This window comes from Streptomyces sp. NPDC102467 (assembly GCF_044765445.1).
In the GTDB taxonomy this organism is placed as follows: domain Bacteria; phylum Actinomycetota; class Actinomycetes; order Streptomycetales; family Streptomycetaceae; genus Streptomyces.
This window is the reverse complement of sequence record NZ_JBIWKA010000004.1, coordinates 22,003-78,315: the sequence shown is the minus strand read 5'-3', so window position 1 is coordinate 78,315 and position 56,313 is coordinate 22,003. Positions and strand designations below refer to the sequence as shown.

At 71.6% G+C, this 56,313-nt stretch carries 53 protein-coding genes and 1 riboswitch (1 of these 54 only partly in view); of the genes, 34 read left to right on the top strand and 19 right to left on the bottom strand.

The window, feature by feature from the left end:
• From coaBC to ACIREE_RS08910, 3 genes are all read left to right on the top strand, one after another.
• On the top strand, positions 1-412 hold the 3' portion of the coding sequence (gene coaBC / locus ACIREE_RS08920; RefSeq protein WP_404148401.1) for a bifunctional phosphopantothenoylcysteine decarboxylase/phosphopantothenate--cysteine ligase CoaBC. 863 nt of this gene lie to the left of the window's left edge; 412 of the gene's 1,275 nt are visible here — the last part of the coding sequence; the start codon falls outside the window, past its left edge; the stop codon is at positions 410-412.
• Positions 413-700: 288 nt separating this feature from the next.
• Positions 701-1,909, top strand: a complete 1,209-nt coding sequence (gene metK / locus ACIREE_RS08915) for a methionine adenosyltransferase (protein ID WP_404148398.1) — start codon at positions 701-703, stop codon at positions 1,907-1,909.
• A 108-nt stretch (positions 1,910-2,017) separates the two neighbouring features.
• On the top strand, positions 2,018-4,165 hold the full coding sequence (locus ACIREE_RS08910; RefSeq protein ID WP_404148395.1) for a primosomal protein N': 2,148 nt from the start codon (positions 2,018-2,020) through the stop codon (positions 4,163-4,165).
• 87 nt (positions 4,166-4,252) lie between these two features.
• Here ACIREE_RS08910 and ACIREE_RS08905 read toward each other — a convergent pair whose 3' ends face one another.
• Positions 4,253-4,795 (bottom strand): hypothetical protein, encoded by a 543-nt coding sequence (locus ACIREE_RS08905; RefSeq protein ID WP_404148392.1) that lies wholly within the window; start codon positions 4,793-4,795, stop codon positions 4,253-4,255.
• A 269-nt stretch (positions 4,796-5,064) separates the two neighbouring features.
• Here ACIREE_RS08905 and fmt point away from each other — a divergent pair, with 269 nt between their 5' ends.
• From fmt to ACIREE_RS08870, 7 genes are all read left to right on the top strand, one after another.
• The gene (gene fmt / locus ACIREE_RS08900; RefSeq protein ID WP_404148389.1) at positions 5,065-5,994 is read left to right on the top strand and encodes a methionyl-tRNA formyltransferase; all 930 of its coding nucleotides are present in this window, start codon (positions 5,065-5,067) and stop codon (positions 5,992-5,994) included.
• Between the two features lie 185 nt (positions 5,995-6,179).
• Positions 6,180-7,640 carry an RsmB/NOP family class I SAM-dependent RNA methyltransferase gene (locus ACIREE_RS08895; RefSeq protein WP_404149373.1) on the top strand — a complete coding sequence of 487 codons (1,461 nt, stop codon included), beginning with the start codon at positions 6,180-6,182 and terminating at the stop codon, positions 7,638-7,640.
• Between the two features lie 108 nt (positions 7,641-7,748).
• The gene (rpe, locus tag ACIREE_RS08890) at positions 7,749-8,432 is read left to right on the top strand and encodes a ribulose-phosphate 3-epimerase (RefSeq protein WP_404148386.1); all 684 of its coding nucleotides are present in this window, start codon (positions 7,749-7,751) and stop codon (positions 8,430-8,432) included.
• Positions 8,433-8,589: 157 nt separating this feature from the next.
• Positions 8,590-9,570, top strand: a complete 981-nt coding sequence (locus ACIREE_RS08885) for a sugar-binding transcriptional regulator (RefSeq protein WP_404149370.1) — start codon at positions 8,590-8,592, stop codon at positions 9,568-9,570.
• A 55-nt stretch (positions 9,571-9,625) separates the two neighbouring features.
• Positions 9,626-9,988: a ribonuclease domain-containing protein gene (locus ACIREE_RS08880; RefSeq protein ID WP_404148383.1), complete on the top strand. Its 363-nt coding sequence runs from the start codon at positions 9,626-9,628 to the stop codon at positions 9,986-9,988.
• On the top strand, positions 9,985-10,296 hold the full coding sequence (locus tag ACIREE_RS08875; RefSeq protein WP_404148380.1) for a barstar family protein: 312 nt from the start codon (positions 9,985-9,987) through the stop codon (positions 10,294-10,296). The genes ACIREE_RS08880 and ACIREE_RS08875 overlap by 4 nt, the downstream gene beginning before the upstream one ends.
• A 138-nt stretch (positions 10,297-10,434) precedes the next feature.
• Positions 10,435-11,877 (top strand): GuaB1 family IMP dehydrogenase-related protein, encoded by a 1,443-nt coding sequence (locus tag ACIREE_RS08870; protein WP_404148378.1) that lies wholly within the window; start codon positions 10,435-10,437, stop codon positions 11,875-11,877.
• A 28-nt stretch (positions 11,878-11,905) separates the two neighbouring features.
• On the opposite strand, the gene ACIREE_RS08865 is transcribed toward ACIREE_RS08870, so the two are convergent.
• The 7 genes from ACIREE_RS08865 to ACIREE_RS08835 are packed head-to-tail and all read right to left on the bottom strand — an operon-like array spanning position 11,906 to position 16,639.
• Positions 11,906-12,259, bottom strand: a complete 354-nt coding sequence (locus ACIREE_RS08865; protein WP_404148375.1) for an ATP-binding protein — start codon at positions 12,257-12,259, stop codon at positions 11,906-11,908.
• Positions 12,260-12,280: 21 nt separating this feature from the next.
• On the bottom strand, positions 12,281-12,673 hold the full coding sequence (locus tag ACIREE_RS08860; protein ID WP_404148372.1) for an STAS domain-containing protein: 393 nt from the start codon (positions 12,671-12,673) through the stop codon (positions 12,281-12,283).
• Positions 12,670-13,908, bottom strand: a complete 1,239-nt coding sequence (locus ACIREE_RS08855; protein ID WP_404148369.1) for a PP2C family protein-serine/threonine phosphatase — start codon at positions 13,906-13,908, stop codon at positions 12,670-12,672. Before ACIREE_RS08855 ends, ACIREE_RS08860 begins: the two co-directional genes overlap by 4 nt.
• Positions 13,905-14,918 (bottom strand): ATP-binding protein, encoded by a 1,014-nt coding sequence (locus ACIREE_RS08850; RefSeq protein WP_404148366.1) that lies wholly within the window; start codon positions 14,916-14,918, stop codon positions 13,905-13,907. The genes ACIREE_RS08855 and ACIREE_RS08850 overlap by 4 nt, the downstream gene beginning before the upstream one ends.
• A complete protein-coding gene (locus ACIREE_RS08845) occupies positions 14,915-15,340 on the bottom strand; it encodes an ATP-binding protein (RefSeq protein ID WP_404149367.1) in 426 nt (141 codons plus the stop codon). Before ACIREE_RS08845 ends, ACIREE_RS08850 begins: the two co-directional genes overlap by 4 nt.
• Positions 15,341-15,356: 16 nt before the next feature.
• Positions 15,357-15,758: an STAS domain-containing protein gene (locus tag ACIREE_RS08840; RefSeq protein WP_404148364.1), complete on the bottom strand. Its 402-nt coding sequence runs from the start codon at positions 15,756-15,758 to the stop codon at positions 15,357-15,359.
• A complete protein-coding gene (locus ACIREE_RS08835) occupies positions 15,755-16,639 on the bottom strand; it encodes an STAS domain-containing protein (protein WP_404148361.1) in 885 nt (294 codons plus the stop codon). Before ACIREE_RS08835 ends, ACIREE_RS08840 begins: the two co-directional genes overlap by 4 nt.
• 454 nt (positions 16,640-17,093) lie before the next feature.
• Here ACIREE_RS08835 and ACIREE_RS08830 point away from each other — a divergent pair, with 454 nt between their 5' ends.
• The 3 genes from ACIREE_RS08830 (at position 17,094) to ACIREE_RS08820 (ending at position 20,989) form a co-directional block, all read left to right on the top strand.
• Positions 17,094-18,599 carry an amino acid permease gene (locus tag ACIREE_RS08830; RefSeq protein ID WP_404148359.1) on the top strand — a complete coding sequence of 502 codons (1,506 nt, stop codon included), beginning with the start codon at positions 17,094-17,096 and terminating at the stop codon, positions 18,597-18,599.
• Positions 18,600-18,609: 10 nt separating this feature from the next.
• Positions 18,610-19,062, top strand: coding sequence for an Lrp/AsnC family transcriptional regulator (locus ACIREE_RS08825; protein ID WP_404148356.1), 453 nt, complete (start codon positions 18,610-18,612; stop codon positions 19,060-19,062).
• A 223-nt stretch (positions 19,063-19,285) separates the two neighbouring features.
• Positions 19,286-20,989: a flavin monoamine oxidase family protein gene (locus ACIREE_RS08820; protein WP_404148353.1), complete on the top strand. Its 1,704-nt coding sequence runs from the start codon at positions 19,286-19,288 to the stop codon at positions 20,987-20,989.
• Between the two features lie 56 nt (positions 20,990-21,045).
• Here ACIREE_RS08820 and ACIREE_RS08815 read toward each other — a convergent pair whose 3' ends face one another.
• Entirely contained in the window at positions 21,046-21,975 is a 930-nt protein-coding gene (locus ACIREE_RS08815) for an LLM class F420-dependent oxidoreductase (RefSeq protein WP_404148351.1), read from the bottom strand.
• A gap of 94 nt (positions 21,976-22,069) precedes the next feature.
• The gene (locus tag ACIREE_RS08810) at positions 22,070-22,786 is read right to left on the bottom strand and encodes a DUF5995 family protein (protein WP_404148349.1); all 717 of its coding nucleotides are present in this window, start codon (positions 22,784-22,786) and stop codon (positions 22,070-22,072) included.
• Positions 22,787-22,961: 175 nt separating this feature from the next.
• On the opposite strand from ACIREE_RS08810, the gene ACIREE_RS08805 reads away from it, so the two are divergent.
• The gene (locus ACIREE_RS08805; protein ID WP_404149365.1) at positions 22,962-24,092 is read left to right on the top strand and encodes a glycoside hydrolase family 6 protein; all 1,131 of its coding nucleotides are present in this window, start codon (positions 22,962-22,964) and stop codon (positions 24,090-24,092) included.
• On the opposite strand, the gene ACIREE_RS08800 is transcribed toward ACIREE_RS08805, so the two are convergent.
• Positions 24,074-25,495, bottom strand: a complete 1,422-nt coding sequence (locus ACIREE_RS08800; protein ID WP_404148347.1) for a uracil-xanthine permease family protein — start codon at positions 25,493-25,495, stop codon at positions 24,074-24,076. The two genes, ACIREE_RS08805 and ACIREE_RS08800, sit on opposite strands and share 19 nt — an antisense overlap.
• 217 nt (positions 25,496-25,712) lie before the next feature.
• On the opposite strand from ACIREE_RS08800, the gene ACIREE_RS08795 reads away from it, so the two are divergent.
• Positions 25,713-26,984 (top strand): alginate lyase family protein, encoded by a 1,272-nt coding sequence (locus tag ACIREE_RS08795; RefSeq protein WP_404148344.1) that lies wholly within the window; start codon positions 25,713-25,715, stop codon positions 26,982-26,984.
• A gap of 119 nt (positions 26,985-27,103) precedes the next feature.
• On the opposite strand, the gene ACIREE_RS08790 is transcribed toward ACIREE_RS08795, so the two are convergent.
• Entirely contained in the window at positions 27,104-28,306 is a 1,203-nt protein-coding gene (locus tag ACIREE_RS08790) for an MFS transporter (protein WP_404148342.1), read from the bottom strand.
• A 118-nt stretch (positions 28,307-28,424) separates the two neighbouring features.
• Here ACIREE_RS08790 and ACIREE_RS08785 point away from each other — a divergent pair, with 118 nt between their 5' ends.
• Complete coding sequence (locus ACIREE_RS08785; protein ID WP_404148339.1) at positions 28,425-29,609, top strand: ROK family transcriptional regulator; 1,185 nt, start codon at positions 28,425-28,427, stop codon at positions 29,607-29,609.
• Between the two features lie 34 nt (positions 29,610-29,643).
• On the opposite strand, the gene ACIREE_RS08780 is transcribed toward ACIREE_RS08785, so the two are convergent.
• The gene (locus tag ACIREE_RS08780) at positions 29,644-30,390 is read right to left on the bottom strand and encodes an SDR family oxidoreductase (RefSeq protein ID WP_404148337.1); all 747 of its coding nucleotides are present in this window, start codon (positions 30,388-30,390) and stop codon (positions 29,644-29,646) included.
• A gap of 138 nt (positions 30,391-30,528) precedes the next feature.
• Positions 30,529-31,431 carry an RNA polymerase sigma-70 factor gene (locus tag ACIREE_RS08775; RefSeq protein WP_404148334.1) on the bottom strand — a complete coding sequence of 301 codons (903 nt, stop codon included), beginning with the start codon at positions 31,429-31,431 and terminating at the stop codon, positions 30,529-30,531.
• A gap of 164 nt (positions 31,432-31,595) precedes the next feature.
• A riboswitch (FMN riboswitch) is annotated at positions 31,596-31,726 on the top strand.
• 174 nt (positions 31,727-31,900) lie between these two features.
• On the opposite strand from ACIREE_RS08775, the gene ACIREE_RS08770 reads away from it, so the two are divergent.
• The 9 genes from ACIREE_RS08770 (at position 31,901) to ACIREE_RS08730 (ending at position 39,344) form a co-directional block, all read left to right on the top strand.
• Positions 31,901-32,536: a riboflavin synthase gene (locus ACIREE_RS08770; protein WP_404148331.1), complete on the top strand. Its 636-nt coding sequence runs from the start codon at positions 31,901-31,903 to the stop codon at positions 32,534-32,536.
• Positions 32,533-33,183: a nicotinamide riboside transporter PnuC gene (locus ACIREE_RS08765; RefSeq protein WP_404148329.1), complete on the top strand. Its 651-nt coding sequence runs from the start codon at positions 32,533-32,535 to the stop codon at positions 33,181-33,183. The genes ACIREE_RS08770 and ACIREE_RS08765 overlap by 4 nt, the downstream gene beginning before the upstream one ends.
• A complete protein-coding gene (locus ACIREE_RS08760) occupies positions 33,180-34,487 on the top strand; it encodes a bifunctional 3,4-dihydroxy-2-butanone-4-phosphate synthase/GTP cyclohydrolase II (RefSeq protein WP_404148327.1) in 1,308 nt (435 codons plus the stop codon). Before ACIREE_RS08765 ends, ACIREE_RS08760 begins: the two co-directional genes overlap by 4 nt.
• A gap of 47 nt (positions 34,488-34,534) precedes the next feature.
• The gene (ribH, locus tag ACIREE_RS08755; RefSeq protein ID WP_404148324.1) at positions 34,535-35,020 is read left to right on the top strand and encodes a 6,7-dimethyl-8-ribityllumazine synthase; all 486 of its coding nucleotides are present in this window, start codon (positions 34,535-34,537) and stop codon (positions 35,018-35,020) included.
• A gap of 34 nt (positions 35,021-35,054) precedes the next feature.
• On the top strand, positions 35,055-35,327 hold the full coding sequence (locus tag ACIREE_RS08750; protein ID WP_404148321.1) for a phosphoribosyl-ATP diphosphatase: 273 nt from the start codon (positions 35,055-35,057) through the stop codon (positions 35,325-35,327).
• 70 nt (positions 35,328-35,397) lie between these two features.
• Entirely contained in the window at positions 35,398-36,255 is an 858-nt protein-coding gene (gene hisG / locus ACIREE_RS08745; protein ID WP_404148319.1) for an ATP phosphoribosyltransferase, read from the top strand.
• Between the two features lie 12 nt (positions 36,256-36,267).
• Positions 36,268-36,708, top strand: a complete 441-nt coding sequence (locus tag ACIREE_RS08740; RefSeq protein ID WP_404148316.1) for a PH domain-containing protein — start codon at positions 36,268-36,270, stop codon at positions 36,706-36,708.
• A 225-nt stretch (positions 36,709-36,933) separates the two neighbouring features.
• Positions 36,934-38,271: a hemolysin family protein gene (locus ACIREE_RS08735; RefSeq protein WP_404148313.1), complete on the top strand. Its 1,338-nt coding sequence runs from the start codon at positions 36,934-36,936 to the stop codon at positions 38,269-38,271.
• Entirely contained in the window at positions 38,268-39,344 is a 1,077-nt protein-coding gene (locus ACIREE_RS08730) for a hemolysin family protein (protein WP_404148311.1), read from the top strand. Before ACIREE_RS08735 ends, ACIREE_RS08730 begins: the two co-directional genes overlap by 4 nt.
• Positions 39,345-39,389: 45 nt before the next feature.
• Here the strand turns inward: ACIREE_RS08730 and ACIREE_RS08725 are convergent, their stop codons facing one another.
• Positions 39,390-41,264 (bottom strand): AAA family ATPase, encoded by a 1,875-nt coding sequence (locus ACIREE_RS08725; protein WP_404148308.1) that lies wholly within the window; start codon positions 41,262-41,264, stop codon positions 39,390-39,392.
• A gap of 417 nt (positions 41,265-41,681) precedes the next feature.
• Positions 41,682-42,323 carry a uridine kinase gene (locus ACIREE_RS08720; protein WP_404148305.1) on the bottom strand — a complete coding sequence of 214 codons (642 nt, stop codon included), beginning with the start codon at positions 42,321-42,323 and terminating at the stop codon, positions 41,682-41,684.
• A gap of 211 nt (positions 42,324-42,534) precedes the next feature.
• Between ACIREE_RS08720 and ACIREE_RS08715 the strand changes: the two genes are divergently transcribed.
• On the top strand, positions 42,535-43,908 hold the full coding sequence (locus ACIREE_RS08715) for a peptidase C39 family protein (protein WP_404148302.1): 1,374 nt from the start codon (positions 42,535-42,537) through the stop codon (positions 43,906-43,908).
• Between the two features lie 72 nt (positions 43,909-43,980).
• On the opposite strand, the gene ACIREE_RS08710 is transcribed toward ACIREE_RS08715, so the two are convergent.
• Positions 43,981-45,462: a M1 family metallopeptidase gene (locus ACIREE_RS08710; RefSeq protein WP_404148300.1), complete on the bottom strand. Its 1,482-nt coding sequence runs from the start codon at positions 45,460-45,462 to the stop codon at positions 43,981-43,983.
• A gap of 184 nt (positions 45,463-45,646) precedes the next feature.
• Here ACIREE_RS08710 and ACIREE_RS08705 point away from each other — a divergent pair, with 184 nt between their 5' ends.
• Positions 45,647-45,799: an SCO1431 family membrane protein gene (locus ACIREE_RS08705; protein ID WP_404148297.1), complete on the top strand. Its 153-nt coding sequence runs from the start codon at positions 45,647-45,649 to the stop codon at positions 45,797-45,799.
• 81 nt (positions 45,800-45,880) lie between these two features.
• On the opposite strand, the gene ACIREE_RS08700 is transcribed toward ACIREE_RS08705, so the two are convergent.
• Positions 45,881-47,122 (bottom strand): glycoside hydrolase family 18 protein, encoded by a 1,242-nt coding sequence (locus ACIREE_RS08700; RefSeq protein WP_404148294.1) that lies wholly within the window; start codon positions 47,120-47,122, stop codon positions 45,881-45,883.
• A gap of 371 nt (positions 47,123-47,493) precedes the next feature.
• On the opposite strand from ACIREE_RS08700, the gene ACIREE_RS08695 reads away from it, so the two are divergent.
• The 3 genes from ACIREE_RS08695 to ACIREE_RS08685 all read left to right on the top strand — a co-directional run bounded on the left by ACIREE_RS08695 (position 47,494) and on the right by ACIREE_RS08685 (position 51,438).
• Positions 47,494-48,657: an acyl-CoA dehydrogenase family protein gene (locus tag ACIREE_RS08695; protein ID WP_404148291.1), complete on the top strand. Its 1,164-nt coding sequence runs from the start codon at positions 47,494-47,496 to the stop codon at positions 48,655-48,657.
• Between the two features lie 546 nt (positions 48,658-49,203).
• Complete coding sequence (locus ACIREE_RS08690; RefSeq protein ID WP_404149362.1) at positions 49,204-50,277, top strand: hypothetical protein; 1,074 nt, start codon at positions 49,204-49,206, stop codon at positions 50,275-50,277.
• Positions 50,278-50,325: 48 nt separating this feature from the next.
• Positions 50,326-51,438, top strand: coding sequence for a phosphotransferase family protein (locus ACIREE_RS08685; RefSeq protein WP_404148288.1), 1,113 nt, complete (start codon positions 50,326-50,328; stop codon positions 51,436-51,438).
• A gap of 1 nt (position 51,439) precedes the next feature.
• On the opposite strand, the gene ACIREE_RS08680 is transcribed toward ACIREE_RS08685, so the two are convergent.
• The gene (locus tag ACIREE_RS08680; protein WP_404148285.1) at positions 51,440-51,901 is read right to left on the bottom strand and encodes a hypothetical protein; all 462 of its coding nucleotides are present in this window, start codon (positions 51,899-51,901) and stop codon (positions 51,440-51,442) included.
• Between the two features lie 234 nt (positions 51,902-52,135).
• Here ACIREE_RS08680 and ACIREE_RS08675 point away from each other — a divergent pair, with 234 nt between their 5' ends.
• From ACIREE_RS08675 to fxsA, 4 genes are all read left to right on the top strand, one after another.
• A complete protein-coding gene (locus ACIREE_RS08675; RefSeq protein ID WP_363196973.1) occupies positions 52,136-52,576 on the top strand; it encodes an Lrp/AsnC family transcriptional regulator in 441 nt (146 codons plus the stop codon).
• Between the two features lie 97 nt (positions 52,577-52,673).
• Positions 52,674-54,287, top strand: coding sequence for an amidohydrolase (locus ACIREE_RS08670; RefSeq protein ID WP_404148282.1), 1,614 nt, complete (start codon positions 52,674-52,676; stop codon positions 54,285-54,287).
• A gap of 418 nt (positions 54,288-54,705) precedes the next feature.
• Entirely contained in the window at positions 54,706-55,479 is a 774-nt protein-coding gene (locus tag ACIREE_RS08665) for a polyprenol monophosphomannose synthase (RefSeq protein ID WP_404148280.1), read from the top strand.
• A gap of 101 nt (positions 55,480-55,580) precedes the next feature.
• On the top strand, positions 55,581-56,171 hold the full coding sequence (gene fxsA / locus ACIREE_RS08660; RefSeq protein ID WP_404148273.1) for an FxsA family membrane protein: 591 nt from the start codon (positions 55,581-55,583) through the stop codon (positions 56,169-56,171).
• Positions 56,172-56,313 lie beyond the last annotated feature (142 nt).

Sequence of the window (56,313 nt, the reverse complement as noted above, 5' to 3'; positions counted from 1 at the left end):
CGTCATGGCGGCGGCCGTGGCCGATTTCCGCCCCGAGGTCTACGCGACGGGCAAGATCAAGAAGAAGGACGGCGAGGAGCCCGCTCCGATCGCGCTCGTACGTAATCCGGACATCCTCGCCGAGGCCTCCGCCGCTCGGCCGCGCCCCGGCCAAGTGGTCGTCGGATTCGCCGCGGAGACCGACGACGTACTGGCCAACGGCCGGGCCAAGCTCGCCCGCAAGGGCTGTGACCTGCTGGTCGTCAACGAGGTCGGCGAGCGCAAGACCTTCGGCTCCGAGGAGAACGAGGCCGTGATCCTGGGCGCCGACGGCAGCGAGACACCGATCCCGTACGGTCCGAAGGAAGCGCTCGCGGACCGGATCTGGGACGAGGTCGTCCGGCGCGTCGCACCGCCGGCCAATAGCGTGTGAAACCTCGTCGAACAGGTGCCCCGCCCATGAGGGAGTGAAAATCCACGTTCGCCCCTTCGGGCGCACCCATCCCCTGAAAACACGGGAATTTCGGGCGCCCGGTACTCTTCCGAAGAACGATCGTCGTATCGCAGAATGCCGTGTCGCAGGTCACAGCGCTCCCAAGTGGCGAGACACGTGGTCCAGCGGCCGAGCGTGACCGATAAACTGGTCTCGGACGCCGCCGGGCGCAGCTCCCGGCAGTCCATCAATGATCAGCCAGCAGCCGCTGCAACCACAGGGAGCGTTGTGTCCCGTCGCCTGTTCACCTCGGAGTCCGTGACCGAGGGCCACCCCGACAAGATCGCTGACCAGATCAGCGACACCATTCTCGACGCGCTGCTCCGCGAGGACCCGACGTCCCGTGTCGCCGTCGAGACGCTGATCACCACTGGCCTGGTCCACGTGGCCGGCGAGGTCACCACCAAGGCGTACGCCCCGATCGCGCAGCTCGTGCGCGACAAGATCCTCGAGATCGGCTACGACTCCTCGAAGAAGGGCTTCGACGGCGCTTCTTGTGGCGTCTCGGTCTCCATCGGGTCGCAGTCCCCGGACATCGCGCAGGGCGTCGACACGGCGTACGAGAAGCGCGTCGAGGGCGATGAGGACGAGCTGGACAAGCAGGGCGCCGGCGACCAGGGCCTGATGTTCGGTTACGCGTGCGACGAGACGCCGGAGCTCATGCCGCTCCCGATCCACCTCGCGCACCGCCTGTCGCGACGCCTCTCCGAGGTCCGCAAGAACGGCACGATCCCTTACCTGCGCCCCGACGGCAAGACCCAGGTCACCATCGAGTACGACGGTGACAAGGCGGTCCGCCTGGACACGGTCGTGGTCTCGTCCCAGCACGCCTCGGACATCGACCTGGACTCGCTGCTCGCCCCGGACATCCGCGAGTTCGTCGTCGAGCCGGAGCTGAAGGCGCTCCTCGACGACGGCATCAAGCTGGAGACCGAGGGCTACCGTCTGCTGGTCAACCCGACCGGACGCTTCGAGATCGGCGGCCCGATGGGTGACGCCGGTCTGACCGGCCGCAAGATCATCATCGACACGTACGGCGGCTACGCCCGGCACGGCGGCGGCGCCTTCTCCGGCAAGGACCCGTCCAAGGTGGACCGTTCGGCCGCGTACGCGATGCGCTGGGTCGCGAAGAACGTGGTGGCCGCCGGCCTCGCCGCGCGCTGCGAGGTCCAGGTCGCCTACGCGATCGGCAAGGCCGAGCCGGTCGGTCTCTTCGTCGAGACCTTCGGTACGGCGACGGTCGACACGGACAAGATCGAGGCCGCGATCAGCGAGGTCTTCGACCTGCGCCCGGCCGCGATCATCCGCGACCTCGACCTGCTCCGCCCGATCTACTCCCAGACGGCCGCCTATGGCCACTTCGGGCGTCCGCTGCCCGACTTCACGTGGGAGAAGACGGACCGCGTGGACGCGCTGCGCAAGGCCGCGGGCGTGTAAGTCCCCGGTCGCGATGCCTGTGGGGCCCGGCTCTCCTTCGGGAGGGCCGGGCCCCCGGCGTTTTCCCGGAGCCTCGCCCTGTCGGTGCCCTCTGGTAGGAATGCAGCTGTGAGCAGCGAGAACGACACCCCCGAGCAGCCCGCCGGCGGCGAGCCGGAGCAGCTTGCGTTCATTCGGGAGAGCGTGCGCAAGGCGAAGGGGCCGAAGGCGAAGCCGCGGACGTGGCGGGGCGCGGCGCTCGCCAAGGAGTTGCCGGTGGCCCGGGTCCTCGTCGACAAGGGCGTGCTCCATCTCGACCGGTACTTCGAGTACGCGGTGCCGGAGGAGCTGGACGCCGTCGCACAGCCGGGGGTCCGGGTCCGGGTCAGGTTCGGGGCCGGGTCGAGGAACGTGCGGGACGGGCGCCGCGAGGGGGGCGGCCTGATCGACGGGTTCCTGGTGGAGCGGGTCGCCGAGGCCGAGTACCAGGGCCCGCTGGCCGCGCTCGCGCAGGTGCTGTCGCCCGAACCCGTGCTGGGCGCCGAGCTGTTGGGGCTGGCCCGGGCCGTCGCCGACCGGTATGCGGGCAGCCTCGCCGATGTGCTGCAGCTCGCGGTCCCGCCCCGGCACGCCAAGGCCGAGGCGCGGGAGTTCCCGGCGCCGCCGGCGGACCCGCCCGCGCCCGAGCCCGGGTCGTGGCAGCGGTACGAGCGCGGAGCCGATCTGCTGGCGTCCCTGGCCGCCGGGGGTGCGCCGCGCGCCGTGTGGACCGCGCTGCCAGGACCCGAGTGGGCCGCGGAGATCGCGCGGGCCGTGCAGGCGACCCTCGCGTCGGGGCGCGGCGCGCTCGTGGTGGTGCCGACCGTGCGGCTCGCGGCCCGGGTCGACGCCGCGCTGCGGGAGGCGCTGGGGGAGGGCCGGCACGCGCTGCTGACCTCCGATGCCGGGCAGCAGCGGCGCTATCAGGAGTGGCTCGCCGTGCGCCGGGGAGCCGTACGGGCGGTGGTCGGGACGCGGGCCGCCATGTTCGCTCCCGTACAGGACCTGGGACTTGTCGTGGTGTGGGACGACGGGGACGGCCATCACAGCGACGAGCGCGCGCCCTTCCCTCATGTGCGGGAAGTTCTGGAGCTGCGGGCCACCCGGGACAAGTGCGCCTTCCTGCTGGGGAGTTGGAGCTGCACCGTCGAGGCGGCCCAGCTGGTGCGCAGTGGCTGGGCGGCCGCGGTCGCCGCTCCCCGCGAGATCGTGCGGCGGGTCGCTCCGCTGGTACGGACCGTCGGGGACCTGGACGTCGCCCGGGACGAGGCGGCGCGGGCCGCCCGGCTGCCCAGCATCGCCTGGGACGTGGCGCGGGCCGCGCTGCGTGACGGGCCGGTGCTCGTGCAGGTGCCGCGGCGCGGATATGTGCCGCGCCTCGCCTGCCAGCGGTGCCGGGAGCCCGCCCGCTGCCGGCACTGCGCGGGCCCGCTGGAGGCGCGGGAGGCCACCGGCGTGCTGGCCTGCGGCTGGTGCGGCCGGGAGGAGGCGAACTGGCACTGTGCGGAGTGCGGCGGCGCCCGGCTGCGGGCCCAGGTCGTCGGGGCGCGGCGCACCGCCGAGGAGTTGGGGCGGGCGTTCTCCACGGTGCCGGTGCGCACGTCGGGGCGTGAGCAGGTGCTCGACACGGTGTCGGGGGCGCCCGCGCTGGTCGTGAGCACGCCCGGCGCCGAGCCCGTCGCCGAGGGCGGCTACGCGGCCGCGCTGCTGCTCGACGGGTGGGCCATGCTCGGGCGGCCCGATCTGCGGGCGGGGGAGGACGCGCTGCGCCGCTGGATCGCCGCCGCGGCGCTCGTGCGGCCCCAGGAGGCGGGCGGCACCGTCGTGATCATGGCCGAGCCGACGCTGCGCCCTGTGCAGGCCCTGGTGCGCTGGGACCCGGCCGGGCACGCGGTGCGCGAGCTCGCGGACCGGGCCGAGCTGGGCTTCCCGCCGGTCTCCCGGATGGCATCGGTGAGCGGGGCGCCGGACGCGCTCGGCGACTTCCTCGGCGCGGTCGAGTTGCCCCCGGACGCCGAGGTGTTGGGCCCTGTGCCGGTGCGCGACCCCGGGCCGGGGGCGGCCCGCCGGGCGGGGCCGCCGACCGCGGAGGAGCAGGGGGAGCGGGTGCTGGTGCGGGTGCCGCCGGGCAGCGGCGCCGCCTTGGCCCGCGCCCTCAAGCAGGCGCAGGCCGCGCGGATGGCGCGCGGCGGGATCGAGCCGGTGCGCGTACGGGTGGATCCGCTCGACATCGGGTGACGGGGTGTCAGGCTCCGGTGACCCGGGAGCGTCAACACACGACTGCCTCCCCGCACCTGTGTGCGGGGAGGCAGTCGGCGACGCGTCTCATCCGTTGCGTGGGCCGGGGAAGGCGCCCGGGCGCGCCTCCTCGCGCAGGACCGGGCTGCCCGCGGTCGGCTGCGTCGGCATGGAGCGGGCCGCGGGCACCGCCGACAGCGGTCCGGCGCCCATTGGCAGGGCGGGGCGCGGCGGAGCGGGGGCGTCGGTGGCGCGCTCGGCGTCGGCCGCCGCCTGCGTGACGGCCCTGCGGGCACCGTAGCGACGGTGCACCGCCTGCTTGGTGACTCCGAGAGCGGAGCCCACCGCGTCCCACGAGAAACCCAGCGAACGGTCGAAGTCCACGGCGGCGGTCACCAGGGTCTCGACGCTGTCCCGCAGCTCCTGGGCGAGACGGACGGTGGGGGCGGGCGCCCTCCCGTAGACGACGAACCCCGCGGAGGGGCCGGAGCGGCGCGGGCGGTAGACGTTGCCGAGCTGTGCGGTGAGGGTGCGCAGAGCGTCCACCTGCCGGCGGACCCGCTCGATGTCGCGCACCAACAAATGCAGGCTGGCCCGTGCCTGGGCGTCGTGGGTTGCGTGGTCGGCCATTTACAAGCCTCTCGGACCGGCGATGAAAAAGGATCGGGCCGCGCGCGCAGCAAGCGACAACTTCCGCTGACGAACGAGTGTTCACGGCCCAGGGACTGGTCAACTCTTTCTTGACCAACGCGCCATTCCGTGAGGGGTCACGCTGTTCCGGCGCATCCGCATATGCGCGGGGCGCACGTTCAGGCGTGCGCCCCATGTGTGGCCGCCGCGCGGCAGCCATAGACTGGTGCGCTGCCCGTGACCCCGCCCCGAGAGGCCGTTAGCCACTGATGAAGCTTGTCTTCGCCGGCACCCCCGAGGTCGCCGTTCCCGCCCTGGACGCCCTGATCGCCTCCGACCGGCACGAGGTCGTCGCGGTCGTCACCCGGCCCGACGCCCCCGCGGGGCGCGGCCGCCGCCTCGTCGCGAGCCCGGTCGCCGAGCGGGCCGAGGAGGCCGGCATCGAGGTGCTCAAGCCCGCCAGGCCGCGCGACGAGGCGTTCCTCGCCCGGCTGCGCGAGATCGGCCCGGACTGCTGCCCGGTCGTCGCGTACGGGGCGTTGCTGCCGAAGATCGCACTGGACGTGCCGGCCCGCGGCTGGGTCAATCTGCACTTCTCGCTGCTGCCCGCCTGGCGCGGTGCCGCGCCCGTGCAGCACGCGCTGATGGCGGGCGACGAGATCACCGGCGCCTCCACCTTCCTCATCGAGGAGGGGCTCGACTCCGGGCCCGTGTACGGCACCGTGACCGAGGCGGTCCGGCCCACCGACACCAGCGGCGACCTGCTGACCCGGCTCGCCTTCGCCGGCTCCGGGCTGCTCGTCGCGACGATGGACGGCATCGAGGACGGCTCGCTCGACGCGCTGCCGCAGCCCGCCGACGGCGTCTCGCTCGCCCCGAAGATCACCGTCGAGGACGCCCGGATCGACTGGGCGGCGCCCGCGCTGCGCGTCGACCGGGTGGTGCGCGGCTGCACACCGGCGCCCGGCGCGTGGACCGAGTTCCGCGGCGAGCGCCTGAAGGTGCGCACCGCGGTACTCGCGCCGGACCGCACGGACCTGGCGCCCGGCGAGCTGAGCGTCGGCAAGAAGAATCTGCACGTCGGCACCGGATCGCACGCCGTCGAGCTGTTGTGGGTGCAGGCCCAGGGCAAGAAGCCGATGGCCGCCGCGGACTGGGCGCGCGGGGTGCGGATCGCGGCGGGCGAGCAGCTGGGCTGAGCTGCGGGCCGGATCTTGGCCAGGGGCCCGGGGGCCGGGCGGGTGGTCGCGACGTAGGCTGGGAGGGTTCACTTCGGCGTACGACTTCTGCGTACCGCCCGTACGACCCCACCAGCGGAGCACCTTTGAGCGACCAGCCGACTTCGTCGAATCGCCGTCCCGGTAAGTCCGGCAAGTCCGGCAACCTGGGCAAGTCCGGAAACCCGAGTCAGTCGGGCAAGCCCGGTCAGTCGGGTAAGCCCGGCAAGCCGCACCGCCGTCCCAAGAAGGACCCCGTGCGCTTCCTCGCGTTCGAGGCGCTGCGCGCCGTCGACGAGCGGGACGCCTACGCCAACCTCGTGCTGCCGCCGCTGCTGCGCAAGGCCCGCGCGAAGGAGGGGCCCGAGCAGTTCGACGGCCGGGACGCCGCGCTCGCCACCGAGCTCGTGTACGGGACGCTGCGCCGCCAGGGCACGTACGACGCGATCGTGGCGGCCTGTATCGACCGGCCGCTGCGCGAGGTCGACCCGCCGGTGCTCGACGTGCTGAACATGGGCGTGCACCAGCTGCTCGGAACCCGCATCCCCACGCACGCCGCCGTGTCCGCGTCCGTGGAGCTGGCCCGGGTCGTGCTCGGCGACGGCCGGGCCAAGTTCGTCAACGCCGTGCTGCGCAAGGTCTCGCAGCACGATCTCGACACCTGGCTGGAGCGGGTCGCACCGCCCTACGACGACGATCCCGAGGAACACCTCTCCGTGGTGCATTCGCATCCGCGGTGGGTCGTGTCGGCGCTCTGGGACTCCCTGGGCGGTGGGCGCGCCGGGATCGAGGACCTGCTGGAGGCGGACAACGAGCGGCCCGAGGTGACGCTCGTGGCGCGTCCCGGGCGGACCACGGCCGAGGAGGTTCTCGCCGAGGTCGGCGAGGAATCCGGGCTCCCTGGCCGCTGGTCGCCGTATGCGGTGCGCCTCACCGAGGGCGGCGAGCCGGGCTCGTTCGACGCCGTGCGGTCCGGCCGCGCCGGGGTGCAGGACGAGGGCAGTCAGCTCGTGGCCCTCGCCCTCGCGAACGTTCCGCTGAAGGGCCGGGACGAGAAGTGGCTCGACGGCTGTGCGGGCCCCGGCGGCAAGGCGGCGATGCTGGCCGGGCTCGCGGCCGGGCGCGGGGCGACGCTGCTCGCCGCCGAGAAGCTGCCGCACCGTGCGGGGCTCGTCGCGAAGGCGCTCGACGGCAATCCGGGTCCTTACCAGGTGATCGCCGCCGACGGCACACGCCCGCCGTGGCTGCCCGGCACGTTCGACCGGGTCCTGATGGACGTGCCCTGCACGGGACTCGGCGCCCTGCGCCGTCGCCCCGAGGCGCGCTGGCGGCGCCGCCCGGCGGACCTGGAGGGGTTCGGTCCGCTGCAGCGGTCTCTGCTGCGGATGGCACTCGAGTCCGTGCGGGTCGGCGGCGTCGTCGGGTACGCGACGTGTTCCCCGCACCTGGCCGAGACGCGGGCCGTCGTCGACGACGTGCTGAAGTCGTCCGACGGGGCCGAACTCATCGACGCGCGGCCGATGATGGAGGGCGTGCCCGCGATCGGGGACGGCCCGGACGTGCAGCTGTGGCCGCATCTGCACGGCACCGACGCGATGTACCTGGCGCTGATCCGGCGCACCGCCTGATTCCTGGCCCCTTGGGGAACGGGACGGGAGGGCACGGCTCGGCATCGGTATCGCGGACAGGTCCAGACCGAGGCGGGCAACGGGCGCCGGGCATGACAGGCTGGGGGCATGGCTCAGATCAACCCCAGCATCCTGTCCGCGGACTTCGCCCGCCTCGCCGACGAGGCCAAGGCCGTCGAGGGTGCCGACTGGCTCCATGTCGACGTCATGGACAATCACTTCGTCCCGAACCTCACGCTGGGGGTGCCGGTCGTAGAGTCCCTGGCGCGTGCGACGGACACCCCGCTGGACTGCCATCTGATGATCGAGAACCCCGATCAGTGGGCCCCCCAGTACGTCGAAGCGGGGGCCGGCTCCGTCACTTTCCACGCCGAGGCGGCCGCCGCCCCGGTCCGGCTCGCCCGCGAGATCCGGGCCAAGGGCGCCCGCGCCTCCATGGCCCTCAAGCCGGCGACGCCCATCGAGCCGTACGAGGATCTGCTCCCCGAGCTCGACATGCTCCTGATCATGACGGTGGAGCCGGGCTTCGGCGGGCAGGCGTTTTTGGACATCATGCTCCCGAAGATCCGCCGCACCCGGCAGCTGATCGCCCGGCACGGCCTGGAGCTGTGGCTGCAGGTCGACGGCGGCGTCTCCGCGGCGACGATCGAGCGGTGTGCCGAGGCCGGGGCAGACGTCTTCGTCGCCGGATCGGCGGTCTACGGGGCAAAGGACCCGGCCGCGGCGGTACGTGCACTGCGCACCCAAGCGGCGGGCGCGATGGCTGGTGCGACGTGGGCGTGCGACCACTGAGCCACGCAGACGTGAACGCCGAACTTCAGGGCTGATCAAGCCCCCCGGATCTGCAAGGATGAACGGCGTATCCAGGTTGTGAACGCAGTGAGTCGTGCAGAAGAGCAGTGAGGAGATCGCCGTGTCCGCATCGTCGGCGGGTCGGGCAGCCCTGCGGATGGGACCCGCGGAACTGGTGCAGGCGGCGGCCATGGCCCGCCGCTTCTACCTAGAGGGCAAGTCCAAGATCCAGATCGCCGAGGAGTTCGGCGTCAGCCGCTTCAAGGTGGCCAGGGTCCTGGAAACGGCCCTGGAGCGGGATCTCGTACGCATCGAGATCCGGGTCCCGGCCGAGCTGGACGCCGAGCGCTCCGACGCGCTGCGCGCCCGGTACGGACTGCGGCACGCGGTCGTGGTCGAGTCGCCGGCCGAGGCGGAGGAGTCGCCCGACCCGGAGAACCTCGGTGAGGTCGCCGCGGATCTGCTCGGCGAGCTGGTCAACGAGGGCGATGTGCTCGGCCTGGCCTGGGGCCGCTCCACCATCCACATGGCCGCGGCCCTCGACCGGCTCCCGCCGTGCACCGTCGTGCAGTTGACGGGTGTCTACGACGCCGGGACCGCGGAGCGCGGATCGGTGGAGGCCGTGCGGCGTGCCGCGCAGGTGTCGGGCGGCGACGCCCACCCGATCTACGCCCCGATGCTGCTGCCGGACGCCGCCACCGCGGCCGCCCTGCGCAACCAGACCGGGATCGCGCGCGCCTTCGAGTACTTCGACAAGGTCACCGTGGCGTGTGTGTCGATCGGCTCGTGGGAGCCCGGCATCTCGACCGTGCACGACATGCTCAGCGACGAGGAGCGCGCGCACTACGCGTCCCTCGGGGTCGCCGCCGAGATGTCCGCGCACCTCTTCGACGCCCAGGGGCGCCGGGTCGGGCGGGACCTCGGAGAGCGGTGCATCACCGTCGAGACGGACCGCCTGCGGCGCATACCGGAGGTCGTGGCGATCGCGGGCGGCCAGCGCAAGGCCGCCGCCATCGACGCCGTACTGCGATCGGGTCTGGTGACCAGCCTGGTCACCGATACGGCCGCCGCCGATTCCCTGCTGACCGCCGGGCCGCCGCCCAAGCCCGCGTTGCAGCGCATCGACCCCGACGACTGACACGACTGAGCGGGGCTCGATGGCCGGAGGGGCTCGGGGATGGCAGCATCGGGTCATGCTGCGGCCTCGCTCCCTTCGGCTCCTCTGCGCGGTTCTGCTCCTCTGCCTCGGGCTGCTGGCCGGTGGCTGCTCCTCCTCGGGCATGGCCACCGTGCGGGAGGGCCGGCTGCCCGCCGAGGCGCGGCGCACGCTGGAGCTCATCGACAGGGGCGGCCCCTTCCCGTACGAGAAGGACGGCAGCGTCTTCGGGAACTTCGAGCGGGAGCTGCCGCGCGAGCAGCGCGGCTACTACCGGGAGTACACCGTGCCCACCCCGGGCGAGCACGACCGCGGGGCCCGGCGCATCGTCACCGGGAGCGGCGGGGAGACGTACTACACCGATGACCACTACGAGTCGTTCGAAGAGGTGCTGCGATGAGCGGGCTGCCCGCGTCCCCGGCCGAGTGGACCGTACGCGTCGTCGACCTGGACGGGGTCACGGACAAGGCCGAATTCATGGCACGCTGGGCCGCCGCGCTCGACCTGCCCGACTGGTTCGGACGGAACTGGGACGCTCTCGCCGACACCCTCGGCGATCCGGAGCAGCTGCCCGACGCGGCGGGCTGGCTCGTGCTCGTCGTCACCGGGTGGGAGCGGTTCCGCCGTCTCAAGCCCGAGCAGTGGGAGACCGCGCTCGACGTGTTCGGACGTGCCTCCGCGGCGAGCGTGCTGCTCTCGCTGGGATGATCATCCAAGGGCCGGAACGGTCCTTGGGAGGTTCGGCCCGGAGACGGATCAGGCGCTCACGTGGGAAAATGAGGTACGTGCTTTGCGCCCGGGAGGTTCCTCCTGGGGAACCCCTTCTACCGACTGGGATGTCCGCACGTGCGTTTCCTCAATGACATCAAGCCCGCGTACGACCTGACGTACGACGACGTCTTCATGGTGCCGAGCCGGAGCGCCGTCGGCTCCCGCCAGGCCGTCGACCTGTCGTCGCCGGACGGCTCGGGCACCACGATCCCGCTGGTCGTCGCCAACATGACCGCGATCGCCGGGCGCCGCATGGCCGAGACGCTGGCCCGTCGCGGCGGACTCGTCGTCATTCCGCAGGACATCCCGATCGAGGTCGTCACCGAGGTCATCTCCTGGGTGAAGACCCGCCACCTCGTGCTCGACACCCCGATCGTCCTCGCGCCGACCCAGACGGTCGCCGACGCCCTGGCGCTGCTGCCCAAGCGCGCGCACAACGCCGGCGTGGTCGTCGACGACGAGCTGCGCCCCGTCGGTGTCGTCACCGACCGGGACCTGACCGGCGTCGACCGCTTCACGCAGCTGTCCGAGGTCATGTCCAGGGACCTGCTGCTGCTCGACGCGGACATCGACCCGCGCGACGCCTTCAACAAGCTGGACGGCGCCAACCGCCGCTACGCCCCCGCGGTCGGCAAGGACGGCAGGCTCGCCGGCATCCTGACCCGTACGGGCGCCCTGCGCGCCACGCTCTACACCCCGGCCACCGACGCGGACGGCAAGCTGCGGATCGCCGCCGCCGTCGGCATCAACGGCGACGTGGCGGGCAAGGCCAAGCAGCTGCTCGACGCGGGCGTCGACACCCTCGTCATCGACACGGCCCACGGCCACCAGGAGTCGATGATCAGCGCCATCAGGACCGTGCGCGGGCTCGACCCGCACGTCCCGATCGTGGCCGGGAACATCGTCGCCGCCGAGGGCGTGAAGGACCTGATCGAGGCCGGCGCGGACATCATCAAGGTCGGTGTCGGACCCGGCGCCATGTGCACCACGCGGATGATGACCGGCGTCGGCCGGCCGCAGTTCTCCGCCGTCATGGAGTGCGCCGCAGAGGCGAAGAAGTACGGCAAGCACGTCTGGGCCGACGGTGGCGTCCGCCACCCGCGCGACGTCGCCATGGCGCTCGCCGCCGGCGCGTCGAACGTGATGATCGGCTCCTGGTTCGCGGGCACCTACGAGTCCCCGGGCGACCTGCAGCACGATGCCAAGGGACGCGCGTACAAGGAGTCCTTCGGTATGGCCTCCGCGCGTGCCGTGAAGAACCGGACCTCGGACGAGTCCGCCTACGACCGCGCCCGCAAGGCGCTCTTCGAGGAGGGCATCTCCACCTCCCGGATGTTCCTCGACCCGGAGCGTCCGGGCGTCGAGGACCTGATCGACTCGATCATCGCGGGCGTCCGCTCGTCCTGCACGTACGCCGGTGCCAACTCGCTCGCCGAGTTCGAGGAGAAGGCCGTCGTCGGCATCCAGTCGGCCGCCGGATACGCCGAGGGCAAGCCGCTGCACGCCAGCTGGAGCTAGTCACTCGGGGCGGCGCGGGGCGGCGTAGTCAGAGGGACGGCGCCGCCCAGCCGGCCTCGATGCGTTTGCCGCCCGGCGCCGGCAGCACCGCGAGGCGCTCGGCCAGCCGCTCCACCATGTGCCAGCCGAAGCCGCCGCCACTGCCCAGGTCCGGCGCGCGCGGCACCGGCGGCCGCGGGTCGCCGTCCTCCACCGTCACCGAGAGGCCGCGCGCGTCCACGTGCAGTCGCAGACGCGCGAGGGCGCCCGCGTGCCGGGCCGCGTTGGTCACCAGCTCCGAGACGACGAGCAGCACCGCGTCGGCGTCGGCCCACGCGCAGTGCTCGGCGAGGAAGCGGGCAGCGGCGCTTCTGGCCTGTGTCCCCGTTACGGGACCGTCCACCACGATCTCCATGCGGGACAGCTACCCAGCAGCCGGATCTTCATCGCTCCGGGACGCGGTCGGTGCGCCCGGATCCAGCACCGTGTCGAGGCCCGTGATGCGGAAGATCCGCTCGACGACGGGGGAGAGGCGGCGCACGGCCAGCTCGGCGTCCCGGTCGTGCAGCGCGGTACGGGCCCGCAGCAGCACGTTGATGCCACCCGAGTCGAAGAACCGGACGCCCCACAGGTCGAGGGTGACCGTGGTGCCGGCCGGAGCTTCGAGCGCCGTCACCGAGGCGAGCAGCTCCGGCGCCGTCTCGTAGTCGAGGTCGCCGGTGAGCGTGATGACCGGGCCGGCGGGACCGTCGGTGACGGCGCGGGTCAGCGGGGCGTGCGGCCCGTCGGGTATGGACTCAGGTGCCGCGGGCGTCATCGGCTTCTCCGTACGGTCAGGGCGAGTGTGTCGTCCGGGTGCAGGATCACGGTGTGCATCTCCTCGGCCAGGGCGCCGGGAATCTCGGCGGTCGGGAGGTGCCGGTGCCGGACGGCCGCCGAGACGAGCCGGCGCTCTCCCTCGTACGGGTCGCGGCGGCTCTCGGTGAGGCCGTCCGTGTACAGCACGAGCAGGTCGCCCGGGTCGAGCTGCTCGTGCCACAGCCGGTCGCTGCCCGCCATCGGGTAGCCGATGCCCCGGCCGCGCACTTCGAGGAACCGGGTGGTGCCGTCCTCGGCCACGAGGAGGGGCGGCGGGTGGCTGCCGTTGGCGATGACGACGCGGCCCGAGACCGGGTCGATACGGACCAGCAGGACCGTCGCCATCAGCTCGCGGTCGTAGGGCAGCAGGATCTCGTCGGTGCGCGCGACGATCGTCTCCAGGGGGTGGCCCTCCAGGGCGAGCGTGCGGACGGCGTGCGTCACGTTCAGGGCGCTGCTGGTACTCGTGAGGCCGTGGCCGAGCGCGTCCACGATCGTGATGTGCACGGTGCCGTCGGGGAGCTGGAACCAGTCGTAGAGGTCGCCGCCCGTCGGTGCGTCCGTGCCCGCGGGCGCGTAGTGGATGGCCAGTTCGAGCCCGTCGACCTTCATCGGCCCGGGACGCAGCGCGTCCTCCAGTTCGCGGAGCATCTGGCCGTGGGCGCGGCGCAGTTGCTCGTCGCGCTCCTCCAACTGGACGTACAGGGCGAGGACTCCGCTGTTCGTCTCGTCCAGTTCGTGGGTGAGCCGGCGGCGGTCGGCCTCCAGGGCGTCGGCGCGGGCCACCGCGACGCGCAGTTCCTCCTCCAGGAGTTCGGTGGGGGAGGGCCCGGTGGACTCCAGCGCCGTCGGCAGCCGTTGCCCGGGCAGCGGTACGTGCCACACCGTGGTGTCCGCCTCGCGCCGCGCGGGCAGCGGCAGCGCCTCGACCGGCGCCGCCCAGGGCGTCTGCGGAGCCTGGAGGCGTACCGTCAACGCCCGCCCGTGCGCGGCCTGTTCGTGCGCGGACTCCAGCGTGACAGGCCGCCCCGCCCGCAGTTCGGACTCCGCGACGCGGGCCACGGACAGGGTCAGCCGGGTGCGCAGCTCGGCCGACAGGCGGAACGTGACCGCCAACTCCCGCACTGCCGCGCGTAGTTCGGCCGGGGAGCGATGGGTCGTGCGCTGCGCAGGCGCGGCGGCCCGATCGGTCATGAATTCCTCCTTGCCGCCCCGGTGACCAGGGCAGTCGCGTCGTCCCGAGCCGAACGGTGGCCGTGGCCGAGCGCCGCGGCCAGCAACCGGGGCGGCAGCCCCAGCAGGAACGGGGTGGCGGTGTCCGCCCAGCGCGCCGCGATGCCGTCGCTGTGCAGCACCGCCGCGCTCGTCTCGGGCATGGGCAGGGAACGCGGCAGCGGGCGCGGCATGTTCCAGCCGACCACGCCCGGCTGCCCAACGGCTCGGGACCCGACGCCGTCATGGCCGACGAGCAGCAGTCGTACGTTGCCGATCCCGCAGTGCTCCGCCGATCCGGGCCGCAGCCGCAGCAGGCCGACGGCGGCGCCGCGCCCCCCGCGCAGCGCCCGGTCCATCGCCGTGAGCAGCTCCGGCAGGGGCCGCTCCGGGCCCTCGTGGAACACCCGCACGGCGGCGGCGCTCGCCTCCGCGGCCTCGGCGCCGTGCCCGAGACCGTCCACGACGAGGGCCGTCCGGCCGCCCGGCGCGTCGGCCACGGCCGCGCTGTCCCCACACTCCTCCTCACCCCGCAGGGGCAGACAGAGCAGGCCGACATCGGCCCGCGCCGGGACTGCTCCCGGCGCGTGGAAGCGGGCGCAGATCAGCGTGCCGACACCCGGCAGGGTGCGCAGGGTCAGCTCGTCCGCGAGCCGCCGGGCCGCGCCCATGCCGGCGCCGAGGGACCCGGCCGTGCTGTATCCGTCGACCATGGACCGGTCGGGGCTCGCCATGCCGGGGCCCCGGTCGATGGCGATCACGTCGATCCCGCCGCCCTGCGGGTGGCGCTGCACGTAGACGGCGCCGCCGACCGCGTGCCGCAGCAGGTTCCCGGCGAGTTCGCTGGTGAGCACCGCGGCCCGCTCGGCGACGGTGTCGCCGAGGCCGCCCGCGCGTGCCGCGTCCCTGGCCAGCGTCGCCGCGTGGTGCACGGCGCTGGAGTGGTCGACGGCGACGTGGGCGGTCACGGCGATGTCGGTGAAGGCAGTCACCGCACCGTCCAGCGCGCCACGGTGACCGTCGTGCCGACACCGGGCCGGGTGTCGACGTCGAACTCGTCCATCAGTCGCCGGGCGCCGCCCAGGCCGTGGCCGAGACCGCTGCCCGAGGTCCAGCCGTCCGTCATCGCCGCGCCCATGTCCGGGATGCCGGGCCCCTCGTCCTTGATGACGAGGCGGATCCCGTCGGCGCCCCGCCGCTTGAGCAGCTCGACGGTCAGGGTGCCGCCCCCTCCGTGGATGTAGGCGTTGCGGGCCAGCTCGCTCGCGGCGGTCACCACCCGGGTCTGGTCGACCAGACCGAACCCGCACTCGACGGTCGCCGCGCGCACGGCGTGACGGACCGTCAGCAGGTCGTCCTCCGAGCGCACTTCGTAGTCGCGGCGGACGGCCACCTGCGACGGGCCGGGGCGCATCGTGTGCGCGGCAAGCTCATCCGACATGGTCACGGCCTGGGCCCTCCGGGGTCCGCTGCCAGCCGAGTGCGGTGAGGCCCTGCTCGGCGTTGAGCGCCGTCTCCACGCCGGTCAGCCGGATGCCCAGTTCGACCAGGGTGATCGCGACGGCGGGGCGCATGCCCGCGACGATGACCCGGGCGCCCAACAGGCGGGCCATCGTGGTCAGTTCCATCAGCGTGCGGGCCACGAACGAGTCGATGAGCTCGAGCCGGGAGATGTCGATGAGCACACCGCGGGCGCGATCGGACACGATCCGCTCGGTCAGCTCGTCGGTGAACGCGACCGCGGACCGGTCGTCCAGCTCGTTGAGCAGTCCTGTCACCAGGACATCCGCGAGCCGCAGAATGGGGACGCCCGTCGGGCGAGGGGTGTTCACCGCGGTGCCGATTCCGTCACGGTGAAGCCGACGGCCGGCTGGTCGGTCAGCCGCACCGCGTCGGCCAGCGCGTCGGCCAGCGTCGCGCGGGTCAGGATGGTGGACAGGTCGATCCCCAACTGGGCGATGGTCTGGGCGATGGGCGGCCGGATGCCGCTGATGACACAGTCCGCGCCCATCAGACGGACCGCGTTGACGGTGTGCATGAGGTGCTGGGCGACCGCCGTGTCGACGGTCAGCACACCGGTGATGTCGATGATGGCGATCTTGGCCTCGTCGTCCTGGATCGCCTGCAGCAGCGACTCCATGACGATCTGGGTGCGGGCCGTGTCCAGGGTGCCGATCAGTGGGACGGCCAGCACGTGCCGCCAGAGCCGCACGACGGGCGTGGACAGTTCCATCAGCTGGCGGCTCTGCCGCTGGATGATCTCCTCGCGCCCCTCGACGTAGGTCTCGAAGGAGAGGGCGCCGGCGGCGTCCAGCATCCGGTTGACCAGTACGGCCGCCGAGAACAGCTCGCTCGTGTCGCGGGTGGTGTGCTGTACCGCCGCGAGGAGCGCCTCCTTGAGGGAGAGGACGGCGAGCGAGGTGTCGGTGGGCGTGGCCCCGGCCCTGACCCGGCGCAGCGACAGGTTGGTCACCGTCGTACGCAGGTTGTGGTGCGACGTCACCAGTCGCCCCACCGGGGTGTCGCTGGCCAACGCCTCGGTGAGGGCGTCGATGAGCAGATGCGCCTCCTCGCGCAGCTCACTCTCGGACATGTCGGTGCCGAGGGCCGCCTGCTCCAGCTGGAGCAGGGTCCACCGGTCGGCGATCTGTGCCTCCTGGTCGCGCAGCGCCTCGAGCAGCAGATTGCGGATGTCGGTCTCGCTGGTACTCACAAGCCCCTCTCACACCATTCTTCTCGTACTTCTTCGACGGCCATGTGCATCCTGCACATGATGCACACATCGAACGTTTGTCGCCTCAACCCGAGGTTGACGCACAGCCGTCCCGTGCGGCCTGACGTACGGCCGGGGCACGGGACGGCCCCACCGTGTACCCCTGAACCTCGGAGTCAGTCCGTGTCATGGGGTGTGACCCTGAACACACGGAGCGCAACAGACGAAACGGACGCCGCAACGAACGCCCGCACAGCGGGGATCCGCGCAACGATCACCCGAGGGTGCGCAAGGTTGCTGCATTACAGCTGGGAAGCCGAGTCCTCTAGAGTCGTCCGCTGTACGTGGCACGGCGGGGGACAGCCTGCTCGGCGGTCCCCGATCGGGATGTGACCGCCGTGTGCTTTCTCACCGCGGCCGCCCCCCAACCAGGCAGCGATGAAGGAGCCAGTCCGTGCTCGATCACGGCGCACCCCAGCGCACCCCGCACGCCGAGTCCGCGCCCGCGGGCCTCGGCGCCCGTCTGATGCGCCGCAAGCCGGTGGAACGCCTGGTCGCCGAGGGTGGCCAGGGAGAGGGCGGCACGCTGCGCCGCTCGCTCGGACTCTGGCAGCTGACCATGATCAGCATCGGCGCCACGTTGGGCACCGGCATCTTCGTGGTCCTCGGCGAAGCCGTCCCGAAGGCCGGCCCCGCCGTCACCCTGTCGTTCGTCATCGCGGGCCTGACGGCCCTCTTCTCGGCCCTCTCGTACGCCGAACTGGCCGGGACCATCCCGGTCGCCGGGTCCTCCTACTCGTACGCATACGCAACGATGGGTGAGCTGATCGCCTGGATCTGCGGCTGGTGTCTGATCCTGGAGTACGGGGTGTCCGTCGCGGCCGTCGCCGTCGGCTGGGGCGAATACCTCAACGAACTGCTCGACGGCACCATCGGCGTCACGATCCCGGACGTGCTCTCCGCGCCGCCCGGCGACGGCGGCATCTTCAACCTGCCCGCGCTCATCGTGGTGCTGCTCGCCATGGTCTTCCTGCTGGGCGGCGCCAAGGAGTCGGCCCGCGCCAACACGATCATGGTCGTCGTGAAGATCGTGTCGCTGCTGCTGTTCTGCGCCATCGGCCTCAAGGGCTTCCAGTCCGGCAACTACGAGCACTTCATGCCGCTCGGCATGGCGGGCGTCAGCGCCGCCGGTGCCACGCTGTTCTTCTCCTACATCGGCTTCGACGCCGCCTCCACCGCCGGTGAGGAGGCCAAGAACCCGCAGCGCGACCTGCCGCGGGCGATCATGCTCTCGCTCGTCATCGTCACCGCGCTGTACGTCATCGTCGCCGCGGTCGCGGTAGGAGCCCGGCCCTGGAAGCAGTTCAACGACTCGGAGGCGACGCTCGCCGGGATCATGAAGGACGTGACGGGACAGTCCTTCTGGGCGACGCTGCTCGCCGCCGGCGCGGTCATCGCCATCGCGTCCGTCGTGCTGACCGTCCTCTACGGGCAGACCCGCGTCCTGTTCGCCATGGGCCGGGACGGGCTCGTGCCCAAGGTCTTCTCCAAGGTCCATCCGAAGACCGGGGCGCCGCGCGCCAACACCGTCATCGTGTCCCTGTTCTGCGGGGTGCTCGCCGCCGCCGTCCCGCTGGGCCAGCTCGCCGACGCCACGAGCATCGGCACGCTCTTCGCCTTCGCCCTGGTCAACATCGCCGTGATCGTGCTGCGCCGGACCCGGCCCGACATGAAGCGCACCTTCCGGGTGCCGCTGTCGCCGCTCTTCCCGGTCATCGGCTTCGCGCTCTGCCTCTGGATGATGGGCAGTCTGTCCGTCATCACGTGGATTGTCTTCGGTGTCTGGATGGCCGTCGGGCTCGTGTTCTACTTCTGCTACGGGGTGCGTCGCTCCCGTCTCGCCTCCCCGGCGGCCGGGGAGGCCGGAGCAGCACAGAAGTCCGGAGAAGCACAGAAGTGAACCGCCTGCCTTGCTGAACGATCTCGACGAACGCATCGTGCACGCCCTCGCCGAGGACGCCCGCCGCTCCTACTCCGACATCGGCCAGCTGGTCGGCCTGTCCGCCCCCGCCGTGAAGCGGCGCGTGGACCGGCTGCGGGCCACCGGAGCGATCACCGGTTTCACCGTGCGGGTCGACCCGGCCGCGCTCGGCTGGGAGACCGAGGGGTTCATCGAGATCTACTGCCGCCGCAACACCTCGCCGGACGCGATCCGGCGGGGCCTGGAGCGGTATCCCGAGGTGTCGGCCGCCTCCACCGTCACGGGTGACGCGGACGCCCTCGTCCAGGTCTTCGCCTCCGACATGCGGCACTTCGAGCGGGTCCTTGAGCGGATCGCGGGGGAGCCGTTCGTCGAGCGGACGAAGTCCGTGCTCGTGCTCTCCCCACTGATGCGCCGCTTCACCTCCGGCTCGCCCGTCTGACCCCGCGCAACGGATCGCCGTTTCGGCCGCGACCGGCGCAACAGATCGCACGCTGAGACGCAACAGACGTGTCTTGTCGCGCCCACCAGCGCAAACGTACCGTCGTATCGGTCGTGGGCAGCCCCTTGCGACCTCCCTGATGTACGTCGCTGAGCACAGCCATGCCGTCGTCGCCGCGAACCCGAATCCGCGTATCCGCGCATCCGCAAGGAGTCCGTACCCCATGACGTCCACGGTGCCCAACGCCGTCCAGCACACCGAAGCGCAGCCGCCGATCACCATGTTCGGTCCGGACTTCCCGTACGCGTACGACGACTTCCTCGCCCACCCGGCGGGCCTCGGGCAGATACCGGCCCCCGAGCACGGCACCGAGGTCGCCGTCATCGGCGGTGGCCTGTCCGGCATCGTCGCCGCCTACGAGCTGATGAAGATGGGCCTCAAGCCCGTCGTCTACGAGGCGGACAAGATCGGCGGCCGGCTGCGCACGGTCGGCTTCGACGGCACGCCGCCGGACGCGGCCGGGCTGAGCGCCGAGATGGGCGCGATGCGCTTCCCGCCGTCGTCGACGGCGCTGCAGCACTACATCGACCTGGTGGGCCTGCACACCCAGCCGTTCCCCAACCCCCTCTCGCCTGCGACCCCTTCGACCGTCGTCGACCTCAAGGGCGAGAGCCACTACGCCGAGACGATCGACGACCTGCCGCAGGTCTACCGCGACGTCGCGGCCGCGTGGAGCGCCTGTCTGGAGGAGGGCGCCGACTTCACCGACATGAACCAGGCGATGCGCGAGCGGGACGTGCCGCGCATCCGGGAGATCTGGTCGCAGCTCGTCGACAAGCTCGACAACCAGACCTTCTACGGGTTCCTCTGCCAGTCCGAAGCCTTCAAGTCCTTCCGGCACCGGGAGATCTTCGGCCAGGTCGGCTTCGGCACGGGCGGCTGGGACACCGACTTCCCGAACTCGATCCTGGAGATCCTGCGCGTCGTCTACACCGAGGCCGACGACCACCACCGGGGCATCGTCGGCGGCTCGCAGCAGCTGCCGCTGCGGCTGTGGGAGCGCGAGCCCGGGAAGATCGTGCACTGGGCGCCCGGCACCTCCCTCGCCTCACTGCACGCGGACCGGACGCCGCGGCCCGCGGTGACCCGGCTCGCCAGGACCGCCGGGAACCACATCACGGTCACGGACGCCGACGGGGACATCCGCACGTACCGGACCGCGATCTTCACCGCGCAGTCCTGGATGCTGCTCTCCAAGGTGGCGTGCGACGACCAGCTCTTCCCGATCGACCACTGGACGGCGATCGAGCGGACCCACTACATGGAGTCCAGCAAGCTGTTCGTGCCCGTCGACCGGCCGTTCTGGCTGGACAAGGACGAGACCACCGGCCGCGACACCATGTCGATGACGCTCACCGACCGGATGACGCGCGGCACGTACCTGCTGGACGACGGTCCGGACAAGCCCGCCGTCATCTGCCTCTCCTACACGTGGTGCGACGACAGCCTGAAGTGGCTGCCGCTCTCCGCCAACGAGCGGCTCGAAGTCATGCTCAAGTCGCTCGGCGAGATCTATCCCAAGGTCGACATCCGGGGGCACATCATCGGCAACCCGGTGACCGTGTCCTGGGAGAACGAGCCCTACTTCATGGGCGCGTTCAAGGCGAACCTGCCGGGGCACTACCGCTACCAGCGGCGCCTGTTCACCCACTTCATGCAGGACCGGCTGCCCGCGGACCGGCGCGGCATCTTCCTCGCCGGTGACGACATCTCGTGGACGGCCGGCTGGGCCGAGGGCGCCGTGCAGACCGCGCTCAACGCCGTGTGGGGCGTGATGCACCACCTGGGCGGCGCCACGGACGCGACCAACCCGGGACCGGGCGACCTGTACGACGAGATCGCACCGGTGGAGCTGCCGGAGGACTAGATCTCTGGATCTCTGGACCTCGGATCTCTGGACCTCGGATCTCTGGATCCGGATCTCTAGATCCCGGCTGCCCGCGCCTTCTCGTAGACCTCCGTCGCCACGTCCTTGAGTTCCTGGGCGTCGCGGAGACCGCCCTGGAGCTCGATGAGGATCTCCTCCAGACCCACCTCGTCGTGCGCGACCAGGTCCTCGACGATCTGGTCCGTGCTGCCCTGGAACGGCCGGCGGTCGTCGGCCGTGTAGGCCTCGGGCGTATAGAGCGCGTTGGCCCGCAGCACGCTCTGCAACGGGGCCGTGCGGCCCCGCTCCTGCGCGAGGGCCCGCAGCTCGTCCCACTGCTTCTTGAGCGGCCCTGCGCCCATGGCCGCGGGCATCCAGCCGTCCGCGCGGTCGACCAGTCGGCGCGCGGCCTTCGCACTGTTCGCCGGGAGCAGGATCGGGACGGGGCGGGCCGGCTTGGGCCCGACGGCGGACGGGGCGATGCGCGTCAACTCACCCTCGTACGCCACCGGGTCGGGGCCCCACACCGCGCGGCACACGTCGATCAGCTCGTCCAGGACCTGGCCGCGCCGCTCGAACGGGGCCACGGAGGCCGCCGCGTACTCGTCGTGGGACCAGCCGGTACCGAGACCGGCGACGACCCGGCCGCCGCTCGCCGCGTCCAACGTGGCGAGGGTACGGGCCAGTTGGAAGGGGACGTGCAGCGGCGCCACCAGGACGCTGGTGCCGAGCCGGGCGCGGGAGGTGGCCGCCGCGGCGAGCGTGAGCGAGACGAGCGGGTCGGCGACCGAGCGGTACCGCTCCGGCCAGGGGAGACCCGGGATCCCGTAGAGCCCCTGCCGGGCGGGCTCGGGGAACAGGATGCGCTCGAAGACCCAGAGGCTCTCGTACCCCGTCGCCTCCGCCGCGCGCGCCACGTCGGGGATGTCCCGGCCGATGTCGTACTGCTTCATCTGCGGGAGGCCGAGACCGAGTCGGGTCGCCATACCGTGCTCCTTCGTCGCATGCGCAGCGGGTGTCCGCACGGTTCAACGTGCGGGGATCACCCGAGAGTTCCGTGCCCGTCGGGGCGGGCGGCTCTCAGTCGGGCAGCGGGGTGAGCAGCATGCGCCCCACCAGGCCCACCGAGGTGTCCAGACGCTGCCTGAACTCGGCCTCCAGGCACGGGAGGTCACGCAGCGCCCACAGCGCGCGGGCCGCCCCCCACGCGGCGTCGCGGGCCCGCTCCAGACTCCACGAGCCGAGCAGATGCGTGAGCGGATCGGCGACCTGGAGGAGATCGGGGCCCGGCATCAGCTCTTCGCGGATGTGCTCCTCCAGCGTGACGAGGATGTCGCCCACGCGCTCGAACTCGTCCTCCAGTACGCCCGGTTCGCAGCCGAGCGTACGACAGGCGTCCACCACGGCCAGCGCCAGATCGTGGCCGATGTGCGCGTTGATGCCCGCGAGCGCGAACTGCAGGGGACGTACGCCGGGATGGCGGCGGAACTGGAACAGCGGGCGCCAGCACGCGGGTCCGCGGACCCCGAGCGATGCCGCGTCGACCGCCGTGAGGTACCGCTCCGCGAAGCGGACGTCCAGCGTGATCGCGGCGGTCCGGTCCAGGAAGCCGCCCGCCGCACCGCCGTCGATGGCCCGGTCGACCGCCTCCGTGACGGAGAGGTAGACGCGGTTGAAGACCGCCACACCGTCCCGGGGCGGCAGGTCGAGGGCGAGGGCGCGCATCCGCGCGAGCACCGCGTCGACCCCGGGTGAGGCGGGCGTGTGAGTCACTGCGATCCGTTCCGACTGCGCCATGGACGAAGGGTCGCAGCCGTAGGCTGACGCGGGTGTCGGCTGGCCCGGGGCTTCCCCAGAACGAGCGAACGGCCGGCCCGGGGAGCGCGACAAGAGGGGACGGCCGGTGTCAGGTTCACGTGCGCGCCAGCTCGCCGAGCGGCGAAGCGCCGCGGCCCGCCGGGGGCGCGGCGCGATGGTCGCCGCGGCCTCCGCCGTGGTCGCCGTCGGGACGGTCGCGGGCCTGGTGTCCGCGTTCGGCGACGGCCCCGACGGCGGTGACGAGGCGCGGCCCAGGGTCAGTGAGTCGCCGGTCATGCGGCCGTTGCCCGCCGTGTCGAGCGCGGGCCCGAGCCCGAGCACGAACGCACCCTCACCGGCGCGGAGTTCACCGCGACCGGAACCCGTGAAGTCGGCGCCCACCCGGTCGGGTCCGTCGAGCGGGGCCCCGGTGGCACCCGCCTCGACCCGGCTGTACAGCCATGGCGAGTCGCAGGTCCTGGAGTGGGTGCGGGCCCACCGCTCCGACCCGCGCCGCGCCCTCATCGAGTCCCGGATAGCGGACCGTCCGGCGGCCGTCTGGTTCGCCGACTTCCACCCGGACACCATCACGGGCCGGGTGCGGGCCGTGACCTCCGGGGCGAGGAGCGCGGGACAGGTCCCGGTGGTCGTGCCCTACGCGATCCCCCAGCGCGACTGCGGGGGCGCCTCCGACGGCGGGGCCCCGGACCGGGGCGCGTACGACGACTGGATCGACCGGTTCGCGGCGGGGCTCGGCTCCCGCGAGGTCATCGTGATCCTGGAGCCGGACGCCGTGTCGGAGACGGAGTGTCTGAGCGAGGCGCAACGGGCGGACCGGTACGCGGCATTGGCGCGCGCGGGGCGGGTCATGAAGGCGGTGAATCCGCGGGCGCGCGTCTACTACGACGCCGGGCACTCCGACTGGAACCCGATCGGCACCCAGGCCGCGCGGCTGCGGCAGGCGGGCGCGGCGTCGGCCGCCTCGTCCGACGGGATCTTCACCAACGTCTCGAACTTCAACTGGACCTCGGACGAGAGCGCGTACGCGCGCGGTGTCCTCGCGGCCATGGGCGGGCCGAGCGGTCTCGGCGCCGTCATCGACACCAGCCGCAACGGCAACGGCGCGCCGGCGAACGGTGCCTGGTGCGATCCGGAGGGCCGGAAACTGGGGCAGGCGCCGACTCTGCGGACCGGTCGGTCCGCGATCGACGCCTACCTGTGGGTGAAGCTTCCGGGCGAGTCCGACGGCTGCAAGGGCGAGGCCGGCACGTTCACGCCCGACTACGCCTACGAACTGGCCGACTGACCCGCGCGCTTGTCGCCGGCTTCGGTGTCGCCGTTCTCGTCGTAGGTCGACGTGCCCGAATCCAGCAGGGGCTCCTGCGACTTGAGGTGCGCGGGTGCCATGGCGCGCAGCGCGTGATAGCCGGTGATCACGACGATCGTGCCGAGGGCGATACCGCTGAGGGAGAAGGTGTCGGTGAACTTCAGGGAGACGTTGCCGACGCCGATGATGATGCCCGCGGCGGCCGGCACCAGGTTCAGCGGGTTGCGCAGATCCACCTTGGCGTTGATCCAGATCTGCGCGCCGAGCAGGCCGATCATGCCGTAGAGAATGACGGTGATGCCGCCGAGCACACCGCCAGGGATGGCCGCGACGATCGCGCCGAACTTGGGGCACAGGCCGAAGAGGAGAGCGAATCCGGCCGCGGCCCAGTAGGCCGCCGTCGAGTAGACGCGGGTCGCGGCCATGACGCCGATGTTCTCGGAGTACGTGGTGTTGGGCGGGCCGCCGACGGCGGTGGAGAGCATCGAGGCGGCGCCGTCCGCCGAGATCGCGGTGCCGAGCTTGTCGTCGAGGTTGTCACCGGTCATCTCGCCCACGGCCTTGACGTGCCCGGCGTTCTCCGCGATCAGGGCGATGACCACGGGCAGCGCGACGAGGATCGCGGACCACTGGAAGGACGGCGCGTGGAAGGAGGGCAGGCCGACCCAGTCCGCCTTGCCGACGGCGGAGAGGTCGAGGCGCCAGTGGTCGACGGCCGCTGTGCCGCCGTTCACCGAGTGGATCCTGCCGAAGATCCGGTCGAAGACCCAGGAGATGCCGTAGCCGAAGAGCAGGCCGAGGAAGATCGCGACGCGCGACCAGAATCCGCGCAGGCACACCACGGCCAATCCGGTGAACAGCATCACGAGGAGCGCCGTCCACTGGTCGGTGGGCCAGTACGTGGAGGCCGTGACCGGCGCCAGGTTGAAGCCGATCAGCATGACGACCGCGCCGGTGACGATCGGCGGCATCGCGGCGTGAATGATCCGCGCCCCGATTTTCTGCACCGCGACACCCACGAGGAACAGCACGGCACCGACGACGAGGACGGCGCCGGTCACCGTGGCGCTGGAGCCGCCCTGGGCCCGGATCACGGCCGCGACGCCCACGAAGGAGAGCGAACAGCCGAGGTAGCTGGGCACCCGGCCGCGCGTCGAGAGCAGGAAGATCACCGTCGCGACGCCGGACATCATGATCGCGAGGTTCGGGTCGAGCCCCATCAGGACCGGCGCGACGAACGAGGCGCCGAACATGGCGACCACGTGCTGGGCGCCGAGTCCGATCGTGCGCGGCCACGACAGCCGCTCGTCGGGGCGGACGACGGCTCCGGGAGCCGGGGTGCGCCCGTCGCCGTGCAGTTTCCAGCGCACGCCGAGGTCCATGTGAGTTCTGCTTTCTGTGGCTCGAAACGATCGCTTCATGTTAGAGGCACGTAAGTGCGAGGACCGGCCGCCCTCCTTCTCCGGCCCTTTTCTCGTGTGCCGCACTTCTTGTTGAGGAGAGGTCGGAGGTCTACTCTCAGGCGCACTTATCCGTGAACATCGTTCAGATACATGACCTAGCACATGACCTAGTACATGGTCTGAATGGAGCCCTGTGATGCGTGCAAGACCTCGGATGCGCTTCGGCGCCCTCGTCGTGGCCGCGGCCGCTCTGACCGCCGTCCTGATACCGACCGCGGACGCCGCCCCCCGCGACGCGGCCCCCAGAACCGCCGTCCTGGACGGCAAGCGCCTTCAGCAGACCAAGCTCCGCCTGGCCCACGGAGACCGCCAACTGAGGCGCTCCCTCAAGGACTTGACAGCACGCGCCGACGGCTGGCTGGACCAGGGGCCGTGGACCGTCGTCGACAAGCCGAAGCCCGCACCGGGCGGCGACGTCCACGACTACCTGAGCCAGGCCCCGTACTGGTGGCCTTCCACCAGCCCCACCGCGGACAACCCGTGGGGCTGCCCCTACGTGCAGCGCGACGGGGAACGCAACCCCGAGGTCGACACCGGCACCGACCGGCAGGACGTCGAGAAGGTCTTCGACTCCACCTACGACCTCGCTCTCGCCTGGTACTACACGGGCCAGAAGCGGTACGCCGAAAAGGCCGGGCAGGTCCTGCGCACCTGGTTCCTCGACGCGGGCACGAAGATGAACCCGAACCTGGACCACGCCCAGTTCATCCCCTGCAAGTACGACGGCCGCGCCATCGGCATCATCGACTTCTCGCAGTCGTACACGAGCGTCGTCGACGCCGTCGCCCTCCTCGCCACCGGCGCCCCCGGCTGGTCGAGGACCGACCGCGCGGGCATGGGGAAGTGGAACAAGGACTTCCTCGGCTGGCTCGTGCACAGCGACTTCGGCAAGCAGGAAGGCGCCGCCGACAACAACCACGGCACCTTCTACGACATGCAGGTCGCCGCCCTCGCCTACGCGACCGGCGACACGGACCTCGCGCGCCGTACCGTCCTCGATGCCCGTGGCAAGCGCGTCGACTCGCAGATCGCGGGTGACGGCACCCAGCCGCAGGAGCTGGCCCGCACCCGCAGCTGGCACTACTCGACCTTCGACCTGGTCGCCTACACCCGGCTCGCCGCCATCGGGCGCCACGTCGGCGTCGATCTGTGGGGGTACCGAGGCCCCGACGGGCAGAGCCTGTTCAAGGCCGTGGACGTGCTGCTGCCCGCGGCGACGGGAGCGAGCGCCTGGCCCTACCCGGAGCTGGAGTTCCACCGCTTCGCGGCGAGCGACGTCGTCCGGGCCGCGGCCGACGCGGGGGACGCGGCCGCGCGCAGGGCCGTTCCGAAGCTGGAAGCGCCGCCCGGCGGCGATCTGTGGACGCTGCGGCCCGCGGCCGAGCAATTGGACTCGATCGCGGGGTGAGCAGTCTCCGCGGCGTCACGACGGGCTGGGGCACGTACGAGGTGCGGGTCCCGCCCGGCTGCAGCGCACCACCGGTTCCGCATGGGGGAGCCGGTGGTGCGCTGACGCCCGGCAGGGTTTCAGTTCGTGCGGGCCACGGCCGCGTCCGGTTCCGCCGCCCGCGTGCGGTCGGCGCCGCGCAGCACTCCCGCGAACAGCATCAGCCCGCAGGTCAACGCCGTCACCAGGCCGAACGACACCACCAGGCTCGTCGCGTCGGCGACCGTGCCGATGGCCGACGGCGCGATCAGGCCCGAGGTGTAGGTGATCGTGGCGACGCCCGCGATGGCCTGGCTCGGATTCGGGCCGCTGCGCCCCGCCGCCGCGAAGGCGAGCGGCACGACGACCGCGATGCCGAGGCCCAGCAGACCGAACCCGGCCATCGCGACCGGCGGATTCGGGGCCAGGACCACGAGCAGCGCGCCGAGCGTGGCCACGATCCCGCTCAGCCGTACGGTGCGCACCGCGCCGAACCGGTCCACCACGGCGTCCCCGGCGATCCGTGCCACGGCCATGGTGAGCGTGAACGCCGTGGTGCAGGCGGCCGCGAGCCCTGCCGAGGTGTCCAGCACGTCCCGCAGATACACCGCCGACCAGTCCAGGCTCGCGCCCTCCGCGAAGACGGCGCAGAACCCGACCGCGCCGATGAGCAGGGCCGACTTCGGCGGCAGCGTGAACCGCGGCGGCGGCTCCTCGTCCTCCCCCGGACGCAGGTCGAGCACCCATCGGCAGGCGACGAGCCCGGCCGCGGTCAGTACCGCCGCGGCCAGCAGGTGATGCAGCCGGGCATCGGCCCCTATGTGCGCGGCGAGCGTGCCGCCCGCCGAGCCGATGAGCGCGCCCGCGCTCCACATACCGTGCAGCCCCGACATGATCGATTTGTCGAGGCGGGTCTCGACCTCCACCCCGAGCGCGTTCATCGCCACGTCCGACATGCCGGCCGTGGCGCCGTAGACGCAGAGCACCGCGCAGAGCGTGAGCAGATTCGGGGCGAGCGAGGGCAGGACGAGGGCGAGCGTCCACAGGGCGAGCAGTCCGCGCAGCGCCGTCCGCGCGCCGAACCGGTGGCTCAGCCGGCCGGCCAGCGGCATCGCCACGGAGGCGCCGATCGCGGGGAAGGCGAGCGCCAGGCCGAGCTGGCCCGCGCTCACGCCCGCGTGCTCCTGGATCCATGGGACGCGGGTCGCGAACGAGCCGGTCACCGCCCCGTGGACGCAGAACACGGTCGCGACGGCGTAGCGCGCCCGTTTCAACTCCCTTGGCGCATACGTCACTTCACTCATCCCGCGAGCCCCTCCCAGTACGGTCCCCATGCGCGTCCCACCGGTATCCCCAGGGCGCCGCCGTAAACTATCAGGAACCCTGCCTGATAGTTACCCCGTTTCGGCGTAGGATCCGGCCATGCCCGCATCACCGAGGACCGCCCGAGCCATCAACGACCGGCTCGCGCTGCGCTTCCTGCAGGACGAAGGCCCGCTGACCGCAGGGCAGTTGAAGGACCTCACCGGCCTGTCCCGGCCCTCCGTCGCCGACCTCGTCGAGCGCCTCACCGCCTCCGGGTTCGTCGAGGTCGTCGGGGAGGCCGGTGCCCAGCGGCGCGGCCCGAACGCCCGGCTCTACGGGATCGTCGCCGACCGCGCGCACCTCGCCTCGCTCGACGTGCGCACCGAAGGTGTCCGCCTGGTCGTCGCCGACCTGCTCGGCACGGTGCTCGCGCAGGCGGAGCTGCCTGTCGAGGAGGGCGAGGAGACGGGCGCCGCCGTCGAGCGCGCGGTCGCCTTCCTGGAACGGACGGCGAAGGAGGCCGGCGCCGGGCACCTGCACACCGTGGGCGTGGGCGCCCCCGGCCTGATCGACCCGGTGTCCGGGGAACTGCGCAACTCCACCGGCCTGCCGGAGTGGCACAGGCGGCTTGTCCCGGCGCTCCAGGAGCGGCTCACGGCACGGGTGCTGGTGGAGAACGAGACGAACCTCGCGGCCCTCGCCGAGCAGCGCGACGGCGCCACCCGGGACCGGGACACCTTTGTACTGCTCTGGCTCGGGCTCGGCGTCGGGGCGGCCGTCGTGCTGGACGGAAAGCTGCGGCGCGGCGCCTCCGGCGGAACCGGGGAGGTCGGGTTCCTGCCGGTGCCGGGCACGGCCGGGCTGCCCTCCGCCACCGGGTGCGACGGGGGTTTCCACTCCCTCACCGGGTCGCGGGCCATCCTCGAACTGGCCGTCGAGCACGGGCTCGTGGGGCGCGGGCAGCCGGTGGAGCGGGCGGCCGACGTGGTGCGCGACGCCGTGGCATCCGGTGCGGACCCCTTCCTGGACGCCCTGGCCGACCGGGTGGTCCTTGGCGCCGCTGCCGTGGTGGCGGTGCTCGACCCCGGCTGCGTGGTGCTGGCCGGGGAGGTCGGGCGGGCCGGGGGCGATGTGCTGGCCCGCCGGGTCGCGGAGCGGCTGGCCGCGATGTCACCGCTCGCGACGGAGGTGCGGGCCGGTGCGCTCGGCGGCGGTGCGGTGCTGCGCGGGGCGCTGCTGATGGCGCGCGAAGCGGCGCAGGAGGACGTGTTCGGGGCGGGGGGACGGGCACCCGCCGCATAGCGGGCGCCCGGTCCCGGCCGAACGGCACCCCGGATCAGCGTGCGACGCGCTCTTCCTTCACGTACTCCTCGAACGTGCGCCTGCCCACCGCTTGTTGAGGCGCGAGGTGCCCGCCCGAGCGGAACGCGCGATACGTCTTCCCCGCCAGCGGGACGCTGAGCACCGGTCGGCGTCTGCCCTCCGCGCGCAGATACGCGCGGGCCAGCTCCGGGAACGTAAGGACCTCGGGACCGCCCATGTCGGCCACCCGCCCGGCTGGGGCCTCGAGCGCCAACTCGGCGAGCCGGTCCGCCACTTCGGCCACCTCGATCGGCTGGTCGTCGACGCCCGCGGGGAGCAGCATCACGGGAAGCCTCGCGAAGCCGCGCAGCATCGTGCGGACGAGGTCGTGGAACTGCGTAGTGCGCAGCACCGTCCAGCCGAGCCCGGACTCCTCGATCAGCCGCTCCACCGCGTGCTTCGTCTTGTAGTAGCCGAACGGCACCCGGTCCACGCCGACGATCGAGATGTAGACGAGGTGCGGGACCTGCGCCCGGCGCGCGGCCTCGATCAGATTCCGCGCCGCCCGCTCGTCACCGCCCTTCGGTGTCGACGCGCAGTGCACGATCACGTCCACCCCGTCGACCGCCCGGCCCAGGGTGGGCCCGCCTTCCCGCAGGTCCACGGCGTACGGCTCGGCGTGCCTGCTCAAGCCCCGCACCTCGTGCCCGTCTCCGCGCAGCCGCTCGGTGACGAGCCGGCCGAGCGTTCCGGTACCGCCGGTCACCAGGATCGTGGTCACCGCGCATCAGCTCCTTCGGACGCGGGGCGCTCCCCGATGGAGCGCCCGTCGTCAACGGAGAACCGACGGGGCCCCACGAATGTGACAGCCGCGGAGAACTGTTCTCAGAATCCAGACTCCAGGGCGCAGACCCCGGATTCAGGCGGATGCCAGCTGTCGGCCCACGAACCCCAGTTTGTCCGGATTCAGGACGGCCCGCGCGGTCACGATGGCGCCCTCGCGCACATCGAACGAGACGATCGCGAAGACCCCCTCTTCGCCCCGGGCGACCAGCGCGGCCGCCCCGTTGACCTCGGCCGTCGTGAATTCCAGGCCCGCCGCGAACCGCTCCCGGGTGCCGACCAGGAACCGCAGGACCTTCTCGCGTCCCTCGACGGGCCGGCGCGCGGCCGAGACCTTGCCGCCCCCGTCGCCCCACCAGCTCACATCGGCGGCCAGAGTCTTCTCCAGGGCCGTCAGATCACCGGCCCTCGCGGCCTCGACGAACGCCTCCACCAGCTCGCGGTGCACCCGCCCGGACGGTTCGAAGCGGCCGTCCGGCGACGCGATACGGGCGGCGGCCCGCCGGTACAGCTGACGACAGTTGGCCTCGCCGAGGTCGAGCACCCCGGCGATCTCCCGGTAGCGGTACGCGAACGCCTCCCGCAGCACATAGACCGCCCGTTCCGTCGGCGTCAGCCGCTCCAGGAGCAGCAGCAGGGCGCACGACACGGAGTCGCGGCGCTCGGCGGACTCCAGCGGGCCGAGCGTGCCGTCCGAGGTGAGGACGGGTTCGGGCAGCCAGGGGCCCGCGTACTGCTCGCGCCGGACGCGGGCCGAGGTGAGACGGTTGAGGCAGAGGTTCGTGACGACCTTGGCGAGCCAGGCACCCAGGTGCCCGATCGATCCCGGCTCGGTGGCGCTCAGCCGCAGATACGCGTCCTGCACCGTGTCCTGCGCCTCCTCGGCGGAACCGAGCATCCGATAGGCGAGCCCGAACATCCGCGGACGGTGGCTCTCGAACTCCTCGGCCGTCGGACCGGGACCTGGCGAAGTCGTCACGTGCTCAGCTTGGCAGAGCGGGTCGTCGGCCCTGCGCCCACCGGTCGGGCCGGCGCTTATTCCCTACTACCGGGGAAAACCATCGGCGGGGCCTGTGAGTCAGCCCACAACATTCCCCCGCATGCGTGTCGGGCGGACGTGGCAGACTGGACGTGTACCAGAAGCAGCGCACTCCGGGGTCGGTGAAAGTCCGAACCGGCGGTTACAGTCCGCGACCCGGTCACTTCCAGTGGCCGGTTGACCAGGTGAAATTCCTGGACCGACGGTTAAAGTCCGGATGGGAGGCAGTGCGCGGCGGGCGGGCACCTCACGGTGCGCGTCGCCGTCTGTTTCGGGTGTCGTCCGCCACAGGCGTACGGCCCCGTCGTTCGGTGTCGCTCCCGGTGACCGGTGTCGCAGCTCGTACGTTCCTGTCGTCGTCGTACGACAGTGCCCCGGAGTCCGTGCCCTAAGAGGGAGGACCCGGGAAGTGTTCACCGGAATCGTCGAAGAGCTGGGCGAGATCACGGCGGTCGAGAACCTCGGCAGCCCGGTTGAGGCAGCCCGCTTCCGCGTCCGCGGCCCCGTCGTCACCGAAGGCGCCAAGCACGGTGACTCCATCGCGGTCAACGGGGTCTGTCTCACCGTCGTGGAGCACGACGCCGACTCGTTCACGGCGGACGTCATGGCCGAGACCCTCAAGCGCTCCAGCCTCGGCGCGCTGACCTCGGGCTCCCGCGTCAATCTCGAACGCCCGATGGTCGCCGACGGCCGCTTCGGCGGGCACATCGTGCAGGGCCACGTCGACGGCACCGGCACGATCATCGAGCGCCTGCCCTCGGAGCACTGGGAGATCGTCAAGATCTCGCTCCCCGTGGAGCTGGCCCGGTACGTCGTCGAGAAGGGCTCTATCACCGTCGACGGCGTGAGCCTGACGGTCGTCGAGGCCGGCGCCGACTACTTCACCCTCAGCCTCATCCCCACCACCCTCGACCTGACCACGCTCGGCATCAAGCAGCCCGGCGAGCCGGTCAACCTCGAGGTCGACGTCATCGCGAAGTACGTCGAGCGCATGCTCGGCGACCAGGGAAGCGACCGGGGCAGCGCTCAGGGGGGCACCAAGTGAACTGGCTCAACACCGAGGCGTTCACGATCTTCGACCAGCACATCCTCTGGTCGGACATGATCGGCAACACCATCGGCCTGATCGCCCTCGCGCTCGGCTGGCGCCGCTCCATCTGGACCTGGCCAGCCCAGCTGGTCTCCGGTGCGATCCTGCTGACCGCCTTCGCGACGGCCCACCTCTCGGGCAGCGCGGGCAAGCAGCTCGTGGTGATCGTCGTCGCCCTGTTCGGCTGGTGGCAGTGGAACCGCGGCAAGGGCACGGCGCAGGACGGCTCCATCGCCGTCCGGTTCGCCACCTGGCGCGAGCGCGGCGCCCTGCTCGGCGCGGCGGCCCTCGGCACGCTCGCCGTCGGCGGCCTGTTCACCGCGTTCCCGACGCTGTCGTGGGACCCCTGGCCGGACGCGTACATCTTCGTCGGCACCGTCGTCGCCATGTACGCCCAGGCGCGCGGCATGGTCGAGTTCTGGTTCGCCTGGCTCCTCGTCGACCTCGTCGGCGTCCCGCTGAACTTCGCCAACGGCTTCGCCTTCTCCGGCTTCGTCTACGTCATCTACGGCGCGCTCGTCCTGTGGGGCATGCGCGACTGGTGGCTGCGGTCCCGAGCCGCCGCGGCCACCGCCCCCGCGCTCGAAGGAGCCCACGCATGAGCACCGCAGCCCGCCTGTACGACGTGTCCGACGCCGACCTGAGCCTCGACCCGGTCGAGCAGGCCCTCCGCGACATCGCCGCGGGCCGCCCCGTCGTGGTCGTCGACGACGAGGACCGGGAGAACGAGGGCGACCTCGTCGTCGCCGCCGAGAAGATCACGCCCGAGATCGTCGCCTTCATGATGAGCGAGTGCCGCGGCCTGATCTGCGCCCCCATGGAGGGCGACGAACTGGACCGGCTCGACCTCCCGCAGATGGTCGGCAACAACACCGAGTCGATGAAGACCGCGTTCACCGTCTCCGTCGACGCGTCGGGCGCGCACGGCGTCACCACCGGCATCTCCGCCGCCGACCGCGCCGCCACGCTCCGCCTCCTCGCCGGCGCCACGGCACAGGCGGACGACTTCGTCCGCCCCGGCCACATCTTCCCGCTGCGCGCCAAGGCGGGCGGCGTCCTTGTCCGCAACGGTCACACCGAGGCCGCCGTCGACCTCGCCCGCCTCGCCGGACTGCGCCCGGCCGGCGCGATCGTCGAGATCGCCGGTGAGGACGGTGTCATGCTGCGTCTGCCCGAGCTGATCCCGTTCGCCCGCAAGCACGGCCTGACGATCATCTCCATCGAGGACCTGATCGCCTACCGGCGCTCCGCCGAACCCACGGTCAAGCGCGAAGCCACGGTCCAACTCCCCACCGCCTTCGGTGACTTCACGGCCTACGGCTACCGCTCCACGGTCGACGGCGTCGAGCACGTCGCCCTTGTCCACGGCGATCTCGGCGATGCCGCCGACGGCGCGGACGATACGGAGCCCGTCCTCGTCCGCATCCACTCCGAGTGCCTCACCGGCGACGTCTTCCACTCGCAGCGCTGCGACTGCGGACCCCAGCTGGAGGAGTCCATGCGCCGCATCGTCGAGGAGGGCCGCGGCGTCGTGGTCTACCTGCGCGGACACGAGGGCCGCGGCATCGGCCTGCTCTCCAAGCTGCGCGCGTACGAGCTCCAGGAGCGGGGCCGCGACACCCTCGACGCCAATCTGGAGCTGGGCCTGCCCGCCGACGCCCGCGACTACGCGGCCGGCGCCCAGATCCTCGCCGACCTCGGCGTGCGCAGCCTGCGCCTGATGACCAACAACCCCGACAAGACCGACGCCCTCACCCGGCACGGCCTGACGGTCACCGCCCGCGAACCGATGCCGATCACGGCCGGCGAGCACAACCTCCGCTACCTGCGCACCAAGCGGGACCGGATGGGCCACGACCTGCCCTGGCTGGACGCCCCCAAGACGTCCGCCTGCACCAACCAGTAACTCCACCCATTCCCTTAACCCATTCATCTACGTACGAGGAGAAGCGCGTGAGCGGCAAGGGTGCCCCCGAACTGAGTGTGAAGAACTGCGGCGACCTGCGCGTGGCCGTCATCGCCGCCCAGTGGCACGAGAAGGTCATGGACGGACTCGTCGACGGCGCCCTGCGCGCCCTCAACGAGCTGGGCATCAGCGAGCCCACCGTGCTGCGCGTCCCCGGCAGCTTCGAGCTCCCGGTCGTCGCCAAGGTCCTCGCGGGCCGCGGCTACGACGCGATCGTCGCCCTTGGCGTCGTCATCCGCGGCGGCACCCCGCACTTCGAGTACGTCTGCCAGGGCGTCACCCAGGGCCTCACCCAGGTCTCCATCGACACCGGCGTCCCCATCGGCTTCGGCGTGCTGACCTGCGACACCGAGGAGCAGGCCCTGGACCGCGCGGGCATCGAGGGCTCCCGCGAGGACAAGGGGCACGAAGCGGTCACCGCCGCCGTGGCCACCGCCACCACGCTGCGTACCGTCTCCGAGCCCTGGCGTTAACGGCCCGGGAGGGCCGCGTAAAGTAGGGACCACCATGCCCAATAAGACGTTCGAGGAGCTCTTCACCGAGCTCCAGCAGAAGGCCGCCACCGGCGACCCCGCCACTTCCCGCACCGCAGAGCTGGTCGGCAAGGGCGTCCATGCCATCGGCAAGAAGGTCGTCGAGGAGGCCGCCGAAGTCTGGATGGCCGCCGAGTACGAGGGCAAAGAAGCCGCCGCCGAGGAGATCTCGCAGCTGCTGTACCACGTCCAGGTGATGATGGTCGCCCGCGGCATCTCCCTCGACGACGTGTACGCCCACCTCTGAGCCGTCACCCGCGCTCGCCCGACTCACCCGTCACGCACATCACGCACATCACGCAAAGGAATCCGACCTCATGCTGCGCATCGCCGTCCCCAACAAGGGTTCACTGTCCGGACCTGCGTCGGCGATGCTCCATGAGGCCGGATACCGGCAGCGCAAGGAGTCCAAGGAACTCGTCACGGTCGACCCGGACAACGAGGTCGAGTTCTTCTACCTGCGCCCCAAGGACATCGCGATCTACGTGTCCTCGGGCAAGCTCGACATCGGCCTCACCGGCCAGGACCTGCTGATCGACTCCGGGGCCGAAGCCGAGACGATCCTGCCGCTCGGCTTCGCCCGCTCCACCTTCCGCTTCGCCTCCCGGCCCGGCGCCGTCAAGGACCTCGCCGACCTCGCCGGGAAGACGATCGCCACGTCGTACGAGGGCATCGTCGGCAAGTACCTCGCCGAGCGCGGTGTGGAGGCCTCCGTCGTACACCTCGACGGCGCCGTCGAGACCGCCATCGAACTCGGCGTCGCGGATGCCATCGCGGACGTCGTGGAGACCGGCACCTCGCTGCGCAACGCGGGCCTCGAGGTCTTCGGCGAGCCGATCATGAAGTCCGAGGCGTGCGTCATCCGCCGCAAGGGCGACGGATCCGACGAGACCACGGAGCTCAAGGTGCAGCAGTTCCTGCGCCGGCTCCAGGGCGTCCTCGTCGCCCGCACGTACGTGATGATGGACTACGACTGCCGCGCCGAGCACCTGGAGAAGGCCGTCGCCCTCACCCCGGGCCTCGAATCGCCGACCGTCTCGCCGCTGCACAACGAAGGCTGGGTCGCCGTGCGCGCCATGGTCCCCTCCAAGGACGCGCAGCGCATCATGGACGACCTGTACGCCCTGGGCGCGCGGGCCATCCTGACCACGGCCATCCACGCCTGCCGTCTCTGAGGATCGCGAGCCATGTCCGACCTTGTGGATCTTCCCGTCACCTTCCGGCCGGGACGCACCCGCGTCATCCTGCACGCGCTCGGCGCCGTCTCCTTTGTCGTGATCACCGTCATCGCGCTGGTCCTGGACACGATGAACCCGGGGGAGCGGATCAGCTTCGTCTTCACCGCCGCTCTGTTCTGGGGCGTCCTCGGCCTCCTCGCCCGGCCCAAGGTCGTCGCCGACGTCGACGGCGTCACCGTCGTCAACGTCGCCCGCAGCCGCCGCCTGGCCTGGGCGGAGATCGTCCAGGTCAACCTGCGGCCCGGTGACCCGTGGGTCTTCCTCAACCTCACCGACGGCACCAGCCTGGCCGCCATGGGCATTCAGCCCGGCATCGCCAAGCAGAGTGCCATCCGCGACGCCAAGGCGCTGCGCGCCCTGACCGAGGCCCGAACCACACTTCCGGGCTGACTCAGGGCCCCAGGCCCTGACGCCCTCGCCCCAGTCGTGATTAATCTGGTGGCGGGGCACGCGTCGTGAGCCGCCCCGCCCCTGACGCGCCCGGACGGGTGGCCGGGGGATCCTGCTAACCAAGGAGTGACTCCCTCCAGCGATGGACGGATCGTCCGGCAGTACCTGCGCCGCCCCCTCCCGACATAGCGCGCCCCGCGCGCGGATGTCCCCCAAGGCGGCGGCATGACCACCCCGTTGCTGCTCCTCGCGGCAGCCTTCCTCCTGATCCTCGCCAACGGATTCTTCGTGGCGGCCGAGTTCGGGCTCGTCACCGTCGAGCGTCAGGACGCCCAACAGGCGGCGGACGCCGGCGACAAGCGCGCCCGCACCGTCGTCGCCGCCCTGAAGGAACTCTCCTTCCAGCTCTCCGGCACCCAGCTCGGCATCACCATCACCTCGCTGGTCGTCGGCATGCTCGCCGAACCGGCCCTCGCCGAGCTGCTGCGCGGTCCCTTCACCGCCGTCGGCCTCCCCGAGGGCGCCGCCGGCGGAGTGTCGGTCGTCGTGGGCATGCTGCTCGCGGCCGCCGTGCAAATGGTGATCGGCGAACTGGTCCCGAAGAACTGGGCGGTCTCCAAGCCGCTCCAGGTGGCCCGCTTCGTGGCGGGCCCCCAGCACGCCTTCGCCCGCCTCTTCCGCCCCGTCATCGCCCTGCTCAACACGGTCGCCAACCGCCTCGTGCGGGCGCTCGGCGTCGAGCCGGCCGATGAACTCGCCTCCGCCCGCACCCCGGGCGAACTCGTCTCACTGGCCCGCCACTCCGCGCAGGCGGGAGCGCTGGAACAGGACACGGCCGACCTGTTCGTCCGCACCCTCTCGCTCGGCGAGCTGACCGCACAGCACGTCATGACGCCACGCGTGAAGGTCAGCGCGCTGCAGGCCTCCGCGACGGCCCAGGACGTGGTCAACCTGACCCGGGCCACCGGCCTGTCCCGCTTCCCCGTGTACCGGGAGCGGATCGACGAGGTCATCGGCATGGTCCACCTCAAGGACGCCCTGACGATGTCCGCGGCCGAGCGGCTGCGCACCCCCGTGATCCGGATCGCGCAGGCCCCGCTCCTGGTCCCGGAGAGCCTCCCCGTCCAGCCGCTGCTCGCCCGCCTGCGCAGCGAGCAGCCCATCGCCGTCGTCGTCGACGAGTACGGCGGCACGGCCGGGGTCGTCACCCTGGAGGACATCGTGGAAGAGCTCGTCGGCGAGGTCCGTGACGAGCACGACCGCCTCGACCTGCCCGAACTGGCGGCGGCCCCGCCCGAGGACGGGCGGCCCGCATGGGACGCCGACGGCAGCTGCCGTGTCGACATCCTGCGCCGCATCGGGCTCGACGTCCCCGAGGGACCGTACGAGACGGTGGCCGGCCTGGTCGCCGACCTCCTCGGCCGCATCCCCGCCCCCGGCGACAGAGCGGAACTGCCCGGCTGGCGCCTGGCCGTGCGCCAGGTCGGCCACTACCGTGCCGAACGCGTCCGGATCGTCAAGCTCGCGGACGCCCCGCAGGCACTGCTGGAGGCGGCCCGATGAGTGCCCTGCAACTCTTCTTCGCGATCCTGCTGGTGCTGGCCAACGGCTTCTTCGTGGGTGCGGAGTTCGCCCTGGTCTCGGTACGCCGAAGCCAGATCGAACCCCTTCCGGGCAAGCGGGCCCGCCAGGTCCTGTACGGCCTGGAGCACCTGCCGCAGATGATGGCGGCGGCCCAGTTCGGCATCACCGTCTGCTCGCTGACGCTGGGCGCGGTGGCGGAGCCCACGGTGGCGCGCCTCCTGGAGCCCGTCTTCGAGGCGGTCCACATCCCGCACGGCGTGATCCACCCGCTGGGCTATGTGATCGCCCTCGCGGCGGTGGTCTCCCTCCACCTCGTCATCGGCGAGATGGTGCCGAAGAACCTGGCGATGGCGGCTCCTGAGAAGACCGCCCTCTGGTTCAGTCCTGGCCTGGTCGCCTTCGCCCGGCTCTGCAGGCCGGTCACGATCGCCCTGGGCGCGTGCGCCCGCCTGGTCCTGAAGCTGTTCAGGGTCGAGCCGAAGGACGAGGTCGAGGCGGTCTTCACCAGCGAGCAGCTCAACCGCCTGGTGGAGGACTCAGGACAGGCGGGCCTGCTCGGCCCCGAGGAGCAGGAGCGCCTGGAGGACGCCCTGGAGCTGGGCTCCCGCCCGGTGACGGACGTCCTCCTGGACCGCTCGGACCTGGTCACGGTCGGCCCCTCGGTCACCCCGGCCGAGATCATCGCGCTGACGGCCCGCACCGGCTACTCCCGTTTCCCCCTCTGCGCGGACGGCGGCGCCTTCATGGGTTACCTGCACGTCAAGGACGTCCTCGATCTGATCGACGGCCCCGACACGGACCGTGCCGTCCCGCAGCAGATCTGGCGCCCCATGACGACGCTGCGCGCCGAACTCCCCCTGGACGACGCCCTCACGGTGATGCGCCGTGCGGCCACGCACCTGGCCCAGGTGGCGGACGCGTCCGGCCGTGTCCTCGGCCTGGTCGCCCTGGAGGACGTCCTGGAGCTGCTGGTCGGCGAGGTCCGTGACCCGGCCCACCGTGCGGAGCCGCAGGTCCCGGAGGCCCGTAAGAAGCAGGAGGCGCTCACGTAGGGCCCGTCGGACGGATCTCCGTGACGGCGGGCAGGCCGCAGGCCCCTACATCCCCGTGGGGTCCTGCGGCCCTCTGCCGGACAAGACCTCCCCGTACGCCTGCATGAGGTCGGGCAGCCGCAGCGTGGCCAGATCGTCCCGCGACGGCTCCTTCAAGTACCCCATGAGCCTCAGGTCCCGGTACGCGCAGGACTTTTCGTACAGCGTCCGCAGGAACCGCCCGTTGCCCAGCTCGTCGATCCACCCCTGCTCCACCACGTGCCCGGCGATGGAGCGCAGCTCGTCGAGCGCCTCCTCGTCCCACGCGTCCCCGTTCTCGGCCGCCAGCACCTCGCCGATCGAGGTGAGTTCGAGCGGACGGTACGAGGGGAAGTCGACCCGGGACGTGAAGCGCGACGACAGACCCGGGTTCGCCGCGAGGAGCCGGTCCATGCCCTCCGGATATCCGGCCAGGATCACCACCAGATGGTCCCGGTTGTCCTCGGCCCGCTTCAGCAGCACCTGCAGCGCCTCGTCGCCGTACGCGTCGCCCTTGCCGTAACCGGAGTTGGACAGCGCGTACGCCTCGTCGACGAAGAGCACCCCGCCGAGCGCCGAGTCGATCAGCTCGTTCGCCTTCACCGCGGTCTGGCCCAGGTACTCGCCCACCAGATCCGCGCGCTGCGCCTCCACGAGGTGGTCACCGCCGAGCAGTCCGAGAGCGTAGAAGACGCGCCCGAGGATCCTGGCGACCGTCGTCTTGCCGGTGCCCGAAGGACCCGAGAAGACGAAGTGCCGTTTCGGCGGCTGGACCGGCAGGCCCTGCCCGGCGCGAAGGCGTGCCATGTTCAACTGCGCCGAGAGCGCCATGACCTGCCGCTTCACGGGTTCCAGGCCCACCATCAACTCCAGCTCCGAGAGAGCCTCCTCCAGGAGTACAGGATCGGCCGGGCCGGCCGGCAGCGGCGCCGAGACCGGCACCACGGCCTTCTCCCGCACCATGTCGGGGTCCTCCGGGCCGGCCCCGCCGGGCGGCGGCAGATCGGGCTGGGTGACCTTCAGGTCCCGTCCGTCGCCGGCGTACAGCGGCTCGACGGACTCCATGCCGTCCAGGCCGTCCTGATAACCCGTCAGCGCCAACGGGGCCAGATCCGGGCCGTCCGCGAAGTCCGCGTACCCGTCGCCCTCGCCGATCGCCGCCAGCCGCGCCGAGGTGTCCATGAACGCCGGGTCGACCCGGTGCACGGCCCGGTACAGCGGCATCGCGGCCGCCGAACGGCCCGTGCCCTCGTGCGCCCTGGCCAGCCAGTACCGCAGTTCCTTGCGCTGCGGCTGCTCGCTGCGGCAGCGCATCAGGGCCGAGGAGAGCAGCGGCTCCGCCTGCCCGAACATCTCCAGGCGCACCCGGGCCATGCCACCGAAGAGCCCGGCCTCGATGCCGAGCATCGCGTCGTCGATCAACGAGTCCGTCTGCCGGACCAGTTGGTCCCAGTCCTTGACCAGGTACGCCCGGCACGCGTGCAGAAAGCGCACCTGCGGATCCGCGTCGACCGGCGGCAGCGTCGCGAGCGCCCGGTCCAGCTCCGGCACATGGCGCCCGTCGAGCCAGTGGGAGGCGTGCGCGAGGAGCAGGTCGCGCGGGTGCTCAAGGACCGGCTGCACCCACCAGCCCAGCCAGTACCAGGAGTTGAGAGTGCGCCGGTGCCGCGTGCGCTGCTCCCCGAACCGGTCGCGGTGCCGGAACATCCGCAGCAGCGCGGTCGTCGTGTCGATGCGCAGCGCGTGCAGCCCGAGCCAGCCGTCGGCCATCCCCGGGTCCATCCGCACGGCCGTGCGGAACTCGTCCTCCGCCTGCGGATACGCGCCCATCGTGTAGGCGTCGACGCCGCGCAGCCAGGCGAGGTCGGCCGGGCCCGTCGGCGCACCAGTGCCGAAGTCCATCACGTCCCCCACAAACCGTGCCCCCGATGAACCGCTCTGTCATGGACGGGAGTTGGAACGGTGCGGACAGCGAGCCGTCCGTAGGCCGCACCGAGAGGCATCGTACCTGTGAGGGCCTGATCAGCCGTAGGGCGCGACGGCGTCGGATCGGTGCGAGGCGGGCCGAAAACCGGGGATTTCGCGCAGGTGAGCGCGGTGGCGGATGGTCACCCAGGGTGAACGGAAAGCGCCTCGGTGCGCCCCGGAAGGGGCATTGCGGGCAGTACGAAGCCCCCGATCACGGGGGAACAACCGGGGGCTTCGCGTCCGTAGGCGGTCCCGAAAGGCCGCACATTGAGAACGTAAGTCCTGTACGGCCCCTGGGTCAAGCAGAGTTGAGGCACTCGGAGAAACTGGCGGAAGGCCGTTTCGGGGGGTTCAGCGCACCGCTGGCGGTCCCTCACCGTGAGTGACGGAGCGGCGGGTCCGCGCGGTCACACCGGGCCCCTCGCGCATCTCGTATCCCTGCGGGCACTCTCTTACCAATTCCTCAGCGAAGGGCCGGGACGGGTCCCGCTCGAAATGTTTGCGTTCCGCTGGAATCCAGCCGTCCCAGAATGCGGTCTGCGCAGCGCCGTCCCGGGCGCGCCCGCGCGCCCATGACGTCCCGGTCGGCACATCCATCCACAACAGTCTCGCGAGACACGGCCGTACCGCGCGCCGCCCCGCCCCCACCCCCTCGACCAGGACCACGTCCGCGGGCGGGAGCAGACGCGCGGCGCCGAAGCGCCGGGCGTGCCAGTCGTACGTCTCGTAGCGCGCCGCGTCGCCGCGGGAGAGCGGGGTGAGCACCTGCTCGCGCAGCCGGTCCGTCCAGGCGAAGAGCGCGTCGTGGCTGGCGATGTCGTCGAGGCGCAGCACGGGCGCCCCGCCGAGCGCCTCGGCCAGCCGCGTCGCGAAGGTCGACTTCCCGGAGCCCGCGTGCCCGTCGATGCCGACGAGGCGTACGGGGCCGCAGGAGGCGGGCAGCCGGCGGACGCGGTCGGCGTACTGGTCGAGGGGGACGCGCAGAGTGCTCACGGCGGCAAGGGTACGGCTTGCCGTGGCGGGGTTTCACGTACGCCGCCGCAGGTCATGCCAGTGGTGGAGTCCAATATTGGTGAGCCCGACAGCACGCGAAACGCTGGTGGAAATCCTGCTCCAGCGGCCATAGTTGGCGCACTGTTCCACCAGGCCCGCACCCGGCCCGCCTGTCCCGTCCGCCCGACCCGTCGACTGGGGGAACCACCCGATGACCCGACCCGTTCCGGACTCCCGTCCGTCCCGCAGAACCGTGTTCACCGCGGCCGTGGGCGTCGCCCTCGCCGCCACGACGGCCGCGGTTCCCGCGCACGCCGCGGGAGCCCCGCGCAAGAAGGGCCCCGCCCGCCTCGTGGACAACCACACCTGGACGAGTGCCGGCGACTGGCGCTCGGGCACCGGCAAGGGGATCCGCGCCGTCCCGGGTGCCCGCCCGGGCGTGAGCATCGCCAAGGCCGTCGGCACGACGACGTACACCGACCCGCACCTGAACAGGACGGCCGAGTGGGAGTACGCGCAGTGGATCTCGCCGGTCCACCGTCTGAGCGTCCCCGCCACCGAGGTCATCGCCTCGTGGAACGCGCACACCCCGACCGGCACCTGGATCCAGGTGGAACTGCAGGGCACGTACACCGACGGGACGCGGACGCCCTGGTACGTCATGGGCCGCTGGACGGCCGGTGACGACCGGGACGCCGACATCCGCCGGACGTCCGTGGACGACCAGAGCGACGGCAAGTCGAGTATCTGGACGGACACCTTCTCCATCGACGACGCGGCCTCGGGCCTGCGACTCGTCTCGTACGGCCTGCGCCTGACCCTGCTGCGCGCCCCCGGCTCCAAGGCCACGCCGACGGTCTGGCGCCTCGGCGCGATGGGCTCGGACGTCCCGGACCGCTTCACCGTGCCGGCGTCCACGCCGGGCCTCGCGAAGGAACTGGCCGTCCCGCGCTTCTCGCAGAACATCCACTCCGGCCAGTACCCCGAGTACGACAACGGCGGCGAGGCGTGGTGCAGCCCCACCTCCTCGCAGATGATCATCGAGTACTGGGGCCGCAAGCCCACCGCGGAGCAGCTGGCCTGGGTCGACCCGTCCTACGCCGACCCCGAGGTCTGCCACGCCGCCCGTTTCGCGTACGACTACCAGTACGAGGGCTGCGGGAACTGGCCGTTCAACGCGGCGTACGCGGCGACGTACAAGGATCTGCAGGGCGTGGTCACCCGCCTCTCCTCACTGACCGACCTGGAGACGCTGATCGCGGCCGGGATCCCGGCCATAACGTCCCAGTCGTTCCTCAAGGAGGAGCTGACCGGCGCGGGCTACGGCACCTCGGGGCACCTCATGACGGTCATCGGGTTCACCGCCGACGGTGATGTGATCGCCAACGATCCGGCCTCGCCGAACGACCAGGCGGTGCGCCGCGTCTACAAGAGGGCGGAGTGGGAGACGATCTGGCTCCGCACGAAGCGCCACAACGCCTCGGGCAGCGTCGTCTCCGGCACGGGCGGCGTCTGCTACCTGTACTTCCCGGCCCACCCGACCCCGAAGCAGAGCAAGGCGCTGGCGGCGGTGGGCGTGCGCTGACGGTGGAGTCGCGTCCCCCGCGCGGAGTCCGCACGGGGGACGGACGTCGGTGTTCCCGGGTGTGCGCGCGGATCAGCCGGTGACGACCGGGGCCACGACCCAGTCCGGGTGGCCGGGCATCGGCGGGGTCTTCGGGCCGTACAGCCACGGGCGCAGGAAGCCCGACAGGTCGTGGCCCGCGACCTTCGACGCCACCGCGATGTAGTCGGCCGTCGAGGCCGACCTGCCGCGGTACTTCGTGAGCCAGGCCCGCTCGATCCGCTGGAACGTGTCCGCGCCGACCTGCTCGCGCAGCGCGTACAGGACCAGCGCCGAGCCGTCGTAGCGCATGCGCTTGAAGAGGTTCGGCTCGGTGGGCTCGGCCGGGGCGCCGTAGTCGTACCGCCACTGGTCGTGGCTCTCGTACGCCGTCTTCATGGCGGCCTCGAAGCTGTCCCCGCCGTGCTCCTGCGAGTAGAGACGCTCGTAGAAGCGGGCATGGCCCTCGCTGAGCCACAGGTCGGACCAGGTGGCGATGGCGACGCTGTTGCCGAACCACTGGTGGGTCAGTTCATGGAGCAGGTTGCGCTCGGCGTCGACTTTCGTGCCGAGCAGGTCCGCCTTGGGGAGCAGCGCGAGCGTCTGCGTCTCCAGGGCCACGCCCAGGTCCGTGTCGCCGACGAGGACGCCGTACCGGTTGAACGGGTAAGGGCCCAACTGGGCGCGCAGCCAAGCAAGATGATCGGGCGTCAGATCTCGGTACTGCTTGGTCGGCGCGACCAGCGCGTCCGGTACGACATCGCGCAGCGGCAGCCCGCCGGGCCCCTTGCCGTCGATCAACTGGAATTTTCCGACGGCCAGTTGAGTCAATTGGGCCGCCACCGGCTGTTCGGAGTCGTACGTCCAGCGGACGCGGCCGTCGGGGCGTGTGGTCCGGTCGACGAGCCTGCCGTTGGCGACGGCCGTCAGGCCGGCCGGTGTGGTGACATGGAAAGTGATGGGGGCCCGCCGGCTGGGATGGTCGTCGGCCGGAAAGATCATCTTCGCGCCGTCGGGCTGCGGGTACAGGACCGTCCCATCGGGAGTGGGGATCCAGCCGTAGTCCTCGATCGCGTCGTCGCGGTGGCGTATCTGCGTGGGGTCGGCGGTGTAGTCGACCTTGACCGTGAACGAACTGCCTCTGGGTATCCCGGCTTTGGGGGTGATGACGAGCTCGTCGCCGTCCCGCCGGGTCTGGGCCGGCCGGCCGTTCACCGTGACCGAGTGCAGCTCGTTGCCCGCGAAATCCAGGTCGAAGCGCGACAGTGCCTGCGCTGCCGTGGCCTTGATCGTCGTCGACGCGGGGAACGGGGTCAGCGGCGCCTGCCAGTCGAAGTCGAGCGTGTAGTGGCGGACCGTGTAGCCGCCGTTGCCGTCGAGCGGGAACATCGGGTCGCCGAGCCCTGCGGCACCCGGCGTGGGCGTGTCGGATGCGGCCTGTGAGACGGCCGCCGGAGCGGTCAGCGCGGCGCTGACGGCGATCGCGGCGGCGACGGTGACACGGGTTCTGCGGCGGGGCGTCCGGTACGTGTGCATCGGGAACCTTCCGGTGGGACGAACGCGTCGCCATGTGCGACACGCGACATCCGCGCCCGGTTGTGCGTGACCAAGGTCTCGGTCGCAAAAAGACATTCCGGTGGCAAGGTGGAAAAGGCGCCGGAGGGGACCCGGGCGCCCCGGGGGGAGTCAGGACCCATCCCACGAACCGAGCGAGATGCCCATGACCTCAAGCACCGCCGCCAGTCACGCCCCCGTCGCCGCGCGCACCCGCACGGGCGGCCCGCAGGACGGCCCCAAGATCGTCGAGCACATCGTGGGCTGGGCCTTCGTGATCGTGCTGGCGATGCTCGTCACACAGGCCGGCCTGATGTGACCTGAGCCACCTCGGCGCCGTCGCACAGCGACGGGCGGAGCCCGGACGTCCGGACCCCGCCCAAGTGGCCTGCGCGTACGGCTAGTTGACCGACTTGATCAGTTCACCGTTGGTCGTGTCGCCGGACAGCTCCCAGAGGAAAGTGCCGCCCAGGCCCTGCTGGTTCTTGTAGTCCATCTTCCCCGCGATGGTCGCCGGGGTGTCGTAGCTCCACCAGTCGTTGCCGCAGTGCGCGTACGCGGTGCCGCCGACCGTACCCGTGGCGGGGCACTTGGTCTTGAGCTCCTTGTAGTCGTCGATGCCCTGCTCGTACTTGCCGGCGGCAGGGCCGGTGGCCGTGCCGCCGGGCGCGTCCTGGGTGACGCCGGTCCAGCCTCGGCCGTAGAAGCCGATGCCGAGCAGCAGCTTCGATGCGGGCACGCCCGCGCCCTTGAGCTTGGCGATGGTGGCGTCGGTGTTGTACCCGTCCTTCGGAATCCCGTCGTACGCCGTCAGCGGTGAGTGCGGGGCGGTCGGCCCCTTCGCGTCCCACGCGCCGAAGTAGTCGTACGTCATCGGGTTGTACCAGTCGACGTACTGGGCGGCGCCCGCGTAATCGGTGGCGTCCAGCTTGCCGCCTGCGGAGGCGTCCGCCGGGATGGCGGACGTGATGAGGTAGCTGCTGCCGAACTTCGAACGCAACGCGCCCATCAGGTTCTTGTACGCGTCGGGCCCGCTGGTGTCGCAGGTCAGACCGCAGTCGTTCGGGTACTCCCAGTCGATGTCGATGCCGTCGAAGACATCGGCCCACTTGGAGTTCTCGACCAGGTCGTAGCAGGACTGGGCGAACGCGGCCGGGTTCTTCGCGGCCTCCGTGAACCCGCCGGACCAGGTCCAGCCGCCGAAGGACCACAGGATCTTGAGGTTCGGGTGCAGCTTCTTCAGCTTGAGCAGCTGGTTGAAGTTGCCGCGCAGCGGCTGGTCCCAGGTGTCGGCGACGCCGTCCACGGCCTGGTCGGCGGTGTACGCCTTGTCGGTCGCGGCGTACGAGTCGCCCATCGCGCACTTGCCGCCCTGGACGTTGCCGAAGGAGTAGTTGATGTGCGTGAGCTTCTCGGCCGAGCCGGACGTCTCGACGTTCTTGACGTGATAGTTCCGGTCGTAGACACCCCACTCGGTGAAGTATCCGACGACCTTCGAACCGGCCGCGGTCTTCTGCGAGTCGGCGTCCGTCTGCGCGGCGGCGCTGCCTGCCGAAGCCAGCAGCCCCGCGCCGAGAACGGCGCAACAGGCGGCGGCGGCGAGCGCCTTGAAGCGCGCGCGGGGGAGGTGCGGTCTGAGCATCGTGTCTCCTCGTGGGGGAGGCGGACATGGGGGGAAGTGGTGCTGTGGACCTGCGTGGGAACGTCTGAACGCGCCCGCCCGGTGTGACATGAACGCGGTAAGTCGTTGAACGGAACAGTAGGAGGACTAGACCAGTGCGGTCAATGGTCCGAACCAATTCCACGCGCCGGTCACGGCTCCGAGAAAAAAATGGGGTAAGCGATCGTTAACCAGTGACGCGGGGCCCGGGATCGGTCATACTCGACACGCCGCAGCCGCTGGTCAGGCCCGTCCGAGACCCGGAAGGGCAGCATCGGCCCGGTAGTGACCACCCGGCGGCGCCGCCCACCCCGCGCGCCGCCGCAGCCCCACCCAGGTAGGAGAGCGTCGCCATGCCGGAGTCAGGAGTACAGCGTCAGCTGCCGACGGACGAAGCTCAGGATCTGCTGCGGCTCGTCCGCGACCTTGCGCGGCGGGAGATCGCCCCGCCCGCGTCCGAGGACGAGGAGGCGGGCCGCTTCCCGCGCGACGCCTTCACGCTGCTCTCCTCCGCCGGTCTGCTCGGATTGCCGTACGCCTCCGAGTTCGGCGGCGGCGACCAGCCCTACGAGGTCTACCTCCAGGTCCTCGAGGAGCTCGCGGCCGCGCGCCTGACCGTCGGCCTCGGTGTCAGCGTGCACTCGCTGGCCTGTCACGCCCTCGCCAACTTCGGTACGCAACAGCAGCGTTCGCAGCATCTGCCCGACATGCTCGGCGGCGGACTGCTCGGCGCGTACTGCCTCTCCGAGCCGTCCTCGGGTTCGGACGCGGCGTCCCTGCGGACGAAGGCGGTGCGCGAAGGCGACGCCTGGGTGCTCACCGGAACCAAGGCCTGGATCACCCACGGCGGCATCGCCGACTTCTACACCGTGCTGGCCCGCAGCGGCGGCGAGGGCGCACGCGGGATCACCGCGTTCCTGGTCCCCGGCGACGCCGAAGGCCTGAGCACCGCGGCACCGGAGAAGAAGATGGGGATGAAGGGCTCACCCACCGCCCAGGTGCACTTCGACGGGGTGCGGGTGAGCGACGCGCGCCGCATCGGGGACGAGGGGCAGGGCTTCCAGATCGCCCTGTCGGCACTCGACTCGGGCCGGCTCGGCATCGCGGCCTGCGCGATCGGCGTGGCGCAGGCCGCGCTCGACGAGGCGGTGGCGTACGCGAAGGGGCGTACGCAGTTCGGGCGGCGCGTGGCCGACTTCCAGGGGCTCAGATTCATGCTCGCCGACATGGCGACGCAGATAGAGGCGGGCCGCGCTCTGTATCTGTCGGCGGCCCGGCTGCGGGACGCCGGCCGGCCGTTCTCCAAGCAGGCGGCCATGGCGAAGCTGCTCTGCACCGACGCGGCGATGAAGGTGACCACGGACGCCGTGCAGGTCCTCGGCGGCTACGGCTACACCGCGGACTTCCCGGTCGAGCGCTTCATGCGGGAGGCCAAAGCGCTGCAGATCGTCGAGGGCACGAACCAGATCCAGCGCATGGTCATCGCCCGTCACCTCGCGGGTCCTGAGAGCCGCTGAACTGCCCCGCGCGCACGACGGGCGCCGTGAGCCGCGCCCACTCGGGGTCGTAGTGCCCCGGCAGGGTCTTGCCCCGGTCGGCCCACGCGGTCATTAGGGCCCGGTAGATGGGCGGATCCTGTGGGGGCGCGTACGTCTGCTGGGGCGGACGTGCGTGGTGTGTCTGATGTGCCTGCTGCGCCGACTGCGTCTGATGTGGCTGATGAACCGATTCTGCGGGGACAGGAACGAGGACGCGCCTGCGGCGGCCGGTGGGTGCGGGGGCCGGTGTCTGCGTCGGGGTCATGCCAGGTCAACGTATGGCGGCGGAGCAGGTCACCCGGCAGCGTAATCGGGCGTCAGTTCGCGGCATAACCGTGTGCATGGGTCCGACGGGTCGAACATCTGGCCTCCGCCTGCGAGCTGACGTACCGTCAAATCCGGCGCCGGGCAGGCCGTACCCCTCATGGCGACGTCAACTGCCGTGCCTCCAGGAGGATTGCCGTGGCCGAGGACGACCGCCCCGTCGCGTTCGACGAGTATCCGATCCATCAGGTGCCGCTGTCGATGAAGCACGTCGCCACCGGCGACCGCAACGCCTATGACCGGTGCATCTTCCATCTCTTCGATCCCGAAGGCGAGTTCCTGCTCATCCTCGGCCTCGGTGTCTACCCCAACCTCGGTGTGATCGACGCCTACGCCACCCTGCGCGTCGGCGACACCCTGCACACCGTCCGCGCCTCGGACGCGCTGAGCGACGAGAGCCGTACGCGGATGGAGGTCGGCCCGCTGCGGATCCTGGTCGAGCGCCCACTGAAGGAGTTCGTCCTCACGTGCGCCGCCGACCCGGACGACGCGGACGGACTCTCGTACGAGATCACCTGGAGCGCCGACTTCCCGGCCCTGTGGGAGCCGCATCACATCCAGCGCCGCGGCGCCCGGCTCACGCTGGAGGGCAAGCGGTTCGTGCAGGCCGGGCGGTGCGAGGGACGGCTGCGGATCGGCGGCCGTGAGGTCGAGGTGAGCGGCTGGACCGGAACCCGCGACCGCAGCTGGGGCGTACGGCCCGTGCCGGGGGAGGAAGGCGGCCGGCTCGCCGAGGAGCACCCCACCGAGGGCTTCCACTGGATCTGGGCACCGGTCCGCTTCGACGACCGCTTCCTGATGGTCGTCACGCAGGAGGACGCCGACGGCCACCGCACCCTGAACGACGCGACGCTCGTCCGCGAGGGCCACCGCGACCGCCAACTCGGCTGGCCCCGCACCGACATCACGTACCGCCCCGGCACCCGCCACCCGCAGAGCGCCGTCGTCCACCTCACCGACCCGACGGACGGCAAGCCCCTCGACCTGGGCGTGGAGATCCTCGCCTCCTCGCCCCTCGCGGTCGGCGCGGGCTACCCACCGGCCGACGACTGGCAGCACGGAACCTGGCGCGGGCACGGCTGGACCGACCGCCGTGGCTACGACCTCGCCGACCCGGCGGCGCACCCCCTGGCCGCCTACGGCGTGCTCGACCACGCCGCCCGCTTCACCCTCGACGGGCAGGTCGGCCACGGCATCTTCGAGCACGGCAGCTTCGGCCGCCACGACCCGAGCGGCTTCACCGGCTTCGACTCCGTGGCACCCGCGCGCCCCTGATCACCCGGTACGGAACCTGATCATCCGGCACGGAAAGGGAGTCCGTCCATGGCGACAGCGCCGCGCCCCCGCACGTCCACGCGTGAACCCGAGGAGATCGCCCGGCGGCTCACTGCCTGGCTGGGCCGCCGGCTGCCCGGCGCGAAGGCGGTGAACGTCACCGTCCCCGCATCCAACGGCATGTCCAGCGAGACGCTCCTCTTCGACATCGAACACCCCCAACCTCCGGTCAGGTCCTGCGCGTTGCGGCTGGCGGCGGACCCGTCGGCGTACACGATCTTCCCGGTGTACGACATGCCGCGGCAGTACCGCACGATGCGGCTCGCCGCCGAGCGCACCGGTCTGCCGGTGCCGCGCGTGCTGTGGCTGGAGGAGGACGCGGGGCCCCTGGGCGCGCCCTTCTTCGTGATGGAACGCGTCGCAGGACGGGTGCCGCCCGACGTCATGCCGTACACGTACGAGGGGAACTGGCTGCACGCCGCCACGGACGAGGAGCGCGCGAGACTGGAGGACGCGAGCCTACGACTGCTGGCCCGGCTGCACGACGGGGTGCCCGCGGCAGCGGCGGACTTCCTGGCGCTGCCGGGTGAGGGCAGCCCGCTGCGTCGGCACGTCGAGGCCCAACACGCCTACTACGCCTGGGTGGTGGACGGGCTCCCGCGCTCGCCCCTCATCGAGAGCGCCTTCGACCGGCTGGCGTCGCTGTGGCCGGGCGACGAGGGCGACCCCGTCCTGAACTGGGGCGACGCCCGCATCGGCAACATCATCTACGACGGCTTCGCACCGGCGGCGGTGCTCGACTGGGAGATGGCGGCGCTCGCCCCGCGCGAGGTGGACCTCGGCTGGACGGTCTATCTGCACCGCTTCTTCCAGGACCTGACAGAGAGCTTCGGCCAGCACGGCCTGCCCGGCTTCCTGCGCCGCGACCGGGTCGAGGCGCGCTACGCCGAACTCACCGGCCACACACCGCGCGACATGGACTTCTACACCTTGTACGCGGCGTTGCGACATGCCGTCGTGATGCTCCGCGTCGCCTACCGCCAGGTCCACTTCGGCGAGGCCGCCGTGCCCGCGGATCCGGACATGCTGATCCTGCACCACGACAGCCTGCGTGCCATGGTGCAGGGCAGTTACTGGGACCGTCTGGGATATCCGGGGTAGGTCAGGCGGCCTTGCGGACCGCCTGGAGCGGGACCCGCAGGGGGCGCGAAGCGGGGCCGCCCACGTGCGAGAAGGGCTGCGTGCGCCAGTCGAGGCCCTGAGGCAGCGTCAACAGCAGGGACGTGTCCTGCTCCTGAGTGCCCGTCAGTTCGTCGGCGGGCGGCGCCTCCGCGGCCGCGCGGCCGGTGCCCGCACAGACCGTGAGCCCGAACGGATTCCACGGCGAGGCGCACAGCGCGTGCTCGGGCAGGACGTCCTCGTCCGCCAGGAGCGCGATGGGCTGCGCACAGTCCGGGCAGAGCACCCGGTACATCTCGAACGTGTCGTACGCGTCGTATCCGTCGGCGGCACCCCCGTCGGGGTCGTCGGGGTTGTCGGGTTCGACGCCCTCCGGCTGGGGCTCGACGACCGTCTGCTGGCGATTGCGCGTGGCAGGGCGTCCGGGACGCTTCACACTCTGCATGGGAATCTCCCCCTCGGGTGGGCCGACCAGGAGCCGCGGCCCGACCACAGCAAGCACTTCCCGCCCCGTGCGCGAGGTAACCGCTTCATGCGCGAGGACACGGCCCGATGGGTGTGGCGTTCGTCACATGCCGATTGCAGGTGCCGGTGGAGAGGTAGACGAAACAGCCGCCCCTGGCCGCTCGGGCGTCGCTCAGGTATCCGGGGCGATCACGGGCCCTGTAGGTTCAGCCGCATGGAGGAGCTCGACCGACAGATCGTGCAGCTGCTCGTCAAGGACGGGCGGATGAGCTACACCGACCTGGGCAAGGCCACGGGCCTGTCCACGTCGGCCGTGCACCAGCGGGTGCGCCGCCTCGAACAGCGCGGCGTGATCCGCGGCTATGCCGCGGTCGTCGACTCCGAGGCGGTGGGGCTGCCGCTGACCGCGTTCATCTCGGTCAAGCCGTTCGACCCGAGCGCCCCCGACGACATCGCGGAGCGCCTCGCGGGCGTACCGGAGATCGAGGCGTGCCACAGCGTGGCCGGCGAGGAGAACTACATCCTGAAGGTGCGGGTGGAGACCCCGCACGAACTGGAGAACCTGCTGGCGCGGGTGCGATCCCTGGCCGGCGTCTCGACACGCACCACAGTGGTCCTGTCGACGCCCTACGAGGCGCGTCCCCCGCGTATCTGACGCGCATCTGACGCCTATCTGACGCCTCTCTGGGGGAGCCCCGACAAAAGGGACCCCGGCGCCCGCGCGGAGTACCCGGCGCGGGAGACTGTCCCCCATGAGCACGCCCCCCAGCACCCGCACCGTTCTCCTGCGACGCGGCGAGGTCCACAGCCCCGCCGACCCGTTCGCCACCGCCATGGTCGTGGAGGCAGGACACGTCGCCTGGGTCGGTTCGGAAGGCGCGGCCGACGCGTTCGCGGACGGCGTGGACGAGGTCGTCGACCTCGACGGCGCCCTGGTCACCCCGGCGTTCACCGACGCCCACGTGCACACCACCTCGACCGGCCTCGCCCTCACCGGGCTCGACCTGACGGCCGCCCGCTCCCGCGCCGAAGCCCTCGCCCTCGTACGGGAACACGCCGCCGCACACCCTGCCGACCGGGTCCTGCTCGGCCACGGCTGGGACGCGGCCCGCTGGCCCGACGGCCGCCCGCCCTCCCGCGCCGAACTCGACGAGGCCACCGGCGGCCGCCCTCTCTACCTCTCCCGCATCGACGTGCACTCCGCGGTCGTGAGCACCGCCCTGCTCGACCTCGTCCCCGGCGTCACCGACCGGGCCGGATACACCCCGGACGAGCCGCTGACGCGCGACGCCCACCACGCGGTACGCGCAGCCGCCCTCGGCGCGGTGGGACCGCAGCAGCGCACCGAGGCCCAGCGCGCCGCCCTGCGGCACGCCGCGTCCCTCGGCATCGGCTCGATCCACGAGTGCGGTGGCCCGGACATCTCCTCCGAGGACGACTTCACCGGGCTGCTCGACCTCGCCCGCTCCGAGCCGGGTCCGCGCGTCGCCGGTTACTGGGCCGACCGCGACATCGAGCGCGTCCGTGCCCTCGGCGCGCTCGGCGCCGCCGGCGACCTCTTCGTGGACGGCGCCCTCGGCTCCCACACCGCCTGCGTGCACGCGCCCTACACAGACGCGGCCCACACCGGCACCGCCTTCCTGACCGCCGAGGACATCGCCGCGCACGTCGTCGCCTGCACCGAGGCCGGACTCCAGGCCGGTTTCCACGCGATCGGCGACGGCGCGGTCACCGCGGTCGTCGACGGGCTGCGCGGCGCCGCCGAGAAACTCGGCCTCGCGCGCGTGCGCGCCGCCCGGCACCGCGTCGAACACGCCGAGATGCTGAGCCCCGAAACCATCGCCGCCTTCGCCGAGTTCGGGCTCACCGCTTCCGTACAGCCCGCCTTCGACGCACTGTGGGGCGGCGAGGACGGCATGTACGCCGACCGTCTCGGGGCCGAACGGGCGCGCACGCTCAACCCGTTCGCGGCCCTGCTGCGGGCCGGAGTTCCGCTCGCCTTCGGCTCCGACAGCCCGGTCACCCCGCTCGACCCGTGGGGCACCATCCGCGCGGCAGCCTTCCACCGCACGCCCGAACACCGTGTCTCCGTACGCGCTGCCTTCACCGCCCACACGCGCGGGGGCTGGCGTGCCGTCGGCCGCGACGACGCCGGGGTCCTGGTGCCCGGAGCGCCCGCGGACTATGCCGTGTGGCGCACCGACGAGCTGGTCGTGCAGGCCCCGGACGACCGCGTGGCCCGCTGGTCCACCGACCCGCGCTCCGGGACGCCCGGTCTGCCGGATCTCTCGCCCGGCGCCCAACTCCCGGTCTGCCTGCGGACGGTGGTGTTCGGACAGACGGTCTTCGTACGGCCGGACGAGTGAGATACCGGGGCGGCGCGCACCGGATCCGGGCCCCGTACCGTCCCGTACGACCTGCGTATCCTCGGCCCTGACCAGGCGTCTTCGTGAAGAGGCCCAGGTCAAACGGCTGTTGACAGACCGCAGCGGTCGGCGGGTAGGTTCGGCCGGGTCCACCACCTTTCGTACGACCGGGCAGCTCCAGGCAGTCGTAGAACGCAGCCCGGCGCCCGCGCCACGGGGTGCCGGAACGTTCCGGCCGGTCGGCGAGGTGCGACCCGGGTGGGGCCCGGACGTTCAGTAGACAACGGCTTTCGGTCGACCCGCAGCCAGCGGGCCCCAGGTCGGCCCGAAGGACGTCCGGCCCCGATCCGCAGTGTCAGCATGATCACCGCCGCTCGATATGGTGGTCCCCTGTGCACGGAAGTTCTAAGGGGAAGCTGTGAGCGACGGCGGCGGGCGCACGTTCGGCCCTCTGGGTACGGCCTTGGTGATCATTCCGACCTATGACGAGGCGGAGAACATCACGGCCATCGTCGGCCGGGTGCGCGCGGCGGTGCCCGCGGCGCACGTCCTGGTCGCCGACGACAACAGCCCCGACGGCACCGGCAAGCTCGCCGACGAGCTGGCCGCGGACGACGAGCAGGTGCACGTCCTGCACCGCACCGGCAAGGAAGGCCTGGGCGCCGCGTACCTCGCGGGCTTCGCCTGGGGCATGGAGCACGGCTACGGCGTCCTGATCGAGATGGACGCCGACGGGTCCCACCAGCCGGAGGAGCTGCCGCGGCTGCTCACCGCGCTCAAGGGCGCCGACCTCGTGCTCGGCTCGCGCTGGGTGCCCGGCGGGCGCGTCGTGAACTGGCCCAAGTCCCGCGAGTTCCTCTCCCGGGGCGGCTCCACGTATTCGCGTCTCCTGCTGGACGTCCCGATCCGCGACGTGACCGGCGGCTTCCGTGCCTTCCGCCGCGAGACCCTCGAAGGCCTCGGCCTGCGCGAGGTCTCCTCGCAGGGCTACTGCTTCCAGGTCGACCTCGCGCGCCGGGCCGTGAAGGCCGGCTACCACGTGGTCGAGGTCCCCATCACCTTCGTCGAGCGCGAGCTGGGCGACTCCAAGATGAGCAAGGACATCGTCGTGGAGGCCCTCTGGCGGGTCACCACGTGGGGCGTGGGGGAGCGGGTGGGCAAGATCCTCGGCCGCACGCCCGACAGACCCTGAGAGCGCGCCCTGCGGCTCCGGGGCGTGCCCCGGAGCCCGGCGGCGACGATCTTGAACTCTCGCTTACGCCACTCGGACGGCTCCCCAGGCACACTGGAGACATGACCACTGGCAATCCGCCCCGTAACCAGCCCGAAGGAGCCCGGCGCTCCCGGGTCCGTACATTCCTGCCGCTCGGCGTCGCCGCCTGGGTGGTCCTGGAGATCTGGCTGCTCACGGTCGTGGCGGGGGCGGTCGGCGGTTTCACGCTCTTCCTGCTCCTGGCGGCTTCCTTCGTGCTCGGCGCCGTGGTGATCAAGGCAGCCGGGCGCCGCGCCTTCCAGAATCTCAGCGAGACGCTGCAGCGACAGCAGCAGCCGGACGCCGTCGAAGCGGGCGAGCGCCGCTCGCAGGGCAATGGGCTGCTGATGCTCGCAGGCCTGCTCCTGATGATCCCCGGCCTCGTCACGGACGCCTTCGGCCTGCTGCTGCTCGTCCCGCCGGTCCGCGCGGCCCTGAGCCGCTACACCGAGCGCGCCATCGAGCGGAAGATGAGTACGGCCGGCCAGGGCACGTTCGGCGGCGCGTTCCAGCAGGCCCGCATGAAGCAGTCGGGCAGCACCGTGATCCAGGGCGAGGTCGTCAGGGAGGACGAGAACCCGGGGAGCCACCGGGACGACTCGGACCCGCGCCCGCCGATCATGCCTTCCTGAGCACATGAGCGCGTGAGCGCAGCATGAGAGAACGGCTGTGGGGGGGGCCCAACGAATTTGTTGGGGCCCCCAACCCGTGAGAAAGAATGCCCGCAACCGCGGGGCAGGCCCCGTGTGGGTGGTGCACCGGGGGGGGGCCGTG

Excerpts from the sequence above, each read along its gene's own strand:
- ACIREE_RS08710 (WP_404148300.1), bottom strand. The coding sequence starts at position 45,462 with ATGCACACGTACCGGACGCCCCGCCGCAGAACCCGTGTCACCGTCGCC.
- ACIREE_RS08680 (WP_404148285.1), bottom strand. The coding sequence starts at position 51,901 with ATGCAGAGTGTGAAGCGTCCCGGACGCCCTGCCACGCGCAATCGCCAG.
- ACIREE_RS08845 (WP_404149367.1), bottom strand. The coding sequence starts at position 15,340 with ATGCGCCCCGGCCCGTCGCAGGTGGCCGTCCGCCGCGACTACGAAGTG.
- ACIREE_RS08815 (WP_404148351.1), bottom strand. The coding sequence starts at position 21,975 with ATGGCGACCCGACTCGGTCTCGGCCTCCCGCAGATGAAGCAGTACGAC.
- ACIREE_RS08750 (WP_404148321.1), top strand. The coding sequence starts at position 35,055 with ATGCCCAATAAGACGTTCGAGGAGCTCTTCACCGAGCTCCAGCAGAAG.
- ACIREE_RS08880 (WP_404148383.1), top strand. The coding sequence starts at position 9,626 with ATGCTGCGGCCTCGCTCCCTTCGGCTCCTCTGCGCGGTTCTGCTCCTC.
- ACIREE_RS08800 (WP_404148347.1), bottom strand. The coding sequence starts at position 25,495 with ATGGACCTCGGCGTGCGCTGGAAACTGCACGGCGACGGGCGCACCCCG.
- ACIREE_RS08675 (WP_363196973.1), top strand. The coding sequence starts at position 52,136 with ATGGAGGAGCTCGACCGACAGATCGTGCAGCTGCTCGTCAAGGACGGG.
- ACIREE_RS08740 (WP_404148316.1), top strand. The coding sequence starts at position 36,268 with ATGTCCGACCTTGTGGATCTTCCCGTCACCTTCCGGCCGGGACGCACC.
- ACIREE_RS08885 (WP_404149370.1), top strand. The coding sequence starts at position 8,590 with ATGGGACCCGCGGAACTGGTGCAGGCGGCGGCCATGGCCCGCCGCTTC.
- ACIREE_RS08715 (WP_404148302.1), top strand. The coding sequence starts at position 42,535 with ATGACCCGACCCGTTCCGGACTCCCGTCCGTCCCGCAGAACCGTGTTC.
- ACIREE_RS08860 (WP_404148372.1), bottom strand. The coding sequence starts at position 12,673 with ATGACGCCCGCGGCACCTGAGTCCATACCCGACGGGCCGCACGCCCCG.
- ACIREE_RS08760 (WP_404148327.1), top strand. The coding sequence starts at position 33,180 with ATGAGCACCGCAGCCCGCCTGTACGACGTGTCCGACGCCGACCTGAGC.
- ACIREE_RS08670 (WP_404148282.1), top strand. The coding sequence starts at position 52,674 with ATGAGCACGCCCCCCAGCACCCGCACCGTTCTCCTGCGACGCGGCGAG.
- ACIREE_RS08695 (WP_404148291.1), top strand. The coding sequence starts at position 47,494 with ATGCCGGAGTCAGGAGTACAGCGTCAGCTGCCGACGGACGAAGCTCAG.
- ACIREE_RS08690 (WP_404149362.1), top strand. The coding sequence starts at position 49,204 with ATGAAGCACGTCGCCACCGGCGACCGCAACGCCTATGACCGGTGCATC.
- ACIREE_RS08905 (WP_404148392.1), bottom strand. The coding sequence starts at position 4,795 with ATGGCCGACCACGCAACCCACGACGCCCAGGCACGGGCCAGCCTGCAT.
- ACIREE_RS08820 (WP_404148353.1), top strand. The coding sequence starts at position 19,286 with ATGACGTCCACGGTGCCCAACGCCGTCCAGCACACCGAAGCGCAGCCG.
- ACIREE_RS08730 (WP_404148311.1), top strand. The coding sequence starts at position 38,268 with ATGAGTGCCCTGCAACTCTTCTTCGCGATCCTGCTGGTGCTGGCCAAC.
- ACIREE_RS08855 (WP_404148369.1), bottom strand. The coding sequence starts at position 13,908 with ATGACCGATCGGGCCGCCGCGCCTGCGCAGCGCACGACCCATCGCTCC.
- ACIREE_RS08705 (WP_404148297.1), top strand. The coding sequence starts at position 45,647 with ATGACCTCAAGCACCGCCGCCAGTCACGCCCCCGTCGCCGCGCGCACC.
- ACIREE_RS08735 (WP_404148313.1), top strand. The coding sequence starts at position 36,934 with ATGACCACCCCGTTGCTGCTCCTCGCGGCAGCCTTCCTCCTGATCCTC.
- ACIREE_RS08795 (WP_404148344.1), top strand. The coding sequence starts at position 25,713 with ATGCGTGCAAGACCTCGGATGCGCTTCGGCGCCCTCGTCGTGGCCGCG.
- ACIREE_RS08805 (WP_404149365.1), top strand. The coding sequence starts at position 22,962 with ATGGTCGCCGCGGCCTCCGCCGTGGTCGCCGTCGGGACGGTCGCGGGC.
- ACIREE_RS08810 (WP_404148349.1), bottom strand. The coding sequence starts at position 22,786 with ATGGCGCAGTCGGAACGGATCGCAGTGACTCACACGCCCGCCTCACCC.
- fxsA (WP_404148273.1), top strand. The coding sequence starts at position 55,581 with ATGACCACTGGCAATCCGCCCCGTAACCAGCCCGAAGGAGCCCGGCGC.
- ACIREE_RS08785 (WP_404148339.1), top strand. The coding sequence starts at position 28,425 with ATGCCCGCATCACCGAGGACCGCCCGAGCCATCAACGACCGGCTCGCG.
- ACIREE_RS08875 (WP_404148380.1), top strand. The coding sequence starts at position 9,985 with ATGAGCGGGCTGCCCGCGTCCCCGGCCGAGTGGACCGTACGCGTCGTC.
- ACIREE_RS08725 (WP_404148308.1), bottom strand. The coding sequence starts at position 41,264 with ATGGACTTCGGCACTGGTGCGCCGACGGGCCCGGCCGACCTCGCCTGG.
- ACIREE_RS08790 (WP_404148342.1), bottom strand. The coding sequence starts at position 28,306 with ATGAGTGAAGTGACGTATGCGCCAAGGGAGTTGAAACGGGCGCGCTAC.
- rpe (WP_404148386.1), top strand. The coding sequence starts at position 7,749 with ATGGCTCAGATCAACCCCAGCATCCTGTCCGCGGACTTCGCCCGCCTC.
- ACIREE_RS08685 (WP_404148288.1), top strand. The coding sequence starts at position 50,326 with ATGGCGACAGCGCCGCGCCCCCGCACGTCCACGCGTGAACCCGAGGAG.
- hisG (WP_404148319.1), top strand. The coding sequence starts at position 35,398 with ATGCTGCGCATCGCCGTCCCCAACAAGGGTTCACTGTCCGGACCTGCG.
- ACIREE_RS08700 (WP_404148294.1), bottom strand. The coding sequence starts at position 47,122 with ATGCTCAGACCGCACCTCCCCCGCGCGCGCTTCAAGGCGCTCGCCGCC.
- fmt (WP_404148389.1), top strand. The coding sequence starts at position 5,065 with ATGAAGCTTGTCTTCGCCGGCACCCCCGAGGTCGCCGTTCCCGCCCTG.